Below are 53,043 nucleotides of genomic sequence, written 5' to 3'. Positions count from 1 at the left end.
CGTTACTTCCTCTTCCGGGGTCAGTTTGGCGATGAATTTCAGGTGGACTCCTAATTTTTGTCTGTTATTGCAATCGTTTCCAGTTTGACACAATAAATTTACTTCCTAATAACTTTCGCATTACTACTTATCCAACACCACACAGCACGGCACTTTAGTTTCTTCGTACTTGCCTGCATACGTTTCGACAAACGCATCAAAGGCATTGACAACCGTATCCGTTGTCACCGATTGTTCGGAGCTGTGGAAAAACAGATCATTGCTGCGACTCAAAAAACCTAACACATTCATGCGCTTGCTACGATAGCAGGGTATTTGTCGGGTCTCGCCAATCCGTTGCCATCCATAGGGTACACAGGGTGTCGTGCTAAAATCCGGATTCGTCAAAAGTAGTAAAGCTTCAATTCCCCATCATCCTCTTGCTGTTTCAAGGCCTTCAGATATGCCTTATCACGTTGGAAATCTGCTTCATTACGCTTTCCCTTCACTGATTGCCGACAACGTTTCCAGGCATAGGCACTTTTTTTAAATTACGTTTAAGGTAGTCAAGGCTGGCTTCCTTGCCCGTCTCCTCCAGCAATCGTGCTGCGGCGGCCTTGGGCTGGTGTGGGTTTTTGTCAATATAGCCCAGAAAAACGGACTTGTTCCTCAACCGTGAAGCGCACAGGCCTACCGCTTCGTGGACAATCGTAAAGCCCTATTAATCCCTCTGTTTCCCATTTGTCTAACCATGAGCTGACAGTCTCATGCTGGGACTCAAACAATTCGCTCAGCCGTGCAATTACATACCTTCTATTATTCAATAAGATAGCATGTGCCCGTTGTCTAACCCGGAATAATGGGTGGTTACGATAGGCTTCGGTTAACGTTACTTCCTCTTCCGGGGTCAGTTTGGCGATGAATTTCAGGTGGACTCCTAATTTTTGTCTGTTATTGCAATCGTTTCCAGTTTGACACAATAAATTTACTTCCTAATAACTTTCGCATTACTACTTAATGCTTCCATTCATCGTAGCGGCGTATTCAAAGAAAAGCTGGCGGGCTGGCAACAACGTGGTGTGTACTTACATTTTCTTCCGCCTTACAGCCCGGAGCTGAACCTGATCGAAATACTCTGGCGTAAAGTTAAGTACGAATGGTTGCCGCTTGATGCCTATCAAAGTTACGGACACTTGAAAAAGTGGGTGTTGGAAATCCTGAGTGACATCGGTAAAAAATTCCAAATAACTTTTGCGTAACTACTTAGTAAGTTGGTTGTATATGTGATTACATGTCACGCTCGCTGCCGGCCGCCGACTGTAGCCGAGAAGCTGGCGACGAATGCACCAATGAGCAGCGAGATGAAGAGCCATAGGGCTGCATAAGCGGAAGCCTTGCGAGCCTTGTCAGCAGCCTCTTTCGCCGCGGTTTCCGCATCACGCATCACGCAGCTTGGTCTGTACGCGTACATACGCATCACTCACTCGCTTCTCCGCGTCCTGCTGTGTCAGACCGGTACGCAACGCGACAACTTGGCCGACATACCGAATGTCTTCCGCGGGCAAAGGCCCTGTGCGAATAGAGGTCATAAAGATGCGGGTAACTTCAGGCGTGGACCCGGCAGGGATTGGCTTTGGAGGCCCTCCAGGCATAGCGTCGCCTCCTGCAATATCCGGGACGGATGCAGCCGCGTTGATGTCCTTTCGGAATAGCGAATCCACGAAGTAGCCCATCGGTCCACTGTCGCTATTGGACATCACCATCTCGGATCCGACCGCCGTCGCGGTGGCGACGTCCCCAGTCACAGTGGCCCCAGCCTGAATTCCACCGCTGACGATCGACCCAATCACCGAAGTAAGTAACGCGGCAGTCGCAAGCGCGGCGATGGCCCAGGCCAGGAAGCCGTGCGCGGTGTCGCGGAAGTAGACCTCGTCCGTATGCACCGCAACCCACTTTGTTCTTAGCCTGCCGGCGAGGTACCCCCCACTCCGGAAGCAACGAGTTGCGTGAAGGTCAGCCACAGGATGGTCGATACACCGAAGGTCGTTGCACTTACCCCGCTGTATGCCCAGGGTGACACCGAGGATAGCTCCAAACCTGTTCCCAACATCAAAAGGATCAGCGACAAGGCAGCGGCTCCCGCCACGATAGCACCCCACGACACTGCGCTTGCGTGAGTTTGTATATGTTCGGAGTAGACGCCCGGCAAGTCGTGTCTGCATCCAGGTTCGTCAGCGGCTGAGATATTAGGAAGTGTCATTGATGAGTCTCCATAGATTTAAGCTTGAGAAATTGTTGCACGATTAGTCGCCACGCATCTGTACGCCAACGTACATAACGGTGAAAAGTCGCCAAAGTCACTCCTATTGAATGGGCTGATGAAGGACATGCCGTGGGACCATGTGGTCTTCAGTAATTTTAAAGCTATCTGGCCCGCCACCTACCATGAGGTATCAGGCCGCTATGCTCAGGAATATAGGGATAAATTTTCCTATCTGTTGAATCGACGCTTTTGGGGACAAACAATTTGGGAGCTATTAGCTATTAGCTGTTTGCAATGTGCGCAGCCGTACAGACCGATTTTAGTCATGCGTGTATATTAAAAACACAGGCAAGGGATTTAATGGGGGCACATTCTTTAAGAATAAAGCGATTAACGCGTTAAAGTCCGAAAAATAGGTAATACTCTCAAACCTTGCCTGAGTTAACCGACCAAGAATTATCAATCAAACTCGCTCAGACTTTCAGACTTTCAGACTGAGCCAACGGGAGAAAAACTATGATTAATACCGACCAGATAAAGCCTGATATGCCCGTTGTCTGCTCGCAAGACGGCCAGTTTGCCACTGTAGACCATATGGAGGGCTCTGATACCATTAAGCTGAAGAAAGATAAGGCAGGTCAACACCATTACATTCCGCTAACCTGGGTAACCTCAACCGAGGGCGGCAAAGTTAAAGTAGATCGTCCAGGAGACCAGGCAATGGAGGAGTGGTCGACAAGTCCGCCAATCTTATAGACGAATGACTTCACGCGATAATAGTGGCAAGGGAAATGGTGGCTTTTCGCTTCTGATGAGAAGTTGAGGTCGATAAACGACAGGCACAACAACTTTGGCAATGCTTAATATATACGGTATAGGGTCTGTAACTTTTGTTACGGATGGAAACAGGTACATAAAAGCACACTAAAGCTCTATGAGTGTGTATCGGAATCTTTCGGGTTAAATTTGTTATATAAAACATAACGCTTTTATTTGAATTATCGTCTAGCTTATGAATAATTATAATTGGAAATTAAAAATGAAGCCGATCAGTAAAACTTTTTTCAAAGGGTTAATCGCTATTATCCCCCTTATACTCACCCTTTATTTGCTTCTCTGGCTTGCCGGCACTGCAGAATTGGTGTTGGGAAACATCTTCAAGTTTTTCTTCCCTGACAGTTGGTACATAAAAGGCTTGGGTTTTATGTTAGGACTGCCTGTAATATATTTTTTCGGAGGCTTTCTGGAGTCTCGAACTTTCCGCAGTCTGTTCTATAATTTTGAAGAACTCGTACTCCAGATTCCCGTTATTAAAAGCGTGTATACAGCAATACGCGATTTTAGTTCTCTTTTTTCCAGCGAAAACAGAGGGAAATTTAAACAGGTAGTTCTAGTAAATGTTCCCCCCGGCAATGGTCAACAAATAGGTTTTATTACCGTTTCGGATTTTGAAGAAGTTTTACATACTTTTATTGCCGATGACCAGATTGCCGTATATTTGCCATTCAGTTATGCGATAGGTGGCAACACAGTCATTATGTCACGGGAAAATGTAACAGAAATAGATATGTCTGTTGAGGATGCTCTGCGTTTTATCGCAACAGCCGGCGTTGTTGGTAATGTTAATGATGACAAAAATAAAAGTTAAAGAATTTGAATTTCACTAAAATGAAAAAATACGCCGAAGTCAAATCCGGTCTTTGCGTAAAGCTTTAATAGTTTCCGGGGATTCAAATGGATGCTTCAATACACACGATGCAAACGTTATTTTGTCAATTAGGTTTAGCGGGCGACGAGGAACAGATTAATGCTTTTATTCAAAGGCACAGACCGTTACCCCGTAATATTGCCTTGTCCGAGGCAGCTTTCTGGAACGAAGCACAGGCTGCGTTTCTGGCTGAAGCGGTAGCAGAGGATTCGGATTGGTGCGAGCTCGTGGATGAATTAGATTGTTTGTTGAGAGAAAATTAAGTGGGTAAGTATTATTCAAGTTAAAAATTTTGATGATTTTCTATCCTTGATAACGCGTCCCTGTTTGCTAGGAACTTATCTCTGAAAAATTTGATTCTAACTTAACGTAGTCAAAATCATCCATGTCATCTCCCACCCCAACCATCGCTATTCTCTATGCCTTTGCGGCTAATTTAGGTATCGCGGCAGCGAAAACCGGTGCAGCTTTCTGGACAGGTTCAGGCTCTTTATTAGCCGAAGCGATTCACTCGTTTGCCGATTGTGGCAATCAGGTCTTACTGTTTATCGGTATGAAACGATCTGAAAAAGAAGCGACCCGCAAACATCCGATGGGTTTCGGGCGAGAATCTTATATCTGGTCCATGATGGTGGCTTTCATATTATTTTCCGTGGGAGGCGTCTTTTCCATTTATGAAGGATGGCAGCGATATACCCATCCGCACACAGTGGAAAATGAGGGTGTCGCATTGCTCGTCTTGCTGATTGCGTTGGGTTTGGAATATTTTTCTTTAAAAGGGGCGCTGGCGGCAATGCAACAGGAGAAAGGCACGCGCTCCCTGTGGCAATGGTTTAAAGAGACTCAGTCCAGCGAATTGATGGTAGTTACCGGTGAAGATGTGGCAGCCTTGGCAGGACTCGGGATTGCGCTGGTAATGCTGGGTCTGACAATGATTACCGGCAATACCGCCTATGATGCGGCAGGTTCGATTTTAATCGGATTTTTATTGATTACCGTTGCCGTCGTGGTGGGTACACAAGTCCATTCTTTGCTGCTCGGTGAGGCGGCTGAAGATATCAGTGATAACGTACAGCACTATCTGGAGAGCCAACCCTGTGTGTTACAGGTGCTGAATGTGTGGGCGATCAATCACGGCAATAATGTCATGGTTACCATTAAAGCCGAGCTCCAACCCGATATGACAGTTATGAATGTAGTTGATGAAATCAATGCTATGGAACGGCAAATCAAGCAAACGCATACGCGGGTTAAATGGATATTCTTTGAGATTGATAACGCTGATTAAGTTATTTACGTTTACTTGCCTGGCTTTCTTGTCCCATTAGGTCCCAACAAGTAATGAATAAAGCGGCAATGATCGGGCCTAATACAAACCCTGTTAAGGAAAACCAGGTTAATCCACCCAGAGTGGATACCAATACCAGATAATCTGACATTTTACTGTCTTTACCTATCAGCCGTGGCCTCAGAAAATTATCAATCATACCAATGACTAAAATACCGATTGCCAAAACGATAGCTGCTTTTAAAGTTTGTCCTTGTAAAAATAGAATTATCGCAGCGGGAACCCAAATTAGCGTGCTGCCTATCGGCAATAAAGATAAAACTATCATTAATATACCCCATAAAAAAGCGGCGGGAATACCTACAAACCAAAATAAAAATCCCCCGATACTGCCTTGAATAACAGCGACTATTAACCCGCCTTTAACAGTCGCTCTGGCTACGCTGGTGAAACGCTCAAATAATTCTATTTCGATTCCGTCACCTATAGGAATAAGAGAGATGAGTTTTCTTATCAATTGCTGTCCATCCCGCAATAGAAAAAACAGAATGTAGAAGGCCAAGGCAACTTGAACGATAAGATTTAATAGGTTCTGGGTTAATGCGGGGAGTTGTTGCGCTATATATTTTACTGCTTGGGTAAAGGCATTCCCTGCTGAGGCGCTTATCTGCTCAACGCTTATTGCCTGTATATGTGAAAGCTTATAGAATTTTGGCAAAACTAACGCGAGAATATCTTGAAAATAGACTTGGGGATTTATTTCCCCACTTGCAATTTTTTGATAATAGCCTGTACTTTCCTCCGTTATCATCAAGATTATGGTCAGCAAAGGGATCACAAAAACCAGAATAATCATCATCATGGTCAAAAATAACGGCAGTATTTCCGAATTTTTAAAATATTGCCTAATCCGCTGATAAACAGGATCAAAAACTACTGCCAGAATGATGGCCCAAAAACAGGCTAATAAAAAATCTTTAATCAATAGGAAAAAAGACACCGTCAATAACAATACAAAGGTCAGAAAAAGAATATAAGGGGTATTTTTTTGCATGGAAAACAAGTTTAACCAAATGAATCGATTCGGCATCCTATCATAGCGATGATGAGTTTCCGAAACTGGTGGAATCCAGAGCGAATGCTATGAATCCGGCTTCATCAACTCAGGCGTAATAATGATATTACGCCTGGAATTAAAAGAGGTTTGACACCCAAGAGCAATGGCATCCTTATCAAGCGAGTGTTCTGACACTCGCTTCCCGCTCCCACTGACGTGTCTTGGCTGTGGCAATGAAGCGATCCAGGGTACCGATGGCAATGACACCGGCGTCTTGTTCGATAGCCGCGGTTTTCAGCAAGGCTTCGCCGCCCTTGTCAACGCCAATCGCTTTCAGATGACCGAAGGCGTCGCGCACGAAATCGATGGCGGCGGCTTCCTTGCCCAATAACGCGGCGGCTTTATCGGAGAGAATGATGGCGACCGCGTCGAACATCACCGACGGCGTACCGGCTAATTGGCCATCGACTTTCAAAAGCGAGCCATCGGTGAGTTTCGCTTCGCCGATTTTAGCGGCGATAATCTTCACTTTTGCGCCTGCAGCAGTGACTGCCTGCTTGACAGCGTCGATGCTTGTCGCGTCCGATCCATCCGCAATCAATACCCCGACAACCCGACCTTCGAGGGTATCCTTCATCTTGCCAATGAGTTGCAGCGCCGGGGATAGGTCTAACTCCTGTACCGCAACAGCAGCAGCTGGCGCTTGTGGCAGTTTGCTCATCCCGAGGCCAAAGGCGACCCGTTGTGCGAGGTCCTCTTCGACATGACGCAAGTGACCGACCATGGCTTCACGGATATGTGGATGCTCGACCTTCGAGAGCTCAAATACCAAAGCGGAGGCAAGATGCGCCTGTTCGAAGGCGTTTTGGCTGCGATAAAACTGCCGTGCCTGACTGTAATGGTCGGCAAAGCTCTCCGCCCGTATCCGGCCTTTTGCACCAGTTTCGTCCACCGCCGCACTGCGAAAGCCAGTCTCCAGTTGTTCGCGTGGGGAATCCGCTGCCAGGGTATTCGGTTCGTAGGACACGCGTCCGGCCGGTTGCGCCATTTGCATATGACCATCGCGCTGGTGATTGGCGAACGGGCACTGCGGCGCATTGACAGGTATCTGGTGGAAATTCGCCGAACCCAGACGGGATAACTGCGTGTCCAGATACGAGAACAGGCGCCCCTGCAATAACGGGTCGTTCGAGAAATCGATGCCGGGCACGACATGGGACGGACAGAACGCCACCTGTTCAGTCTCCGCAAAGAAATTGTCCGGCCAGCGGTTGAGTACCATGCGCCCAATAACTTGCAACGGCACCCATTCTTCAGGTATCAATTTGGTCGGATCGAGATGATCGAACGTGAAGGCATCGGCTTCCTCTTGGGAGAACAGCTGAACCGCCAATTCCCATTCCGGAAAATCGCCGGCGCTGATTGCATCGAACAGGTCGCGGCGATGAAAGTCGGAATCGGCACCGGCAATCTTGACCGCTTCATCCCAGAGGGTCGATTGCAAACCGAGTTTCGGCCGCCAGTGGAATTTCACGAAGGTTGATTCGCCCGCTGCATTGACCAGACGGAATGAATGAATACCGAAGCCTTCGATCATCCGCACCGAACGCGGCAAGGTGCGATCGGACATGATCCACATCACCATATGCATCGATTCCGGTGTCAGTGAAATATAGTCCCAGAAGGTGTCGTGCGCCGACGCTGCCTGAGGAAAGCCACGATCGGGTTCCATTTTGACGGCATGAATGAGGTCGGGAAATTTGATGGCATCCTGAATGAAAAACACGGGGATATTATTGCCAACCAAATCCCAGTTGCCCTCTTTCGTGTAAAACTTGACGGCAAAGCCGCGAACATCGCGCGGGGTATCGGCCGAACCGGACCCGCCGGCTACGGTTGAGATACGCGTGAACAGCGGCGTTTGTTCGCCCACTTCGGTCAGCACTTTGGCGGTAGTGTATTGCTCCAGGGATTGGGTCAGTTCGAAAAAGCCGTGTGCACCCGTGCCGCGGGCATGAACGATGCGCTCGGGAATTCGCTCGTGGTCGAAATGGGTGATTTTTTCGCGCAGGATGAAATCTTCCAACAGCGTCGGACCGTTCGGATTAGCTCTCAGGGAGTTCTGATTGTCGGAAATCGGCAAACCCTGATTGGTTGTCAACACTGGCTGATCGCCGATGGCAGTCTGGTGCCACTCTCCGCCGCTGCCTACTGAAACGGTTACGTCTTCTGGTCCGGACTTTGCCGTTTTGCCCTTGACTGGTTGAACCCCTGTATTTGCTTTGGTCATCATGAATCTCCAATTGATTTTGCGCGACGGCAACGTGTATATATTGCTACCCTCTTTATTCGACTTTTAAACAAAAATATCATCCCGCATTTGTCGGCGGGGGTCTGTGCGTTGCCGTACACAACAGCTTCCTGATTTCTGGATATGAAAAGAAGGTAACTTTTTAAGCTATGAAAGACTATATGCAGCCTTATTTCGGCATAGCGGGGGTCACTCGCCATACGCTGTTGCCAACGTCATCGGCGACAAGCAGTGCGCCTGCTCGGTCTATGGCCACGCCGACCGGACGGCCCAGCGCCTCCCCTTGCGCAATGACAAAACCGGTGAGTATATCCTCAGGTGTCCCTGCCGGGTGTCCGCCGGCGAACGGCACAAAAATCACCTTGTAACCACTCCGGGGTTGACGGTTCGGGGGAGCCGTGCTGACCGATGAACGCCCCGCCCATAAAGCGTTTCGGCAATAAATTGCTCGTATAGAAGACAAGCCCGAGAGAGGCTGTATGGGCGCCAAGCGCATAATCCGGCGCAATTGCTTTAGCCACCAGGTCAGGCCGTGGCGGCTTCACTCTCGTATCGGCATGCTGGCCGTAATAGCTGTAGGGCCATCCGTAGAAGGCGCCGTCTTTTACCGAGGTCATATAGTCGGGCACCAGGTCACTGCCGGTCTCATCGCGTTCGTTGACGGTAGTCCAGAGTGTACCGCGCTACGGTTGCCAGGCAAGGCCATTGGGGTTGCGCAAGCCCGAGGCAAAGATGCGCGAACCGCCTGTTACCGGATCAACTTCCCAGATGGCGGCGCGGTTGACTTCGTTTTCCACACCATTTTCGCCGACATTACTATTCGAGCCGACCTTGACATACAGGCGCGAACCATCCTGGCTGGCGAGCACATTTTTGGTCCAGTGATGGTTAATCGGGCCTGCGGGCAAATCAAGCACCTTTACGCCGGGCTCATTGATCTGTGTTTCGCCGGTGCGATAGGGAAAGCGTACAAGTCCATCGGAATTGGCAACATAAAAGTCGTTGCCCACGAGCGTCATGCCAAAGGGTGAGTTTAGCCCCTGCAGGAAGACTGTTCGCGTTTCCGCGATGCCGTCGCCATTTGCGTCGCGCAACAGGGTGATGCGATTAGCGCTCGGTACGCCCCGCCCCCGCGTATTTCATGGCCCGCTTCATCAACCAGCCCTTAAGGCCTTTACTATCTTCGGGCTGGGGTGGGGCATTGGTTTCGGCAACCAGTACACATCGCCGTTGGGGAGAACATAGAGCCAGCGCGGGTGGTCGAGGCCAGTCGCAAAGGCTTTCACTGCAAGGCCAGCGGCAGCCCTTGGCGTTATGCCAGCAGGCCAGCCTTTGGCCGGGGCTATATTGACAGTAGGTAATAGCGTGAGGTTCGGCGGCGTTAGCTTCGGATGGGGACCGACGCCCGCCTGTTCCGGCAATGTCGCGACGTCACCACAGGCGTCAAGATTAAGTATTAACAGGCAGACGAGCAGGCGAAAAATGAAAGGGGGTGCATTCGGCATCTCTCCAGTTGGGAGGTAAAGAGGAATTAACGGCCTAAATAATTCAATTTTGATAAATGTTTGAAATCGTTCGGGCTGAGCCTGCTACCTTCTGGCCTTTGGTCAGGCTCATGCCGAATGAAGTTAGTACTTCACGGGGCCAGATCAATGATTTGGTTGTCGATTCCAGCCGGTTTGTGTTCCCCATTTCGCTTCATGATTAGTGCAAGCTATTGCCAAATCATTCCAAAGATCGCTGCCCCCGTTGAAGCCATTTTTCAGGGTTTATTATGATAAAACTGATTGAGTCCATCGCGCTGCAGTTCCCATTCATTCGAACTATCTGGCCAGTGCTTCTTATCAAATTCCGGAGCCGATGTTAAGGCGGTTTTATCCAAATCGAGGGCGTAATACTCCTTGCCGCTAGGCCAATTAAGTGGCTTCCAGGGAAATAATAAAGAGCTTGTCCACCATACCCAATACACCACCGAAAGAAACGACGGCATAGGCTACTTTGCCACTCCGAGGATCGAGTACTAACTCCTTGATGTCGCCGAGATTGTCTCCGTTAGGATTTTTCACAGGGGTACCGATGATCTTGCTGGCCCGGGTCATCTGCTGCATCGACTCATTGGACGCCTGGACATGCTCGACCGACTCTCCTCGGCTCTCTTGTTTGAGTTCCTTCTGCGTTTCTTTGACCGCACAGGAAGTAACCACGAATGTCGCACTCAAAAAAAGTACGGTTACAATGGGATTTAATGTTTTCATACTATTCTCCGATTCCTTAAAACGATCTCAGTAAGATTACAGATTTACTCGGTACGTTGTGACGTTCTTAAACCCCAACAAACTCTAAAGTGGACCCCATTGTCCAGACAAAAAATACCTTAATTTAAGATAGAGGCCTGTTCACACTCCAGCTGAATGGCGCTGTCCCAGTTTTGCGGGCACGAGGTCTGATATTTCAGCCGTACCGTTAAATTTATCCACAATCTTTGCCCCGCCGCCTCTAGCCGTTTTATAGACTTCATCCGGCGTTCGCTGCGAGACAGGAGTCGAGTAGTCCCCAGAAGCGATAGCGCATGTGTTTTCACGAAGCGCTTTTTGCGTAGTGAAAATGCAGGCTTTCCGACATCGCGTCGAGTCGTTGGGTATCTAACGAATGAAGCAGGACGGCTGGGGCAGCCGCAGGCATTAGCGGTCGCGTAGCTTTTGCCGCTTGTTGGGCAAGGATGCCCATAAAAGCTTTCGCAAAAATAGCGACTCCCCGCATTGGTCTCCTTTTATTTAAGTCATAAACAGTATAGACGGTTTATGCTGTTTTGCGGTTTTATTTTGATCGCATATCCTCAGTTGGTTGTCATACGGGCGTCACAGTGAGGAAGTTTAATCTTCAATGAAAAAAAACTGCTGTTTTTACTCAATGAAGCCGAAAAACTACAGTTTTCCGGTGTTAATTTAAAAGACCAAACTACTGACACTGAACATAGTGATCAGTTGAAACAGGCTAATTTTTTACTGGATTAACATTTTCTGACCTGCCGTTTTCGTATAAGGCGATTGAATCAGTTCTTATTTTCTTCAAATCGTCTTCCCAAACTGGATAGGATTCTGTGTAATTAATTTCTTACACAAGCTCCTTTTGTCATCAAGCTGTCACATTTCTTAAGTAGTCTCGATTCATTGAAATGTAATGATTTATTAAACAATGATTCATGCATATGATAGCCACTAAAGAAGTTACTACAGATCCCTACAAAGATGTTCTGAAACAAATTCTTGCAGAGGTCGCTGAGCTACGCCAAAAAATTGAAATCAATGCAAATCAGCGCCTGCAAAAATATCAGGGCTACTATCATTCCGGTCGTTTTTCTAAAAGCGCCTGTAATCTTGCGCATTATCTTGCCATGCGGCAATTTGATCTGCGTCATTTACAAGATCGCTTGGCTCAGGCCGGTTTATCTTCGCTGGGTAGAGCTGAAGCATCGGTATTATCGACGTTGGATTCGTTGATAGAGGTATTGAAACGGGCAACAGACAAACACTATCTACCGGGTGAAAAAAAACCAAGCGAATATGGCTTTAACCGGGGCCAGCAGCTGCTGGAGCAGCATGCTATTGAATTATTCGGGCCCTTTCATGAACACGGCAGAGCGCATGTTATGGTGACCTTGTCTACAGAGGCCTCTTGGGATTATACGCTGGTAAGTTCATTGCTTGAAAAGGGTATGACCTGTGCGCGTATCAATTGTGCACACGATGATCCTGTTGTCTGGCAGGGAATGATAACAAATATCCGGCGCGCAGAAACAAAAATGGGCCGTCCCTGCCGTATTCTTATGGATCTTGCCGGGCATAAGGTTCGCACCGGCCCCGTTGCTCTGGGGCCTTCGATTCATCACATCCGTGTACAAAAAGATCGGACGGGAAAGATCGTTGCTCCAGGGTATCTGATTTTAACAGCCGACTCTGAAAGCCCGTCTGTGGATAGCTCATTATTCAGAGTATCCATCCCCAAGCCGCTTCATAAGAAACTTGCACCAGAAGTGTGCCTAAGTTTTATTGATAATCAAAACAAACAGCGTTGCTTGAAAGTTGAAAAAGCGCTTTCTGACACGGATTGGTTGGTGAGTTGTGAAAGAACGGCTTATCTTGTTCCAGGTTGCACATTAATGCTTGCAACGGCAGGGCACCGGAAATCAGTTGATAAGTTTACATTGGGGAAATTTGCAGGCGAGCCTCTGGATATCCGTGTACTTAAAAATCAATTGTTATTGTTAACTACCGGTAATATCGACGGTAAGCCCGCTGAATATGACGATAGCGGGGTCTTGATTCATCCTGCTCAAATTGGTTGTACGCTTTCTTCGGCAATAGAAAAACTTGAAATAGGTCAAACGGTCTGGATTGATGATGGAAAACTGGGGGCGATCGTCGAGGTGGTGACCGAGCAGGGTGCATTGTTACGTGTAACAGTGGCAAAAACCAGTGGAGTTCGTATACAAAGTGACAAAGGGATTAATTTTCCGGAAGCCGAGTTTAATTTACCGCCGCTAACCCAGAAAGATTTAGCCGATCTTGACTTTGTTTGTGTGCATGCCGATTTAGTCGGTTTTTCATTTGTAGAAACGCTGGCAGACATGGAGTTTTTGATGTCAGAACTGGCAAAGCGGAATGCATCAGAACTGCCTATTATCGCTAACATTGAAACCAACCTCGCGGTAAAAAATCTTCCCGATATTCTATTAGGGACTATCGGCAGGCGTAATCTCGGCATCATGATTGCCAGAGGTGATTTAGCCGTAGAATTAGGCAGTGCCAGACTCGCTGAAATTCAGGAAGAACTCCTGTGGTTATGTGAGGCGGCTCATGTCCCTGTCATCTGGGCAACTCAAGTACTCGAATCTATTGCTAAAAAAGACACCCGGTCAAGGCCTGAGTTTACCGATGCGGCCATGGCGGTCAGGGCTGAATGCGTTATGTTGAATAAAGGCCCCTATATCCTTGATGCTATAGAAGCGCTGGTGAACGTTATGATTCGCATGCACGAACATCAAAGGAAAAAATTCTCCCGCTTGAGAGCCTTGCACTGGTAAGTAGCTTAAATTCTCTTTGAGGATCAGATCATGCCCAGCAACAAATTTGTAATCAGCAAACCCAAGCCATCAATCACCAAGCTCCCCGAACAGGGTCGAAAAAAAACGGATTTCATTGACGACTTCAAACAATATTATGTCCATTTACTGGGCCGGGACGAAAACTGCCGGTCGCCCTATTATGCCGGGGAAGCCTTATCGCAGGCGATTCGCGACCGCTTGATGGAGCGCTGGAAGGCCACTCATCAAACCTATAAAAGCAATGACTGCCGACGCGGATATTATCTGTCGATGGAATTTCTGATGGGCCGGACATTGAGCAATGCCCTGCTTAATCTGGGTGTAACCGAGCCCGTTACCCAGGCCATGTACGATCTCGGCATTGCCATCGAAGAGTTGATCAGCAGCGAGCAGGATGCAGGGCTGGGCAATGGCGGCTTAGGTCGTCTCGCCGCTTGCTTTATAGACAGTTGCGCGACCTTGCAGCTGCCGGTCATAGGTTACGGTTTACGTTACGAGTACGGCATGTTTACCCAGACTATTGTCAATGGCGAACAGGTCGAAAAGCCCGATCATTGGCTGCGTCACGGCAACGTCTGGGAAATCGAGCGGCTGGAATATTCGCATTCCATTAAATTCGGCGGCCATACCGAAATCCAAACCGATGAAAGCGGCAAGCAACGGCATTGCTGGATGTCCACCAGTAATGTATTGGCCGTACCTTTCGATACGCCGATACCCGGTTATCAAAATGGGACCGTGAACTCGTTGCGACTCTGGAAGGCCGTAGCTACCGAAGAATTCAACCTGGACGAGTTTAATGCCGGCGATTATGCCGAAGCCGTCGCGGCAAAAAATACCGCTGAAAATATCACCATGGTGCTGTATCCCAATGATGCCAATGAAAACGGCAAAGAGCTGAGATTACGGCAACAATATTTCCTGGCTTCCGCCAGCTTGCAGGATGTTATTGCCCACTGGACCGGTATGCACGGCGATAATTTCGAACGTTTTGTTGAAAAAAGCTGCTTCCAGCTAAACGACACCCATCCGAGTATTGCGATAGCCGAATTGATGCGCCTGCTGATGGACATGCACGGCTTGAGCTGGGATCAAGCCTGGGCCATCACCAAAAACACCATGGCCTATACCAACCACACCTTGTTGCCCGAGGCGCTGGAAAAATGGCCGGTCAGCCTGATGCAACGGTTATTGCCGCGCCTGACGGAAATCATTTTTGAAATCAATGCCCGCTTTATGGCTGAAGTTGCGATGCATTGGCCCGCCGACGGCGAACGCTTAAGCAGAATGTCCGTCATCGAAGAAGGTGCTGAGCAACAAGTCAGAATGGCCCATCTGGCTATCGTCGGCAGTTTTTCCGTGAACGGCGTTGCCCAGTTGCATTCCCAGTTATTGCAACAAGACTTGTTCAAAGACTTTTACGCCTTGTGGCCGCATAAATTCAACAACAAAACCAATGGGGTGACGCCACGGCGCTGGTTAGCCGCCTGCAATCCCGAGTTGGCAAGCCTGATAACGGAAACCATAGGCGACCGCTGGATTACCGATTTATCGCAACTGAAAAGACTGGAACCCTATGCCGAGAATGCCCAATTCAGGCAACGCTGGCATGCCATCAAACAGGCCGCAAAACAGCGTTTGATCGACTACAAAAAAATCAAACACGGTACGGAACTGCGTTTTAGCGTCGATGCCTTATTCGATGTGCAGGTTAAGCGCATTCATGAATACAAGCGCCAACTGCTCAATGTATTGCATGTTATTCATCTTTATAACTGTATTAAAAAAGGCGACGCTGACCGAGTGCCACGCTGCGTGTTAATCGGCGGCAAAGCGGCTCCCGGCTATCGCATGGCGAAAAAAACCATCAAACTGATCAACAATGTCGCCCAGGTTATTAATTCGGATCCCGAGGTAGGCGATAAATTGACCTTGCTGTTTTTGCCGGATTACCGCGTTTCGGCCATGGAAAAAATCTGTCCCGGCGCCGATTTGTCCGAACAAATATCCACCGCCGGCAAGGAAGCGTCAGGTACCGGCAACATGAAGCTGATGATGAATGGCGCGATCACCATCGGCACACTGGATGGAGCCAACATTGAAATACGCGAAGAAGTGGGCGATGAAAACTTCTTTTTGTTCGGCTTGACCGAAGAGCAAATCGAAGCCAGACGAGCCCACTACGATCCGCTCGAAATGATCGACCAGGATGAAGACTTGCAACGGGTCATGCATCTGCTGGAATCCGGCTATTTCAACCAGTTCGAGCCGGGCATATTCGACGACCTGATCAACTCGATCAAAAGCCCGCACGACCCCTGGATGACGATTGCCGATTTTAGAAGTTTTGTCGATGCCCAAAAACGCGTTGAAGATGCCTATCGGGATAAAGACCATTGGACCAAAATGAGCATCTTAAATTGTGCGAACAGTGGCAAATTCTCTACCGATAGGACGATCAGTGAATATAACCGGGATATCTGGAAATTAAAACCGCAACCCGTAAAGAATTAATAATTTCTCAATCACTTCAGCTTGAGAGTGAAGAAATCGCTGTAAACCGCAGTTAAATAAAATCATACACTCCTTTAAACTCATTACTGGCACTTAAAGCCAATAATGCAATACCTACCGCGACAATAGGAGTAAGACCATGAAAAATAAAAAAAAGACTACTGATTCATCAAAAAAAACAAAAGAAAAATCCGTTAAGAAAGATGGAAAAAAATTATGGATAAAGAGAAAAACGGATTGGCTAATGGATGACTTAGGGGAAGAAATCCTTGATATCTTTAAAGAACTTGGTTTTGATGAGGACTACATCCAAGACCAGCAGAGCATATTAGCGGGCAAAAATAGATTCGCAATTCTGCTCTGGTGTAATGAGTTAGACGCAAGCTGCAATGCAGCATTGGCTGATAGACTGGGTGTCAACGTGGACGACTTCAACATCACTTTAAAAACCCTGACCAAACTATGACACCAAGAAAATAGTAGAAAATCGCAATAGCCATTTCAACATGATTTTGTCATCGACTGACGACAAAGGATGATGCTATGACGCCAAAAGAATTAACAATACAAGCATGGTTCCTGTATAAAAAATAATCTACTTTAATTTTAAATATAGACATTCAGCGGAACGGGAAGCAGGGCTGCATCATTTAGCTGAGCGAGCCCATGCCAGATATAGACGGCGACTGGAAGCTTGGTGGCGTAGTATGTAAATCAGAAAACGGCAAGGTTAATACACAAGATACCGACTGAATTATCTGCCAATCAACTAATCATGAAAACAGAAAAGTTTCTACACAAATTACAGGCCTTTTTTGACACGGACAGCCACAAAAAAAGACAACATATTCAGGAGTTAAAAAAAGTACTCATTAAGCTCAAGAAAAAAGAGCGGAAAATCGCCTATACCCTGTTACAGGCAGATGATGATTGCTTAATTAAGCAATATCAAACTGAATTGGAAATCATCCGGATACAGCGAAAAAAGGGCATCGAAGTATTGCAGCAACATATAGAACCTAAAAAGTCATAAAGACAATTCCTAAGTCTATACGCGAAGGCAGTCTGACCTTGGGTGCTACCAAACTAGCCCCGAACCTTGCCGCTGGACGGCAATTCCCCGTTTTTGTATTTAGATAGGAAATAACGGGGGTCAGAGTAAGCGTATATTTAAGTTTACTCTGCCCCCTTGGTTTCATTGTTGTGAAGTTGATGGCTGTATTATTTACGGGCGCCAGCTGCCTTATCGGGTGTGTCCATAATGCGGTTTAGCAGGTTGGTCTGTTGTGATACTCTATCCGCTTGAGTTAAGTCGATCATACCTTTAAGATCTGAAAAACGTCTCTCAGCTTCTTTTAGGTCTTCTGTTGCTTTAACCAAATCACCCTCTTGTACCGCTGCTCGAGCTTTTTTCAAATAATCATTAGCACGGTTACGATTACGGTCAAGTTTATCGTTAGCATTGATTTCTTTACTTAACTTTAATGCATCTTTGATATTGCTGATAATGACATCGTCGCCAGCTTTGCCAATGTCTGCCGCGCCACCGCTGTTTCTTACTTGAATAGCGTTCAATGCTTCAGCAACTTGGCCTAAAGTAGCCTCAATTCCTTCAATGGGCGTCATTCTATTGTACATACATGCCATACCCAAACAGGTGTCAGCAGTAGCCGAAAAAGATCCTAAAGAAAGTGCCAATGTAGTCGCTACGACAGCGCTTTTTAATAATTTCATGTGATGTAATCCTCGTTGTAGTTATTATTATTAGGTCTGTAACTGCCTAGATATTAAGCATATTTAATTAGTTACATGACAATGTGGACTTTATCATAACTCTTGTGAATATTAGAATGAATTAACGGGTTCCAGGAATTCAGCGCACCTCAAATAAAAGTAATTAACGATCTAAAGTATTTTATTTAGGGTGCAAAATCTCCCCTCTCTTAGTCAATAACCGGGATCCGAGAAAGCTTGAATTCGCCTGACGCAACGCTAAGCAGGTCTATGTCTCATTGCTCTGCAATGAGGCCGAGGACCCAGCAGCGCCCGTCAACCGGCAGGGACTGATATGTTTTTTCAAAGCCGGCCCGTCGAGCTTCCAATTTGGAGGGGCTAAAAATAGCGTCAGTTTTTTCCGGTCGGTTAAGTAGTATCCATTATTAAAACAATACGATAGCAGTAATTGTTAATAAACTTCGGTGCTCTTTATGGGTAAGTTTTCAGCGCTTTTTGACAGGCCTGATGTTAGAATTACTCTTTCAACAAGTTTAATTTTTAGGAAGAACATGAGCAAAATTACCATCGAACACAATCCTAGCGAAGAGCGATTAAAAGAGCTGGGTGTTGCCAACTGGGAAATCTGGGAAAAAGAAATTTCAAAATTCCCAATAGATTTTGATGAAACTGAATGTGCCTATGTTCTGGATGGCGAGATTTTGGTAACGCCGGCGGGCGGTGAGCCGGTACGAATTCTGCCTGGCGATCTGGTGTCGTTCCATGCAGGGTTGGACAGTCAATGGGAAGTGGTCAAGCCATTACGCAAGCATTACAGCTACGATTATCCCAACGGCATTTAGTCTCCGAATTATGCGCCATGATGGCACCCATGGCGCTTGACGGGAAAGTCGCCCGGAATAAACAACCGATAAACTGAATTTAACCTGATAGGTGCCTTTAATAAACCGGTAGCTGTCAGGTTAAGTCTATTCGTTTAGTTCAAATTCGACGCCACGGCATTTGCCGGTTTTAGCAATCGAGTCTCCCATCAACACGGTGATCGATTTAGATGACAGGGGTCAATTAGCACCTAAATAATAACGTCTTGCATCACACGCTAAACCAAACCCAACGCTTGATAAGCGGTTGCCATCAGAAATTTCGGCATGTGGAAATGTGCGATGAGTGATTTGTTGAATCAGCGGAATAGCGGTACCGCCGCCTGTTAGAATGACCAAGGCAACTTCATCTGTTTTTATCCCCGCCATAACAATGCAGGCATTGATGGTTTTTTGGATGCTCTCAATACATCCATGCAAACTATCCTCGAATTTTGCCCGATCTAGGCGCACTTGCAAGTCTGTTTCAATGAAAGAAAGGTCAGCCGATGTTTGCTCGCAGGCGCTAAGACGGATTTTGGCTTCCTCAACGATAGACATCAAGGCGTGACCCTGCTCTTCCTCTACGATTGACAGCAGTCTATTGGTAAGGACTTTATCATTTGATTGGCCAATTAGCTGCCTTAAATCCCTTTTGTATTTTTGCGTATACATAGACTGAATTTTGCTCAATTCTGAAAGGTCGAAGAAAGGCGTTATTGGAAAACCCAGCCCTTTGCAACCCCAAAGCGAACCCAGTCCTAGTAGTGGCATGAAACACTTCATACTCAAAGCGCGGTCAAAATCATTGCCGCCCATTCGAATCCCTGCATTAGACAGAATGTCCTCCTGGCGATCATGCTTTTTGATATAGCGCTCCGATAAACGCATTACCGTAAAGTCGGATGTGCCGCCGCCAATGTCCATAACGACGGCTAAACGTTCTGTATCGCCCATCGTTAATTCATGAGCAAATGCGGCGGCAATCGGCTCGTATTGAAAGCGAATATTTTTAAAACCGGCGGCCGCAAATATGGCATCGAGCTGGGCTTCCGCCTCTTTGTCTGCTTTGTCATTGCCGTCGACAAAATGAACCGGTCTTCCTGCAACTACGTTGTTGATTTCCCTGTCGGCCGATAGCTCTGCTTTACGTTTTATATCTTCAATAAAATGCCCAATAATGTTTTCGAAATTTGTTTTTCTTCCGCTGATATAGGTTCCTTCTTTCATCAGGGATGTTCCAAGTACACGCTTAAAACTTCTCATAAATCGCCCATCCTCTCGAGCGATATGAGCCGTAATTGCTTTGCGGCCAAAAACAACAGTTGGGCTTTCTGTCGGGAAAAAAATTGTCGAAGGGATGGTTAAGTGTTCGTCTTCTACTGGAACCAATGTTATTGGATCGTCATTTCCCTGGGCAATCGCTACCGTTGTGTTCGAGGTTCCGAAATCGATTCCACATGCAATTTCATTGGATTCCTGTCTTTTGAATGTTTTCATACTAAGTTTTATCGTGAATAGACCCGCAACTGCTCATAAACAGCAAGCTGCAATTGAACGGGGGGATTTGATATAAATGAACTATCGAGCTATTAAATTGTTCTAACAGGGGAAATAGAGGTAATGTTTTTTCAGCTGTATCGTTAATGGGTAATCAGAATCAACCATTGATAATTAGGATTTTCAACGTGGTAAATTAAATTGATGGGCTGATCCGGCACGCTGGTTTTTTTGCTTGATTGTCGGTAATCATACCGGAACCGCCAGGAATCAGCGTTTTCATATTATCACAGTCGGCTTTCGGCAACCATAAATCTTGGCAAGTTACTAATTATAAAGCGGTTACTGGTGTTGATTTGTTTTTAAAAGTGAACAAATCAGTTGTGCTAATCTCGCTCCAGGATTGGCAACTGTAAATCAGCGACCAAGCTTTCCACTTAAGGCTTCTTCTATATCCCGTTTAGGGCCATAGCATAATACTGCATCCTCAGGATGAACCGAATAACGCAACAAATCTTGTAAGATTTGACGCATTTATAAACATGCAGCAAATACAGTTTGATGATTTAATACAAAAAATAAAGACGGTCTTTATAAGTGAAACTAAAGCATTTTTCGTTGGATTTTAAAAGTTACCTGTATCACGTTATTCAAATGGGAGGACATCATGACATTAGTCACAAGTGATAAAAACAACCTGTTTTCGCCTATATTGTTGGGGGACATGGTATTAGCCAACCGGATAATCATGGCGCCCTTAACGCGCAACAGGGCGGGTGAGGGCAATGTGCCTCAGGATATGAATGTTGAATATTACCGCCAACGAGCCGGGGCCGGTTTGATTATTAGCGAAGGCAGCCAAATATCGGCTAGCGGCATTGGCTACCCTGGAACTCCGGGCATTCATTCCGAAGCGCAGGTTGCAGGCTGGAAGCGTGTCACCGATGCCGTTCATGATGAAGGTGGCCGGATTTTTATCCAGCTTTGGCATACCGGCAGAATCTCCCATTCATCGCTGCAACCCGATCATATTTTGCCGGTCGCCCCCTCTGCGCTGAAAGCCGCCGGTCAGGCTATGACTTATGAGGGCTTGCATGATTTTGAAACGCCGCATGCATTAACTCTCGATGAGTTGCCGGGTATTGTTGCCGAGTATGCAACTGCTGCACAAAACGCCAAAGCGGCCGGTTTCGATGGCGTGGAGATTCATGCCGCCAACGGGTATCTGCTGGATCAGTTTTTAAGGGACGGCACCAACCGCCGGGAAGACGGCTACGGCGGCGATATTGTCAACCGGATGCGCTTGTTGGTCGAAGTTGTCGGAAAAGTCATCGCTGTTTGGGGGGAGGGTCGTGTCGGCGTGCGAGTGTCGCCGGAAAACAGCTTTAACGATATTAAAGACAGTCAGCCGCAACAGACCTTTAATGCCGTCGCTAAAAAATTATCCGATTATCCGTTGGCCTATCTGCATGTTCTGGAAGGCGACATGCTGACCGGCGAGCGGCAGGTGGATTATGCGGCATTAAGAAACTGTTTTGCCGGTTTCTACATGGCTAATAACGGCTATGACCTGGAACGCGGCAACGAGGCCATTGAACAGGGGCATGCCGACATGGTGGCCTATGGTAAGTTATTTATCGCTAACCCGGATTTGCCGGAGCGGTTCGCGAAAAACCTGCCGCTGAATGCGCCCGATCAGGCGACTTTTTATGGTGGGGATGAAAAGGGGTATACCGATTACCCGAAGTATGTGGGTGCGTGAGGGAGTAAGTCAAAAGAACACCACGAAGACACGAAGAACACGAAGAAGAAGCGTGTTTCGTGGTGAAAAAATCATCGCCGTGCGGCGATTAAATAACCGTTTTACGCTGGGGATCCCAGGTGACGAAGCTCTCGGCAACCGCTCCTGCGTTGCTCTAGCTCATGCATTCATGCAAGTCATAGTTTCGCGAGACGGGAAGCTGGAGCTTCCCACACCGAATTCCCAAGCTGGAGCTTGGGAACTAGCATTCAATCTTGTTGTTTCCCATGACTTCATTCGGCACAGCGCGCCTGTACTCGTTCCCACGCAGCGCGTGGGAACGAGTACATTTTCAGCCATCCCTTGCGGCGATTAATTCCATATAGCCGTCTTTATAGCTTGGGTAGTCGAACTGATAACCCAACGCTTTTAAGCGAGTATTGCTACAGCGCTTATTCATTCCGGCATCCGCATCGACTGCTTTAACAGTCGGTGGCGGGCAATGCAGCCGATCCGCCAGCCAGGTCATGACTTCCCAGGTCGGTGCCGGATCATCATCGCTGGCCAGATAACATTGAGCTAAGGCCCTTCCCGCCAAGCGCTGTTCCAGTAAAAAAGATAAAACGCCGACACAATCCTGTTGATGTATCCGGTTGGTAAAATAAGGCGGAGTTTGCTGTATGGCCGGTGCTTGCAGCGCCAGTCTTAACAAGTATTCCCGCCCCGGTCCGTAAATGCCGGAAAAACGCACCACGATATTAGCCGGGTTCGAATCCATCAATTTTTGTTCGGCTTGCCTGATCAACCGGCTGGTGATATTGGCCGGTTCCGCGGCTGAGTCTTCATCGATCCATTCGCCTGCCGATTGTCCGTAGACGCTGGTGGACGAGACCATTAGCCAATGCGTTTTCGGTAGTCTCGCAAGCAGGTTATTCAAGCCGGTTTCATAAACAGCGCGGTAGCTTTGTTCATTGCGTTCGTCAGGCGAAACGATAAAAAATGCCTGCGTAAAGTCGGTGCCCAAATTCGCCAAGTCGGCGGCTGAACTTATATCGGCAACGACATAGTGGATAGGGCCGGACGCGGATAAAGGCGGCTTGCGTTTTAGCCCGGTGACATCACGACCCTGGGTCGATAAAACCCCGGCAAGTTCCGAACCTATCGCGCCGCAGCCGACAATTAAAATTTTTGCCATGGTTATAATTGATTGATGAGTTGCAGTTCTTGCGGATAAGGCGACATGTAATAGGACTCTTCGATGTACGGATCGGGTGTCTTGCGGAAATGATGTTTAAGCAGGGTTAAAGGGACTATCAATGGGACGTAGCCGTTGCGGTAACGTTCAATCACTTCGCAAAGTTCGGCCTTATCGTCGGCGCTTAACGCCTTTTTTAAATAACCTTGAATATGCTGCAAGACATTGACATGATTTTTACGGGTAGCGACCTTTTTAAGGGTAGTCATCAGCTGCAAAATGTATTGTTCTGCAACGTCTGCAAGATTGGCTTTGGTGAGTCCTGCTAATAGTTGCCCTAGGTCGCGATAATCTTCATGACTCATGATGATGAGCTTATGGCGCGCATGAAAATTAGTCAGGCTGCCGGGTGTTAATCCCTCGGCCAGCATTAATTTCCAGCGGTAGAGCACATAAACGCGTTGGATAAAATTCTCGCGCAGTCCGGGGTCGCCTAGTCGGCCCTCTTCCTCTACCGGCAACAACGGGTTATTGCGCATCATTTCCTGAGCATAAATGCCGACCCCATCCTTGTGCGGTTGAGCGCCGACATAAACCTTCACCCTCTCCATGCCGCAACTGGGCGAATCCTTTTTTAAAATATAACCGCATAAGTCGGCGTGTAAATCTTTTTGATATTCAGCGCGGCTGCGTAAGCGCTCGGTTACATCCATTTCAGGGTCTTTAATACCTACACAGCGTATTGCATTGTCGATTTTTACCAGGTGAATAGTGGGGCGAGGCGTACCCAGGCCGATTTCTACTTCCGGGCAAAAGGGATGAAAATCAAAGTATTCAGTCAGGGTGCCGGTAATATAAGAATCCCGTTTGTGTCCTCCATCAAAGCGGACATTTTGACCCAATAAACAACTGCTGATGCCGATAGGAATTTTTTTCATGGATTTGAGGAGTATTGAATGAACGAGTGATCGAGTCTATCGGCTTTGCCGGATTTTTCAATCGATTTATGGTCTTTCGTTTTAGCAGGGGCGGGGAGGAAGATTTAATCATTCGGCTAAGACATCGGCCCAATAGCGGGTTCACTTGCTAGGTAATGGCACTTATTGATTGAAGAAATTGAACTCTCTATTCTACAAGATGGGGGCCTGACTCAGTGTGCTCCTTCTCCAAAGGGGGATGCAGGCGGCATGGCGCCTCCAAGGATGGCGGGAGGTAAAGCGGCCAACGTAGGCGCTTTACCAACGCATGGACGCAGGAGGTGGGAGCAATACAAGAGCAGTTGCCGAAGGAACGAAGATCTATTTCTGCAGTTCGATTCGGGTTCTTCGTGCTTTTATTTATCAATCTCAAATTATGGACTTACTGATCGCTATCACCGGCCCTAACATAAATCCGCAAGTTGCCTGTCATCCAACGAAGTTTACTCAAGCCGATGAGCTAAGGAGTGATCATGGAATACCACATATCCGAATTGTTGATTAATATCTGGGGCACTGTTTTGATATTGATGTTGTTGAGGTATAAGAGCTGATCATGGAGGAGCACTAAGTATCCGAAGTATTGATTAATATCCTATTGATGTTGTTTTGAATGGAATGGTTTCGAGCTCAGTCCAGGTTTGCTTATTTTAGTGTCGGTGGCTGGTGTCGCCATTATCCTTGGCGTGATGACTCGGCAGGCGGCTATGTCCTTCATCAAAATGTTGGCGTTTATGCTGTATGCGGAGGGCTGCCGGTCATGTTGATTTACAATGGTTATCAGTATGACGCATTAAGAGGGTCGGTTAGTGAAAAGCTGCATCAACGCAAGTCTCAACGTTACGCAAATGTGTTGCCGTTTTACTTTTAGTAAGCAGTCCTCACCAATGCCCAATACCGCAAATCCATTTAAGGAGTTACACTGATGACGTTTAAAACCATTCTTTATATTATCGTTATGACGCTAAGCACAGCAACTCAGGCATCAGGAAAACAACTACCACCGTGTCCAAGCAGTCCCAACTGCGTTTCCAGTCAGGCGACGGATGCCGATCATGCTATTGCGCCGTTTAAAATCGTCGGCGATGTCGAAGAGGCTTGGACGGCACTGAAAAAAGCCTTGATCAGCCAAAGCCGGACGGTGATCACCGACGAAACCGGCAACACGCTTCATGCCCAGGCAACCAGTCTGGTGTTTCGCTTTGTGGATGATGTAGACGCGATACTGGATAAGGACGCCAGGTTAATTCATATCCGTTCCGCATCGCGTACCGGTTACGGCGATTTCGGGGTTAATCGCAAACGGGTGGAAATGCTCCGATCGCAACTGCAACAGGCTCATGTGATTGAATGATCGGGTAAACCTTCGATGATTCAATACTCAACCTCGCTGTTCATATTCCGTCGCGACCTGCGCCTTCAAGACAATACCGCGTTACTTGAAGCCCTGCGGCTTTCGGGGCAGGTGATTCCCTGCTTTATTTTCGATCCCCGGCAGATTGAACCGCATCCTTACCAGAGCAAACCGGGCTTGCAGTTTATGTTGCAGTCCATTCAAGATCTTCAACAGCAGTTGCAGTCGGCAGGCGGCAAACTGGCGCTTTATCATGCGTTGCCGGAGCAGGTCGTAAGGCAGCTGGTCGAACAGCAACAAATACAAGCCGTGTTTATCAATCGCGATTACACGCCTTTCAGCCGGCGACGTGACGATGAGTTGGCCGCTGTTTGCAAGCAGCTGGGCATTGCCCTGCATACGCTCCCCGATAGCCTGCTTAATGAGCCGGAGCAGGCTGTAAAAATGGATAAAACGCCCTATAAAGTATTTACGGCGTTTTATAACAATGCCAAACAGTTCCCGGTTGCCTTGCCGGAAGTTTTGGTTAAGTCTAATTTTTTGGCGGCGGCTTCCGAATTTACCATCGACCAGCTCGATTTATCAGTCACGGAACCCGCAATCAAAGGCGGTCGCAAACAGGCGCTGGCAATACTGGACCGGCTTGGCGACTACGTCGATTATCTAAATACCCGCGACTTCCCGGCACTGGATGCGACCAGCAAACTTTCCGCACATTTAAAGTTCGGCACCTGTTCGGTCCGGGAAGTGTTTTACGCCATTACCGAACAACTCGGCAGCGAGCATCCGCTGATTCGGCAACTGTATTGGCGCGACTTTTTTACCCATATCGCTTATCACTTCCCGCAGGTTTTCGGGCGGGCTTTTTTGGAAAAGTTTGCCGATCTGACTTGGGATAATAATCCCGATTATTTTCAAGCTTGGTGCGATGGCAAAACCGGCTTTCCGATAGTGGATGCAGGGATGCGCGAACTCAACGCCACCGGGTATATGCATAACCGGGTGCGGATGATCACCGCCTCATTTCTGGTCAAAGACCTGCATATCGACTGGCGTTGGGGCGAGCGTTATTTTGCCCGGCATCTGGTCGATTACGATCCTTGCGTCAATAACGGCAACTGGCAATGGACCGCATCGACCGGTTGCGATGCGCAACCGTATTTCAGGATTTTAAACCCCTGGCTACAGCAGCTTAAATTCGATCAGGACTGCCGGTACATTTATCGCTGGTTGCCGGAACTGCAAGCTTTTCCGCCCAAAACCATTCATCAATGGGATAAGAAACACAGTGCTTGCAGTTACCCGGCACCGATTATCGATCATGCCCGTGAGAGCCAACTCAGCAAGGCCCGGTTTAAGGAGGCGGCCAGTAGGTAGCGTTGGGTTGAAAAGCTTGTTCAAAGTCGGCGGCATCTATTTATGCGATAACGCCTCATGCAACGCAGCGGCAAGCTCGTCATATTGAAACTTGAAACCGTGCGCCAACAGCCGTTCCGGTATCACCCGCTGACTGCCCAACACCAGTTGTGACATTTCTCCGAGCAGTATTTTCAACAGCCAGGCCGGAACCGGCAGCAGGGCGGGGCGTTTCAGGCATTGCGCCAATGTCCGGGTAAATTCGGCATTGGTAACAGGGTTCGGCGCGGTCGCATTATAAGCGCCGTGCATGGTTGAATCGGCAATCATGGTCAGGGCGATATTGATCCAGTCCTGACGATGAATCCAGGACATCCATTGCCGCCCGTCGCCCAAGCGCCCGCCCAATCCCAAACGAAACGGCGGCAACATGCGTTGCAGAAAACCGCCGCCATTGCCAATAACCAAGCCGGTCCTGATCAGACAGACCCTGACGCCGAATTGTTCGGCTTGTTTTGCGGCGGCTTCCCAATCGGCGCAAAGCCGCTCCGAGAAATCTTCATAGGGCGTCGATTGTTCGGTTAACACCGTGTCGCCCTGATTGCCGTAATAGCCGATCGCGGAACCGCTGATTAACAGCTCGGGTTTAACGCTCATGCGATCAATGCAGGTTATCAAGTGTTCGGTCAGGTCGATACGGCTGGCCCTGATCAGCTGTTTGCGGTCCTCGCTCCAGCGGGCGTCGACAATCGGCGCACCGGCAAGATTGATGATGACCTGGCAGCTGTCTTCCGCTTTAAGTTGCGAGAGGCTGCCCAGCGCATTAACGCCCGAGCCGCATATTTTGCCAACCTTCTCGGGACTGCGGCTTAACACCGTAACGGCATGACCTTGATCGATCAGGTTTTTAGTCAATGCACTGCCAATAAAACCGGTACCTCCGGTAATAAGAATGTTCATAATCGTGTCCTCATAACCATTAAGATTGATTTGGAAAACTTTTATTAATGCCCAAACAGCATTAACCCGATAGTGACAGTAAAACGGGTGATAGACCAATTAAAATTGCGGGGATTTTGAAATTAATGTTTATGGCTAAGTAGTTAATTCACCACGAAGACACGAAGCCCATCAGTCGCGAAGTGAATCCAATGTCATGGAAGGTAACTTGGCGGCTTGTAGGTGTTTGATCGATGCGAAGTGCCAGTAGACAGTTTTATATCCATGTGCTCTGGATTCGCTACGCGCTTTAACGGGTCCGGCAATCACTGCCGGAATGACGCGCTTGAAAATACTCATGTATGACAACGAGCGCGCGGCGCGTGGGAACGAGGTGAATGTAAGAATTGCAATCATTAAGCGTAGGCCGTGACGCTTAACGACCCACCGAAATCAAGAAATCCAGCAATGTATCATTAATGCCCGGCCACTGCGCATGGGGTTTATCGCCTTCGCAATACCAGGTTTTTACACCCTTAGCGCAACCGGAATAAGCCATGCAGCCATTGGCAATCTTTTCAGGTATAGGCTCGCATTGATTGCACGCCGCCCACCAGCCGGAAGACTGCTGACCATACTTCGGGAACAAGCGATCGTTCACGCTGTGCATGACCATCACAGGAATCGGAGCCGGGCATTTATGATCACGCAAATCCTGATAATCGATTCCTGCTGCGCTAGGCGCAATCGCCTTGGGAATATGCTTGGTGCCGGACATAAACGCCAAAGCCATCGCAGCAGTACCGCCGTCAGAATGCCCGGTAAGGAAAATACGTTCTTTATCAACACACCATTGCTTGGCAATCAGGCCGGGAATAGTTCCGAGTTCGATGGTAGAGGTAGGCGATAAATCGGGATGATCGGCATAAGCGACGATAAATCCGGCGGTCGTTGCTTTCAGCGTAAGTGCGGTCGTTTTCTCGGTTTTTGCCCGGTTTGAGCCTGCCGGAGAAAAGACCAGCAGCAACGGATGAGCGATAGTGGCATCATAATTCAATGGCGTGCGTATATTGTATTTAATGCCTTCCAGCGTCGATTCGCCATTGACGATGCCGGATTCTCCGTCGAGCTTACCGGCAACGCATTGCGGATTTGCGTTTTCTCCGGCATAAGACGCGCTGCCTACTTGAGAGTACTCGTCATTATCTTCGCTGAAAAAAACTATCAGCGTTATAACAATAGGTAGCAAGAACAGTAACTTGAAAACGTTGTTCCGCAAAGTCGATTTATCCAGGTAGGCTTTAAGCATCGGATGGCCTCGCTGCATGTTTGCCGACGGCGCGTTTCATTAAGTAAACAACTCCTGCGATAAGCACCACGACGAATAGAGATTTTATCGGCAAATTGTCTGAAGCTTCTTGCTCAAGACCTATCGAAAGCGGGATATGGCTATCGATGCTTTTGTCTTGATGCACTATCGCGACATGGGCCAGATAATTGCCCGCACCGAATTTACTGAAATCAACCACGCCATTCACCGTGCCCGATTTTATTTTCGTCGGTTCCAGATAGAAAACCCGGGTTCCTTCCGGTTCTTTGGTGACTTCAAATTCGACGGTTAAATTACGCAGGCCTTTGCCTTCATAATCGAATACCAGATTAGTGGAGCCCAGATGCGGAATAATCTGGCAATACTCTTTGTCATTGCTCAATGCCGGTGTATAAGCGGTAAAGTGTACCCGCTCATGACCCACCAGGATATTGCAGGCATCGACTTCATTATTCGCCCCGCGATGAGCATAGACGGCCGACGGCAAAGCGACGGCCAATAATCCAAATAAACCTAAAGCGCGGCAACTACAGGCTAAGGTGTTGATTAATGGGGGGAACAGAATGTTCTTTTTCATGTTTAAAACCTCTCGCTCGTAAACAGCATCTTATCGGCATTAATGCCTAAAATCACTAAAGCGACTGTATTCAAGATTGTCGCTTTCATAGCTTTCTCATATCGTTTTTATAAGATAAGCGCAATCGTATAGTGAAATACAAAGGTTTGTATAATACTGACTTTCTATGGAACAATAGCTTTTTGCTATATCAGGAGGCTCTCATGGAAATGCAGCAAATCCGCTATTTTTTGGCAGTCTGCGATCAGGGAACAATCACCCACGCCGCGCAACTCACTTACGTCTCGCAACCGTCTTTGACACAGGCGATAAAAAAACTTGAAGAGGAAATGGGCGGGGAATTATTTACGCGCACTCGCTCCGGTTGCCTGTTAACGCCGTTAGGTCGCATGGTTGAAGCCAATCTGCGCAAGATTTACAAAGACCTTCAGGCGACCAAAGCGGAAGCGATTCGTTTTACCCGGTTAAACACCATTCCCTTGCGCATCGGCCTGATGACCACGATAGGCGCGCAACGCCTAAGCCCTTGTCTTGCGTGGTATCAGCAGGAATACCCGAATATCGAACTGGAATTAATCGTCGATAGCGAAGCGAGTTTATTGAAGCAACTGGATTCAGGCTCACTGGATCTGGTGATCAGCGCCCCGGCGCAATTACCGGCAGTACCGTATCAATCGACCTTGCTTTATGAAGAACGCTACGTGGTCGCATTCAGCAATACCCATCGTTTTAATCAACTGCAAAAAGTCGATCTGAAAGCGATACAGTCGGAGCCTTATTTAGACCGGTTAAATTGCGAGTTGAGAGAAGATTTGAAATGCATTTGCCAGAATCAGGAAATCAATCTTTACGCCGCTTACCGCAGTAACAGCGAAGAATGGATTTTGCGCATGGTGCAGGAGGGTATCGGTGTTGCATTGATGCCTGAATATACCCTGCCCAAACAGGCAACGGACATCAGTTATCGTTATCTATCGGAGCCTGAAATCAGCCGTCAGGTTTATGCGATTCATACCAACCAGACATCAGCAAAGTCGGAATTGCAGGCATTGATCGTTAATTTGAGCAGTACGTAAAATCGGCGCTTAAGCCGTTGGTCGAAAGCATTAATTCACCACGAAGGCACGAAGGACACGAAGTTTTATGTTTTTCATCGGGTATTACGGAATTAAGAGCATTGAAAAACTCGTCAACAGAAACCCCAGCTTGCTTGAGATCGTCGCTTAAGGATTTGGTTTAAAATAACTTCCCGAAACCACTATTTTCGATCGTCGAGCCGTTCGTGCTGAGCTTGTCGAAGCATGATCGGCTTGACGCGGTAGCCTGAAATTTTCCCGCTCACCCTTCGACAAGCTCAGAGCGAACGGAAAAATTTCACCCAATCCATATCGGGGAGTTATTACTGACCATATCCTAAAGTACTTCACGATGATTAGGAACAACATAGCTTTGAGAACCTTTTTTAGGGCCTGATCATTTTCCCGCTTCCACAAGCCAATCTATCCAGCCACAGCCAGCCGGTAATAAAGCGCTGCATTTTCAGTCAATTTAGCCACCACTCCCGCATCGAGATGGCCGCTGGCAACGCGCGACTGTAAGTCGTCGAGAATATATTCAAGGCTCATGGTATGGCGATAAGGCCTTTCTTGCGCTAAGGCCTGGAAAATATCGGCAACGGTAATGATGCGGCATTCCAGGTCCAGTTCTTTGGTGCCGTTTTTAAAAGGATAACCGTCGCCGATCAAAGTTTCATGGTGGAACCCTGCCCACAGCGGAATCTTCGAGTCGTCAAACACCCGTTGCAGGATGCGGAAGGTGTCGTAGCTATGCCGATGCATGGTGGCCCGTTCCTCCGGCGTCAGGCTGCCCGGTTTGTCGATGATGTCTTCCGATACCCGCAATTTGCCGATGTCGTGCAACAGCCCGGCGATTTCAACCTGCTCCAGCTCGTAGCCTTTAATGCCGAAATCCATAGCCAATTGCCGGGCGATATGCGCCACCCGTTGCGAGTGTTCATCGGTGTACGGGGATTTGGCATCCACTACGCGCGAAAACAGCCGCGCCAGTTCTTTGAGCGCAGGAATATCCAGCAAGGTCGTTGGAATATGGCTGCCGATGCTGCGTAAATCTTCATCCAGATATTCGGGTTCCATGGCCAGCCAAAAAGCTTCGACATCGGCGATTTCGGCAAAGGCATCCACCAGCTCCGGTGCAAACAAGATGCCGGACAGCGTTTTGATTTGCGCGATAATCGCCGGATACTCGGTCAGTATATGGCCGGTGCTCAGGAAAGGCGCTTGCAGCATATCGATGCGATCCGCCAGATACAGCAGATTGGTACGCAAGCAAAGGCGATGATCGACAGACGAAGCCAGCAGGTCTTCCCAGCGGGTGTGATGGTAGCGAATCTCGGCGGACAAATGCGCCAACGGCGGACAGGCCGACAAATAATCGGCGCCGCGGATGCAATGATCTTCCGCACCGTCCCATTCCAGTGTTTCCGTGAGTTGGTGGTGCTCATGAACTCTGGAAACCCCGCAATCATGCAGCATACCGGCGTAAAGAATGGACAGGCAGTCAACTTCCGACCAGTTCAAGTGCCGGGCAATAGCCCGGGCCATGATCGCCACGCGCTTGCCGTGCCTGACTTCGTCAACGCCGACTAAATCCAGCGCGCAACTCAATGCGGTAATGGCATTATGTATATCAACGTGTTGCTGTTGCATGGCAGTTAGGGCTCCGCTGGGTGACGAATCGGTTCGATTGAAACACCCTCGATTTTGACAGGCGAGGCGATAATTGTCTTTAAAAATTTGTGGCGTGGAGGAGGGGGAATGCTGCCCGCTTAGCGGTGTGCCGCGAGGACTTTGCCCTGCTTGAGCCAACAGTATTGCGGGTATGGCGGCGCTAAAAATACGGTAGTGTTCCCGTTTGCCGGTAATCAGGGAACACCTATCAGCACCGCAACGTATTTTTCTTTGTCGCTCTCATCGATAGGCTACTTCATTTTCAGGTTTGACGACTTCTTCAGCCAGTGATTGGGCTTCCCCGAAATCCACGATTGGGCAACGGCGTCGGACTTGCCGATGCTGTCTAAAAATGCGCTGGATACGCTGAATACGGCGGCGATATGTTTAAAATCCTGTTCGCTGTCCTGCCGATCGCCATGCGGAGGCCCGCCCATCATGCCTCCCGGAGGAGGGCCACCGGCCGGGCCGCCCCCGCCTTGAAAAGAACCGCCAAAGCGCGGCATGGCGTCGCCGGGGCCGGTTTTTCCGCTGGATTCCTGAGGTGAACCCGGCTCTTGCCGGTGTTCCAAGTTAGATCCTGCCAATAGTTGATGATTGCCTTTATTTAATAGCAGCAAATATTTATTGCCAAGCGGTGCGTATTCCCAGATTGCCGTGCGCACGTAAGGAGAACTGATCCCGTAAGGATCGTCGTCCTCGCTGCCGGTCACCACCAGCAAGGGAATGGAAATGTTTTTGTAACGGGTTGCGACCTGACCGAGCGCCATATCGACGGACGGGCTGAATAAAATCGCGGCAAGCGGCTTGAAGTCTTGCGCTTGGGACAGATCGGCCCCGGATTTCTCGCCAATCATCGCCGCCGCTGTTTGCGCGCCGAGGTCGTAACCGGCAACGATCAATCGCGACAAATCCGCGGCCGCAAACAAGCCTTTGCCTGACGTTGACCTCAGCTTGAGTTGAGCGTGAGCCCAGAGCAGGTGGTTGATGCGTTTGTTCAGGGATTCATGCGAGAAATGCTCATGCCCCAGATAGTGCAGCTCACTGTTTCTGAGGGCTTTCGACGGCATGGATTTGTTGTCGCCAGGCGGACTCCGCTCGTCTTCGGGAGGTCCGGGCAGTCCGGCATCGTCGCCCATTCCTTGCATTGGCCCCAGTTCTTTAAGCGCTTCGCCGATTTCAAGCGGTTGCACGCTGAAAACCGCGTAACCGGCTTTAGCCCAGGTTTCGCGCCAGAGTCGGCCGCCATCGGCATGCTCGCCCAAGCCCGGCAGGTAAATAATCAGCGGATAAACGCCCGGAGCCGTCGGTGCAAGCATTGAAATTTCCACGGCTTGACCATCATGCCGCCAAGTTTCGCGGATCGAATCGATCGCATAGCTGTGCGCGGGAGCGTAGCCGCCCTCGGCAATAAACTGTCCGACCTTTTCAGCCTGCTCTTCCGATGTTGGCGGGGACGGGCGGAAAAAACAACCGGTCAGGAAAACTGCACAGGCGATAATCGCCGGAAAATAAGCCGTAGTTTTGTTCATGGCGATTTGAGGGAGTGGTGCTTGATATGAAGGATTCAGTATGCCGGAATTACGGGTAAATCAATGTTAGCAAAATGTAAAATTGGGTAAATGCGGCGACAGTAAGAATAACCACGAAGACACGAAGAACACGAAGTTTTCAATGAATTAATTAAGTATTTTTCTTCGTGGTGAAGAATGCCGACCTCGTTCCCATGCGCTGCGCCGCAAGTCACGACCAACGTTTTGCGAATGCGGGACGCAGCGCGTCCAGCACTGCATTCCCACGCAGCGCGTGGGAACGAGAAAAGCTTGGGAACCGGAAAACAGGGTTTTCGGTCTTGAGAATTGCGCCCAGCCAACGACCGGGCGCAGAATGCAGTGGTCTGAATTAATCTTCGAAATGAGCCATTTTGCTTTGCAATTTCTCTTGTTGCTCCTTGGTTAACAGTTTGAAAATGGCATTGTCCAGTCTGGCTTTCTGTAATGCCGTTTCTTTGTGAATGGCGTCCGCCTTGTCAAGCAGCGTCTGGATTTTGTCATCACTGTAGTCGTTGGAAAAGCTTAGCTGATGAATCTCCTTGCCAATGCTTATTGCATTTTTCAGCTTGGCATCGAGTTCGGCGCGATGGGCTTTGACCAGCGCTTTGATTTCACTTTGTTGTGTTTCGCCCAGATCGAGTTGATGCAAAAAACCCGGCAAGTGCGCTTCATCGTGCTCGGGTCGATGATGTTTGGATGGCGGCATGCCTCCGAAAGGAGGTTCGCCGTACATTTGCGGGTCAGCCAGGGCTATCTCCGGTAATAAAGGCGGTTCGCCGGGCGTTTGCGGGTTAGCTAAGGCTATCGCCGGTAATAAGGGCAGAATCAACAGCAGTTTGCGCATAAAAATCTCCGTGTATTTAATAAAAGAGGCGACGGAACAGGGTTGATTCCGTCTTGTCCAGTATCACTCCAATGCAGGTAAAGCGCTGTTATTGAAATGTAAATTCAGGTAAATCCAGTGGGCGGATTGTGGCGGTTGTCACGGTGTGAAGTTATGATGCCGTCAACAAAGTAATTAAGGTGGCGAGCGTGACGAAAATTTTAATCATTGACGATGATGTGGAACTGGCGGGGCTGTTCAAGGATTATCTGGAACAGGATGGCTTCGCGGTCGACGTGACCCATCAGGGCGAGTCTGGGCGGCGGCTGGCTTTGTCGGGCGACTACCAGCTGGTGATACTCGACATTATGTTGCCGGATATAAAAGGCACCGAGGTCTTAATGCGCATCCGTATGGAAAGCCGTATTCCGGTGCTGATGTTTACCGCCAGAGGCGATGATGTCGACCGGATTATCGGATTGGAATCGGGAGCGGACGATTATGTGCCCAAGCCCTGCACGCCAAGGGAGCTGGCGGCGCGTATCCGCGCAATTTTACGTCGAACCCAGTCTGTAAGCGATGCCGTCGGCAACGGGCCGATTGTTGCCGGCCCTTTGAAAATCTGGAGCGAAAAACGCAAGGCGTCATGGTTCGATCAGGATATGGATCTGACCAGTACCGAGTTTAATTTGCTGGAAACGCTGGCGATGAATGTTGGCCGTATCGTCACCAAAAACGAATTGTCGGAAAAAGCGCTGGGACGGCCTTTGGCGCGTTTCGATAGAAGTATCGATGTGCATATGAGCAGCATTCGCCAGAAACTGGGCTGTCAGAACGATGGGCGCTCTTATATTCAGACGGTGCGCGGTCAGGGTTACCAGTTGGTGAAGGAGTAAGGGCATGGGGCGTTTGTTCTGGAAGTTTTTCCTTACCTTCTGGCTGGCTTTGCTGGTGGCCGGTATCGGTGTCGGCACGGCGGTCTGGTTAAGGCATAACGCGTGGCAGGGAACTGAAACGGTCAAGCATACGATTGATGTCAGGCACGCGGCATCGTTTGTCGCTGTTGCGGATAATGCTATCCGGCATGGCGGAGTTGCTGGGTTGCGCAACTTTCTTGAGGCCATGCGTGACGCTCCTTTTCCGCCGGTTTATGCGGTTGACGATCAAGACCGGGAACTGCTACAGCGTAGCGTAGTACCCGAGGTTTTGCAGCAGGCGCGTACACTATTCTTGCAGGCCGCCTATCCTGAGGCGATTCGTAGGGTGTCGACAGAGGATGGACATCGTTATTTGCTGTTTGTGCCGCTGCCGGAACACGGTTTTGCCGATCGTCCGCCGCGCATGCCGGGTGAAGAAGCGGATGCCGGTTTTGCTCCGCCGCCTCCTGAGGGTCATTTTTCGCGTCCTCCCCGGCCGCCGCGTGTGCCGCCATCGCCGCTGTTGCCGATTCTGGCCGGTACTTTTGCCAGCCTGATATTCAGTGCGGCGCTGGCCTGGTATTTTGCCAAGCCGATTCGCAGTTTGCGCAACGCTTTTACCGCGCTAGCGCAAGGCGATCTGGATACCCGGGTCGGTTCATCGATGGGAAAGCGTCGCGATGAATTATCCGATCTGGGGCAAAACTTCGATCACATGGCCGGACAGATTCATAGTTTGGTGCATGCCCAGCAACGCTTGCTGCACGATGTCTCCCATGAATTGCGTTCGCCGCTGGCGCGGATACAGGCCGCTATCGGTCTGGCCCAGCAACAACCGGAAAAGATTATGGCGATGATGGAACGTATTGAACGGGAATCGCAACGCATCAGCGACCTGGTCGGCGAATTATTGGTGCTGTCCCGTTTGGAAGCCGGTGTTTCCGGCAGCGAAAGCCATGATTTCGACATCGGCGGATTGCTGGACGATATTGTCGAAAATGCCCGTTTTGAAGCCGAGCAGTATGGGGTTGTTATTCGCTATGACGGCATTGAAGAAACGGTGGTCAAAGGCCGTAGCGAATTGCTGCATCGCGCGATTGAAAACGTATTGCGTAATGCGTTGCAGCATTGCAAAAAAGGCGGTGAGGTGGCGGTTATAGTTCGTTTCGATACCGGTAAACGCCGCTTACAGGTGGCGGTCTATGACCAGGGACCGGGCGTTGCCGAAAGCGATTTGGCGGCGATTTTCGAACCATTTTTCCGTAGCGGCGATCGAGGCAAAGCCGACAGTATAGGTCTGGGATTAGCCATCGCCTATCGTGCGATAGAGGCCCATGCCGGGCGCATACAAGCTAGCAATCGCCCGCAAGGCGGGTTGCGTATTGAAATAAATATTCCTTTTACCGAGTAAATGTTTCAGCGCGACGATGTCGGGCAGAGGGGAGCGATACTTTGTAAGTCACATAAAAACACCACGAAGAGCACGAAGAAAAAAATAAAACTTCGTGCTCTTCGTGTCTTCGTGGTGAAAATTACGTAACGGCAGGGTTTAAATTAAGCGGATGTCGAAAAGCCGCTGCTTTCCGCCGTCTGATCGAAGCCGTAAGATTTCAGCAATTGCACCATCTGTTTCATGAACTGCGCATCGGCGTTTGAGGCAGAAGACGTTGATGACGTATCGGTACTGCTGCCGGAGCCGGACGCGTTTTTCGAATCCTCAAAAGTCCTCGCTTCGCTACCGCTCACCTTGCCGTCGCCGTTAGTATCGGCGGCATCGAAATTGGCGGCTACATCGCTCATTACCTTGGATCTTTCGCTGTCTGTCGAACTCAGGTCTTTTGACATTGAGGTCAGTTGATCTTTGGTAAAGCCTTGATCGCCTTGGCCGCCCTCTTGCGGCGGCGGTGGCATGCCGCCTGCCAACATTTGCATTAACTGCGCATCGGCGCTTGACGTCGATGACGTATCGGACGAGGCTTGCGATGCCGCATAGGCCTGCGCCTCTTTAGCGCTCACCGTGCCGTCCTCGTTGGCATCTGCCGGCTCGATGTCCTGGTTGGAGCTTGAGCTGTCTGTCGAACTTGATTTTTGGGCGCCTTGAGCGCCGCCGGGCGGTGGCGGTGGAGGCATGTCGCCCTGCATGCGCATTCTCGGGGATTGTCCATCCAGTTCCGATGCTATTTTTTGTATAGTCGCCGACATTTCCTCTTTGGTGACCTTGCCGTTGCCATCGCTATCCATTTTGGAGAACATGTCATCAGCGGAAGTGGAACTGCTTGAGCTATCCGATTGCGACACGTTGCCAAGCGCGGATTGCAAATCGCTTTTTTCAATATAGCCTTTCCCCGTGGTATCCAGTTTCGAAAATAAATCTTCGGCCATTTTCGTCGGATCGGGGCGCTTCATTGCGCCTGACATCATTGCCGAACTGCTGCTGTTTATACTGCTAATGCTCATGATTTTATCCTCATCTTGGTTATCATTGATGGATGGCCGGTTGGCCGTCCGTATTGCCGTTCTTGTAAGACAGCGTCTAACTGACTTAACGGAACTACATAAGTTCTTGAGCAATATAGCGGCCGGCAAGGGAGTCAGAACAGGCTCGTAAAGGTAAAGTTAAGTTAAAGAATGTTAAGGATTTTCGGCCAATGTTAAATTGATGGCGCATCCCGAAAGAATGGTCTGGAAAAAATCGTGCAGTTTGTTATCAACCGGCAAATGATTGCCGTTGTTGCCGCCGGATGAATGGCTTGTCTAATGCCTTTAAGTTGATTGCCGGAGGTTTGGCGGTTACAGTTAGCCGACTGATTTATAAAACACTTTTAAAAGGGATTGCGCATGAAAGCATTATGTATGCTGATTTTTACCTTATTGACAAGCTGCACCGGCATTCCCGAAGGGGTGACGGCGGTTGACGGTTTTGAGGTTAACCGCTATCTGGGCACCTGGTACGAAATCGCGCGGCTCGATCATCGATTCGAGCGGGGCTTGGAGAATATTTCTGCAACCTATACCTTGCGGGACGATGGCGGCGTTGATGTGCTGAATAAGGGTTGGGATGTGAAGGCCGGGGAATGGCACGAGGCGCAAGGCAAGGCTTATTTTGTCGAACAGCCGGATAAAGGGAGGCTGAAAGTGTCTTTTTTCGGGCCGTTTTATGGAGGCTACAATATTATTGAACTGGATAAAAAAGATTATGCTTATTCGATGATCGCCGGGCCGGATCGCTCTTATTTCTGGATATTATCCCGAACCAAACAACTGCCCGAGGCGACTTTGCAGACATTGATCGATCGGGCCAAGGCGCTGGGTTTTGCTACCGATCAGCTTATTTTTGCCAAGCATGATTAGCGTGTTCGGTCTGCGGATGACGGTCTTTCAAGCTATAATCTTACGACTTCGACCCTTACCGAAACTGGATAATCTGTTTGTATGAATAAACCGGCAGCACCTCGAAAACGGGCCAGTGTCAAACTGGAGACAGCTCCAAAACCTAAACCTAAACCCCGAACGACACGGAAAACATCAAAAAAAGAGTTGCCCAAACCGCCGGTTGGCAGCTTCAAACACCGGCTGTTGATGATCGGCCTTGAAGTGCTGGGTTTGGCGATAACGGCGGTTTCTGCGGTGATGATTTTGTTGGGTTATTCGGCGGGCTGGTTTTCCGGCACCCGTTTTTTCACCAGTTTATTGCCGTTTGCCATCGGCGTATTGGCATTGATCGTTGCGGCCGCTGTGTTGCTGATAGGCTGGTGGAAACTGCGTAAATGGTTGCAGGGCAGGGCGGCGATATTAGCCCCGATTTTGGCACTCAGCTTTGCGCTGGTTATCGGCTGGTTTGTGCTGCAAAACCATTTTGCCCAAGCGTTCGGGCATTTTCGCATGCTGGTCGGCGGCAAGCAGGAAGCCAGTCGGGTTACGCTGGCGCATCAGGTCTATGCCGCTTACCGGCGTTATGATACGGCACAATTGCTACAGATGGTTAACCGGGCAGAGACCTATAATCCGGCTATTGTCGAAGCGGCCAAGGTGTTCGATATTGATCCCAATCTTCTGCAAGGCATCGCCGCGACAGAATCCTCCTTTTTGCCCAGAGACAGTCGGGATGGCGGGCATGGATTATTTCAAATTACCCAAGTGCCTAAAGCGGTCATGGCGCAGGCCGGTAAACAACTGGAGGTGAGCAAACCTTCAGTGCTCGATCCGAGGCACAATGCTTTTATCGCCGCCGCCACATTAAAATACTATCTGACCGAGATGCATAACGACCTGTTTCTGGGCTTGCTGGCCTATAACATCGGTCCCGCCAATGGCGGTCTTCGCTTTATCATGCAGCAGTATGGCGCGATCGATTTCGTCACCATACAGCCTTATTTACAACAATTGCCGCGCGATTATCCGATTCGTGTTTTATCGCATGCGCTCGCTTTCCGGCTCTGGAAAATAGAGGGAAAACTGCCGGTTTATGAAGAAGGCGATAATGCTATGCGTATCCAACGTATTGGCATACCTGGCCTGCAAGCGGAGCTTTAGTTAAGGTCACGCGATAGATGGACAGTTCCAGAGAAGTTCAACGTAAGTTGGAGGCTTGTGGCGTGTACGAACTTGGTGACCAGTTCGGCAAGAATAAAAGACGTGTCTTTGGGGTCGACACTTTTAGAAAGGGGCTGAAATAAAAAAGGCAGCTGACTAAAAGTAAGCTGCCTTTTATGTATATGGCGGAGAAGCAGGGATTCGAACCCTGGGAGGGGATCAACCCTCAACGGTTTTCAAGACCGCCGCTTTCGGCCGCTCAGCCACCTCTCCATACCCGGCGTATTATATAGGGTGTTATATTTATTGCAATATTAATTCTTTATTTCAACCGAAAATACTGCAGTTCGAAGTCAGGGCAACGGAATGTATTCTGAACGGTTACAGAATAGGCTTCACCTGTTGCCGTAATTAATATCAACGACGGTGTACCGGGTTTCTTTAAGCTCATTCTTAATGGCGACGGCATCATCAAAGGTTTTTTTTAGCAGCGCTCTCGCCAGCGGCGAATCGAGGCTGATGTAGTGTTTTTTGGGATTAAGTTCATCAGCTCCGACAATGCGGTAGGTCACTTCCTCGCCCGCTTCATTCTCCAGGGTTACCCAGGCGCTAAAGAAAATCCTGTCCTGGTCGTCAGGCGGTTGGGATACGATATTAAGGGAAGGCAGGCGTTTTTGCAGATAATGAATGCGTCGGTCTATGCCGCGTAATTCCTTTTTACGGTAGATGTACTCGGCATTTTCCGAGCGATCGCCTTCCGCGGCCGCCGCCGATAGAGCCTGGGTGACCTCTTTGCGTTTGGTCCACAGGTCTCTCAATTCAATCTCCAGCGATTGATAGCCTTCCGGCGTGATGTAAGGGGATGACTTTGGTCCCGGCGGTTTCCAGCGCGACATGATTGATTTCCTGTAGATAATTATGATGGATGGAAATAATTTTTCAGACAAAACAGCTGCAACTCTTTATCATAGTCGGCTTTTAAATTACGAAAAAGGTTTTATCATGCAAGTAGCTGACAATATGGCTGTCTCAATTCACTATACTTTAACTAATGATGAAGGCGAAGTGCTGGATAGTTCAATAGGTGATGATGCCTTGGTTTATCTGCACGGCACGGGAAACATCATTCCGGGCTTGGAAGATGCTCTACAAGGCAAAGCTGTCGGTGACAAATTTAATGTGCGCATTGCGGCCAAAGATGCTTATGGCGAACAAAATGATGAGATGATTCAGGTAATCCCACGAGCCATGTTTGAAGGCATTGATGAGATTGAAGTCGGCATGCAATTTCATGCCGACGTCAGTTCCGGTTCCGGCGAAGTCACTATCGTTAAGATCGAAGGCGATGATATTACCATTGACGGCAACCACCCGCTGGCAGGAGTGGCCTTAACTTTTGATGTGGAAGTTGTGGACGTTAGACCGGCGACTAAAGAGGAAGCCGAACATGGACATATCCACGGCGCCGGTTGTCATCATTAGGCCGTAATCTAACCCACAAAAACCTTTAGCGGTAGGCCGGAAACGCCACCTCACGCTATGCGCGTGGGTGGCCTTATTCCGGCCTACGGTCTATTTTTCCAGCAGCTGAGTCGTTACATTTTGTAGCAATCTAGCCTACAAAAGCCTTTAGTAATTCAGCGGTATTCGCCATGCCTTTATGGAGATGCCGCTCAATTTCTTCCATGGTTATTTCCCCTTCCGATTTTCCTGCGGCCCAATTGGCGACGACGCTGATTGCGGCATAATCGATACCGAGTTCTTTGGCCAGTGCCGCTTCAGGCATACCGGTCATGCCGACCAGGTCGCAGCCGTCTCTTTCCATACGCTGGATTTCCGCAGTGGTTTCAAGGCGCGGACCTTGGGTGCAGCCGTAGGTGCCTAGCGGGCTGATCTTTATGTTGGCTGTGGCTGCGGCGTTAATTAAGCGAGAGCGCAGCTTTTGATTGTACGGATAGGTAAAGTCGATATGCTGCACCGCTTCGTCTTCAAAAAAAGTATGCAGGCGGCCATAGCTGTAATCGATAATTTGGTCGGGGATGGCAATATGCGCCGGAGCCATTTCGCAGGTGATGCCGCCCACCGCGGCGACGGCGATAATCTGCTCGACGCCGAGCTGTTTAAGTCCCCAGATATTGGCCCGGTAGTTTATTTTGTGGGGCGCGATGGTATGGGGGTTGCCGTGCCGGGCCAGGAATATAATCCGGCTGCCGTTCAGCTCGCCGGTAACAAACTCGGCGGAAGGCGAACCGTAAGGCGTGTCCAGCTGCTCGCGGTTGATGATGGTTAAGTCGCTCAGTTGGGTCAGGCCGGTGCCGCCGATGATGGCAAGTGTAGTCATGATGTTTATTCCTTGCAGGCGAAAATGCCCGGTGCGTTGCGTAAATAGCCTTTGTAGTCCATGCCGTAGCCGAACAAGTAACGGTTTTCCACCTTCAGTCCGATAAAGTCGGCGGTGACTGGTTTTTCATGGTCGAGGATTTTATCCACTAACACGGCGCTGTAGACGGCTGTTGCGCCTTGTTCCCGGCAATACTGATAGATAACTTCAAGGGTGATGCCTTCATCGAGAATATCGTCGACGATAAGAACAGTGCGATCTTTAAGCGGTGTGTCCGGTTTAACCAGCCATTTGATGTTGCCGCCTGAAGTCTGATTTTGATAGCGACTGGCATGGATGGAGTCAATGGTTAACGGGATGGTTAATCGGGTCAGTAATTTACCGACGGTGACGATGCCTCCGTTTATAACGCAGAGCAACAGTGGGTTGCGATCGGCAAGCGCGGTGTTGATTTCCTGAGCCATGTTATCGATGGCGGCTTCAACTTCCTGTTCGCTGTGCAGCAAATCGGCCGTCGCCTGGACGTGTTTGATTTCTTCAAGCATGGTTATAGAGTGTGGTTGATGATGAGGGTTGATAATTGCTGCCATTTTTCGGACTGCATGAGTTGCTCGCGGTTCATTTGCGGTTTGCCTTGCATCCTACGCAGTCGTTGTTCTCTGACGGGATTGTGGGTTAGCGGCAAGGCATCAAGCACTTGCTCGGCGGCGGTCGGGTTGTTGCAGACCAGGATCATATCGCATCCGGCATGTTGCGCCAGTCTGGCGCGTTCCGGGAAGCCGCCGACCGATGCCGCGCCTTCCATGCTCAAGTCGTCGCTGAATACCGTGCCGTTAAAGTTTAATTCCTTGCGCAAAATCTGTTGTATCCAGAACGGCGAAAAACCGGCCGGATTCGGGTCGATTTTCGGATAGACCACATGCGCAGGCATAATGCCTTCCAGGCCTTCCGCGATCAGTTGTTTAAAGGGCAGCAAATCTTTTGCCCTGATGCTGTCCAACTCCCGTTCGTCTACCGGCAAGGTCAGGTGCGAGTCTAGCGCTACTGCGCCGTGTCCGGGGAAATGCTTGCCGGTTGCGGCCATGCCCGCTTCATTCATACCTTTCCTGAATAAGCTTGAAAGGCGGGTTGCAAGCGCCGGATCGGTTGAAAATGAACGGTTGCCGATGATTTCGCTAACGCCGCAATCAATATCCAAAACCGGCGCAAAGCTGAAATCGACACCGACAGCCAGTAATTCGGCAGCCATCAACCAGCCTGCCGGTTCCGCCAATTCAGGGCTTTGTGCGTAGCTTGATGCAGGCGGCAAGCGAGTGAAGCCTTGTTGAAAGCGTTGGACCCTGCCGCCCTCCTGATCGACGGCGATCAGTATGTCGCCATTGCGCGCCGCGCGAATAGCGTTAATCAGCTCGGTAACTTGTTCGGGATTTTGATAATTGCGCGAAAAAAGGATGACCGCCCCGGTGTTGGGATGGTTTATTTTTTCTTTTTCAGCTTGTGTCAGGGTTAAGCCTGCAACATCCAGCATTATCGGGCCGATGGGGAGATTGGTTGTCATTGCCTTGTCAGTACTTGGATTCGTTTTAAAATTGATGGGGTTGGCCTTATACTAGACCATTATTTTCCAGTTACACGGAGTCTGTTATGCGTTTATGGGTTGTGGTATTAAGTCTTCTGTTCATGTCTGTTGCTGTTGCGAATGAAGGGGCAAAAGAATCGGAAGCGGAAGCCGGTGTAAAATATGTGGAAATGACTCCCAAGTTTACCGTTAATTTGGCGGAACCAAAAAAGTTTTTGCTGCTAAATGTTCAATTATTGGTTGAAGGCGCCGGCACTATTGCTGCGGTAAAAAAGCACATGCCGGCATTAAGACACGAATTAATTATGTTATACAGCGGCAGGTCGTCTGAAGCATTGCAAACCATGGAACAGCGCGAAGCATTGCGTCAGGAAACCACAGCGGTTATTCGTAAGACGCTGGAAAAGATGGAAGAAGGTGACAAAGGGCATGGCGAGCCCGCAGAGAAAGAGCATTCCGAAGAGGAGGGTAAGGCCGGGCATGAAGAAGGTTTTAAAGAAGCCTATTTTACTGAATTTTTGGTTGATTAAGATTTTTAAGGCGCAAGGCCAAAGGCCTTGTGCCTGTTTTACATTCCCAACTGAGCTTTAATGCGAGTTAAGTTATCCGCAATTTGCCGTTCGGTATAAGGAACGGCGTCAAACTTCCCCCAGACCGGCGCAGGCCATGCTTTATCAACCTGATAGCGGACTATATGGTGGATATGCAATTGAGGAACCTTATTGCCTATTGCGGCAATATTCATTTTGTCCGCTTTATAAAGCGCGGCCATGTTTTCGGCAAGATAGCTGGATTCCTCGGTCAGCAATTCACGCTCAGCTTTGTTCAGCTGATAAATTTCCTGCAAGTCCGCTCGTTCCGGCACCAGTATAAACCAGGGATACTGGCTGTCATTCATCATTAATAATCGACATAACTCAAAACGGCCAATGGCTATGCAATCCTGTTCCAGGCGCGGGTGTAGCTGAAATGTCATGAGTCTATTTATCCTGAAAAAACTAAAAGCAATGCTTGAAAATCGTTAAATAATCAGTTTAACTTAATATTTCGACTGAGAATATAACAATAACAGGAGGACAGTTTTATGTCTGCTACAACCATTTCAGATAAGGCCCTTTCAGCTCAAGATGTACCTGATGGCAATCAGTTGTCCGTCTCGTTTCGGTTATTGTTGGGGCTGTACGCAATCATTCCTTTGTGTTTGTTGTTACAGCTGTTTGACGGTTGGTTTTGGCAGGGCTTTTTACAGCATAATTTACCGAGCAGTCCGAAGCAGTTTTTATTGTTTCAAATTATTTTTGGAACGCCGCATATTGTCGCCAGCTCCATCTTGCTGGTGAGCAATACCGAATACCTGAAATTTTATAAGTTGAAGCTCATTTTGATGACGGTTGCCATTATCACGGCTTTCGGCGTGGGCAGCCTGTTTATTCCCTATAAAGCGCTTTATGTCACAGTGGCTGCCTGGACCGTGTACCACGTACTCAAACAGCAATTGGGCGTGGGGCGTGGTCTATATCGTCTGCCCGATTGGGTTTTTTACCTGCTATTGTGGCTGAGTGTGACGGCGGGCCTATTTGTTTACATCGGTATCTTCCTGAAAAACAGCCTGGATGTGCAACAACTGGAGTTTATCAAGCTTGTTTCGGGCAGTTTATGTGTAGGGCTGATTTGCAGTGCGTTGCTATGCGAGCGCTATGTGACCACGCAATCGGGCAGGTGTTTTTTGTGGTCCAATGTTTTATTGGTACTAAGCACGTTTTATCTTTTTGTTCAGCAGTATTATTTCCTCGCGATTTTGGTGCCAAGACTGGTGCATGACGCGACGGCCTATATTTTCTATGTGGTGCATGATTACAACAAGCACCACCGGCAACCGCAGAATTCCATGTATCGCTATGCGGCGCGTTGTCATCTGCCCGTTTTTATCGTTTTGCCCCTGTGTTCATTTGCACTGGCGTTTGTGTTGGAGTCTTACGGGGACAGCGCGGTCAATGCGGTAACCGAATTCTTTTTCGGCATGGAGATTAATAAGGCGATTACTCTGGGCGTGCTGGGTTATCTGGCGCTAATGCATTATTACACCGAGGCATTTACCTGGAAGCAGGGTTCGCCTTATCGGCGGTTTATTGCGTTTTCGAAATAGGAAAAAGACGGAAGATAAAGGGCAAAGGGCGAAGGGCGAAGGGCGAAGGGCGAAGGGCGAAAAAAGCTTGCATTGAAGATTAAGACCTTGTGCAATTTTAGCCTTTAGCCTTTAGCTAATTCTCTAACCGCATCCTCGGTATGGAAAAATGCCTTACCGGGTTTCAGTTGCCTGAGAAAGTCGGTTTTTTCAAGTTTATCGAGTACCGGGCCTTTCGCTTCCGAGATGTGCAGGGTCATTTTCGATGCTTGCAAAGTATGGTTCAGATTCTCCAGCACCTCCAGCGCCGTGGTGTCTATGTCGCTGATTGAGGTAAAAATAAGCACGATATGCTTAAGATTCGGCTGCCGCCTTAACTCGGCGTTGATGAACTCCTCGATATAATTGATATTGGCAAAAGTGATGCTTTCATCGACACGCAGTAATAGCAGGTGAGGCCAGGTTTCCACGCTATGGCGTTTGATATTGCGGTAATGTTCAGTGCCGGGTATGCGCCCGACCACGGCAATATGCGGCTGGCTGGTTTTACGCAAGTGGCTGATCAGGGTCAGGATAATGCCCAGAGTGATGCCTTCTTCAATCCCGTAGACTAAAACGCCCAATAAAGTAGCGGTTTCGGCGATACCGTCACCGCGATCGTAACGCCAGGTGTGGGCAATGTCGCTCAGTTTCACCAAAGGAATAATGGCGACCAGAATGATCGCAGCCAGCGCCGCTTTGGGAATATTTTCAAATAACGGGCTAAAGAAAATGACCGCCAGCGCTAGAAGTCCGGCGGCGATCAGCATAGCCATTTGAGTGCGCGCACCGGCAGCAAAATTCACCATAGTACGGCTAAATCCTCCCGCTACCGGCATTCCTCCGGAAACGGCGGCAGCCAGATTAGCAACGCCCAGCGCGATCAACTCCTGATTGGGGATGATTTTTTCGTTTCTGAAATTGGCGGTGACTTTGGCAATGGCTACGCTTTCCACATAGGCAATCAACGCGATAAAGCCGGAGTAGGGCAGTAGTGCGTACCATTTTTCAATAGGGGAGAAATCCATGTTTAAAGCCGGGAAACCGGACGGAACCTGGCCGACAACCGCCACATTCTGTTGACCGGTCAGATCGAAGTAACCGACTGCCAGCGTTGCCAGCATGATGGTCAATAATGGCCCGCATTTGCTGATCGCCGTGATGAGATAAGGTTGCATGCCGGTATTTTTAAGGATAAAAACCAGCGGCTTGCCGAAAAATACCAGTAAGCCAATCGCGGCGAGGCCAATTAATAAGGTGACCGGCACGAGGCCTGAAAAATAATGGCTGTAGCAGATGACATCAACGCCGCATGACGGTGTTTTTAAGCCGAGCAACTGCGGTAATTGGCTGCCGATAATCAATAGCGCGGCACCGCTGGTAAAGCCGGTGAGCACCGGGTGGCTGATGAAATTCACCAGCCCGCCCATGCGTAGCAGCGCCATCAGCAGCATGATGATTCCGCTTTCCGCCGACAGAATCAGTGCGCTTTGGACAGGGTTGCCCAACGCGCTGATTTCCGGGGCCGTCAATGCGCTGGCGATCATGATGGCGGCAATCGAAACCGGCCCGACCGACAGCGTGCGACTGGTGCCGAGCAGCGCATACAGCACCGGCGGCAGGATGCTGGCATAAAGCCCTAGTTGCGGCGGCAAACCAGCCAGGATCGCATAGGCAATACCCTGCGGAACCAACAAAATAGCGGTAATGATACCGGCGAACACATCGCTGTTAAATTCCTGGCGAGTGTAGGATTTTAGCCAGCCTGCAATCGGAAATAACTGTGTTAATCGTGAGTTGTTGGATTGTGAATGGGGCATGGGGGAAAAAAGGTGAAAGGCAAAGGGCAAAGGGCGAAAGGAGAAGCGCGGAGTGCAAAGCGGTTTTATTCGCCTTTCGCCGACTAAAACTTATTCCTCTTTCATAAACTTTTTGGCATAGCATTCCAGATGAGGAATATCGATGCGGTAACCTTTGAGCATCAAATGCCAATATAACCACGGAAAGCCGGTAGTTTTACCCCACCACCAGATAGCACGGCTTTTTCTTGGGTCGAGCAGCGGGAAGGAAGGCGTTACCTTGCCGTCATAGGCAAATTCAGCCAGCATCACTTTACTCAGTGAGGTGGTTAATGGACAGGAACCGTAACCGTCATAGCCGCCTTGGACATCCTTGCTGTTTTCCAGGCTAAGAATATTATCAACCACGACCGGCACCTGCTTGCGCACCGCTGCGGCAGTTTTGGCATTCGGCGTTGAACCTGCGTCGCCCAGGCCGAAAATATTGCTGTATTTAGTATGTTGCAGGGTGTTGGGATTGACATCAACCCAGCCTGCCGCATTGGCAAGAGGGCTTTTTTTAATGAAATCCGGCGCGCTTTGCGGCGGCGTGACATGAATCATGTCGAACGCTTTGGTAATGCGTTGCTTGTTGCCTTCGCTGTCGGTGGTTTCGAAAGTGGCGATTTTGGCCGGGCCGTCAATGGCAACCAAGTTGTGGTTAAAACTGGTTTTAATACCGTAGTCGGCGACCACTTTACTGAGTGCTTTGGCGAAAAACGGTACGCCGAACAGGGCGGGGCCGGCATTTAAAAATTCAATGTTGAATTTGTCCAGCGTGCCTCTTTTGCGGAAGCGATCCGCGGCCAGATACATGATTTTTTGCGGCGCGCCTGCGCATTTGATCGGCATCGGCGGTTGGGTGAACAGCGCTGTGCCTTCCTTAATGGCCTGGATGCATTCCCAGGTGTATTCCACGGTTTCGGCGGAATAATTGCTGCACACATTGTTTTTGCCCAGCGTTTCTTTCAAGCCTTCAATTTTGTCCCAATCCAGTTGCAGGCCGGGGCAGACCACCAGATAGTCGTAACTGACGGTATCGCCGGAACGCAGGCTGACGCTGTTGTCATCCGGATGAAAGGTTTCCGCGTAATCCTTGATCCAGGTGACGGTCGGGTGAATCAAATCGACTTCATTGCGTGTCGTTTCTTTTAAGGTATAAGCGCCGCCGCCGATAATGGTGAAGCCCGGCTGGTAATAGTGGACTTCGGACGGTTCAACGATGGCAATATCAATATCGGCGTTTTGACGACGCATGTTGTTGGCAACGGAAACGCCGGCGGCGCCTCCTCCTATGATTAGCAGGGTATGGTGTTGGTTTGACATAAATTCCTCTTAAGCCTGTAGTGAGTGGAAGATTTCGATGCACGACAAAAAGTGTAAAACAACACACATTTTGTCATCCACCTATTTTTTATTATTCTGCCTCTTGGCTTTTTTTCCACGCTTCAAATCCACCGGCCATAGACAGCACATTAGTGTAACCCAATTGCTGCAGGGTCTGCGCCGCCAGTGCCGAGCGATTGCCCAAACGACAGTAGATGAGCACCGCTTTCGACTTGTCGGCCAGTTCAGGCATGTTGCCGATTTTGAATTCCAGCATCCCGCGCGGCACCAATAGCGCGCCGTCAACATGCCCGGCGGCGTATTCGCTTTCTTCGCGGGTATCGACCAGCACGACATTGCCTTTCGTAAGCAGTTGTTTCGATTTGGCGACATCGATTTCAACGATGTGTTGCTTGGCCTCCGCCACCATGTCTTCGGTTCTTGTCGTGGCGCGGACCGGCAGCGATGCGTCCCTGAGTGCTACGGCATCCTGGCGCTCATTTTCATCCAGGCCGCAATAACGGTTGGCGGGAACTGCTTCGTCAATCAATCGGGGTTTGGGTAAATTCAGGTTGTTCATGATCTCGATAAATTGCTCGCGGGTCTTGCCGGCCAGACGCGGATTGGTGGTGCGTTCCTGCATGATGCTGCTGACCCAGCGCTGTTGGTAATCGTGGCCCGGATAGACCAGCGTTTCATCAGGGAGAGTAAACAAGCGTTGGGTAATGCAGTCATAAAGAGCCCCGGCATCGCCGCCCTGAAAATCGGTGCGCCCGCAACCGCCTATCAATAAAGAGTCGCCGGTGAACAGGCGGTCGCGCCATAAAAAAGAAATACTGCCGCGCGTATGTCCCGGTGTGGCGATGACCTTGATCTGTTCGTCGCCGGCAAATTTGAAAATATCGCCGTCCTGAATTTGAATGTCGGCCGACTCGGCCCCGCACAGCCCGCTCACCGCAGTTTGCGCGCCCAAGCGTTGGCGCAGCAGGCCGCTGGCGGTGATATGGTCGGCATGAACATGGGTTTCCAGCGAATATTTCAGTTGCAGGCCGTGCGCTGCCAGCAGCTCAATATATTCATCGATATGGGTGTTGACAGGATCAATCAGGATGGCGTCCTTACTGACCGGATCGGCAATCAAGTAAGTGTAAGTCCAGGTTTCCTGATCGAATAATTGTTTGAATAGCATGATGTGTCTCCGGTTGGGTATGGGGTATATCTGGTTATAGCAAGGCCTGTGCCAGAAGGTTAAGACGAAGGGCGAAGGGCTAAAGGCAAAGGGCGCATAGTTAAAGTACGGACCTTTAGCCCTTTGCCTTGCGCCTTTCGCCCGTTTCATATATTGTTTCAGTGAAACATCTATTTGATTCAGTGAGACGCCCGTGAAACAAACGAAACAGCTTTCCGAACCCTTGTCAGGCTGGCTGGCACAGCAGCCATTGCAGCCGTTGTTTTTAAAGCTGCTCGATCTTTGCGATGTTGCAGCTCCCTATATCGTTGACCGGGATCAACAGGTTATTCACTGGAGCCGGGGCGCGGAACAGTTATCGGGATTGAACGCCGAAGATGTCACAGGCAAGCCCTGTTTGCAAGAATACGTGATTACCGAGGGCGGCGACCATCAAAAACAACTCATAAAATTAGTTCAAGCTGATGGACATGAAATTGAGTTGAATAAGATGACTCACGTTTTGCATGACCAAGAGGGCGTTTTTGCCGGTGGCTTGGGATTGTTGCTCCCCGCCTCGGAACAATCGGAAAACACGACTTCGCCGAAAGACTCAAGAGCAATGCCTGATTCCGGGAAGCAGGGGTTTCAAGGTCTGTTAAGCCGCTCACCGGCCATGCAGGCGGTGTTCCAGATTATTCAAAATGCCGCAGAAACGGAAGCTACGGTATTGGTAAGAGGCGAGAGCGGTTCCGGTAAGGAACTGGTTGCCAAGGCCATTCACGATCTGAGCGTCCGACGCAACGCGCCTTTTTTGGCGATCAATTGCGCGGCCTTGTCCAGTAGCTTGCTGGACAGCGAGTTGTTCGGTCATGTACGCGGCGCGTTTACCGGTGCGATCAAGGATCATAGCGGCCTGTTTCAACGCGCACACGGCGGAACCTTGTTTCTGGATGAAGTGGCTGAACTGCCGCTTGAATTGCAGGCCAAGCTGCTTCGGGTCATCCAGGAAAGAAATTATATTCCGGTCGGCGGCGACCGTTCCATTGATGTCGATGTACGCATCGTCGCCGCGACTCATCGTTCATTGCGCGAGGAAGTAAAAAACGGGCGGTTCCGTGAAGACCTGATGTACCGGCTCAGGGTCGTGCCCATTTTTATTCCGCCGCTGCGGGAACGCCGGGAAGATATAAGTTTGCTGATCTGGCATTTTATTCAGCAGCATAATGCCGCCAATTTCCGGAAAATCGAAAAAATCGATCCGCAGGCCATGCGCGCTTTGCTGGATTATGCGTGGCCGGGCAATATCCGGGAGCTGCATAATGTGGTGGAATACGCTTTTGCGGTAGGCAGGGGGACGACCTTGCGCTGCTCTGAATTACCGCCTGAGTTCAGGGAGTCGCGTACCGCCCTGCCGCAAGCTATGCAAAACAGGCCGCTGTCGGCGGACGAGGAATCCGCCGCAATCCGTCAGGCACTGGAGCAAAGCAATGGCAGGGTGACCCAGGCCGCCCGTTCGCTGGGTATGAGCAGGGCAACGTTCTGGCGTAAACGCAAGAGTTATGGGGTTTAAATAGTCTTCACGCCGCTGTTAAACGCTATGATGTTCTTAATATTTAGTAAGCTATTTCCTTTTAACGAGGTGATTCATGTCTTCCGTACTTACACCTAGTCATTTTAGCGCCGAAGAATATTTAACGCTGGAGCGTAGCGCTTCCTGTAAAAGCGAATTCCACGACGGTCAAATTTATGCGATGACCGGCGCAAACCGGGAACATAATTTGGTAACCATTAATATTGCAGGAGAATTAAGCATACAACTCAAAAAACGTCCCTGCGAGGCCTATGTCAACGATATGCGTGTCAAGGCAGCGGAAGCGCGCAGCTACCATTATCCGGATATCGTTGTTGCCTGCGGTACGCCGCAATTTGAAGACTCACATGTCGATACCTTGCTCAATCCTACATTGTTAATCGAGGTGCTGTCGCCTTCCACTGAAGCTTATGACCGAGGAGGTAAGTTCGCCCATTATCGTAAAATCCCTACATTGCGCGAATACCTGTTGGTTGCCCAAGACCAGCCAAGTATCGAACGCTATCTGCGGCAAGGCGACGTTTGGATATTAACGGAGGCGGTGGGACTTGAGGCCGACGTGCCGCTGGAAAGCATAGACTGCGTCCTCAGCTTGCGCGAGGTTTACGACAAAGTTTTGGATAACTGGGATGTAGAATCGCCGTATTGATGTATTTATCGTGGATCGTGGCGC

The 53,043-nt window shown here is 49.2% G+C and carries 50 protein-coding genes and 1 tRNA gene; 23 read left to right on the top strand and 28 right to left on the bottom strand.

Translation table 11 applies throughout. From position 1 onward, the window contains the following. Positions 1 to 123 precede the first annotated feature (123 nt). Complete coding sequence (locus tag METTU_RS24610) at positions 124 to 387, bottom strand: transposase (RefSeq protein ID WP_254258012.1); 264 nt, start codon at positions 385 to 387, stop codon at positions 124 to 126. Between the two features lie 230 nt (positions 388 to 617). Next, positions 618 to 959, bottom strand: a complete 342-nt coding sequence (locus tag METTU_RS24605; RefSeq protein WP_254258010.1) for a COG3415 family protein — start codon at positions 957 to 959, stop codon at positions 618 to 620. 3 nt (positions 960 to 962) lie between these two features. Between METTU_RS24605 and METTU_RS15890 the strand changes: the two genes are divergently transcribed. Next, positions 963 to 1,238, top strand: a complete 276-nt coding sequence (locus METTU_RS15890; RefSeq protein WP_081466940.1) for a transposase — start codon at positions 963 to 965, stop codon at positions 1,236 to 1,238. Between the two features lie 177 nt (positions 1,239 to 1,415). On the opposite strand, the gene METTU_RS24600 is transcribed toward METTU_RS15890, so the two are convergent. Beyond that, positions 1,416 to 1,631 carry a hypothetical protein gene (locus tag METTU_RS24600; RefSeq protein ID WP_254258008.1) on the bottom strand — a complete coding sequence of 72 codons (216 nt, stop codon included), beginning with the start codon at positions 1,629 to 1,631 and terminating at the stop codon, positions 1,416 to 1,418. A 1,127-nt stretch (positions 1,632 to 2,758) separates the two neighbouring features. Here METTU_RS24600 and METTU_RS15880 point away from each other — a divergent pair. The 4 genes from METTU_RS15880 to METTU_RS15865 all read left to right on the top strand — a co-directional run bounded on the left by METTU_RS15880 (position 2,759) and on the right by METTU_RS15865 (position 5,238). After that, positions 2,759 to 2,998 (top strand): DUF2171 domain-containing protein, encoded by a 240-nt coding sequence (locus METTU_RS15880; RefSeq protein WP_006892806.1) that lies wholly within the window; start codon positions 2,759 to 2,761, stop codon positions 2,996 to 2,998. A 283-nt stretch (positions 2,999 to 3,281) separates the two neighbouring features. Beyond that, complete coding sequence (locus tag METTU_RS15875) at positions 3,282 to 3,890, top strand: DUF502 domain-containing protein (RefSeq protein ID WP_006892805.1); 609 nt, start codon at positions 3,282 to 3,284, stop codon at positions 3,888 to 3,890. An 86-nt stretch (positions 3,891 to 3,976) separates the two neighbouring features. Further along, on the top strand, positions 3,977 to 4,213 hold the full coding sequence (locus METTU_RS15870; RefSeq protein WP_006892804.1) for a DUF2789 domain-containing protein: 237 nt from the start codon (positions 3,977 to 3,979) through the stop codon (positions 4,211 to 4,213). A 122-nt stretch (positions 4,214 to 4,335) separates the two neighbouring features. After that, positions 4,336 to 5,238: a cation diffusion facilitator family transporter gene (locus tag METTU_RS15865; RefSeq protein ID WP_006892803.1), complete on the top strand. Its 903-nt coding sequence runs from the start codon at positions 4,336 to 4,338 to the stop codon at positions 5,236 to 5,238. Position 5,239: 1 nt separating this feature from the next. On the opposite strand, the gene METTU_RS15860 is transcribed toward METTU_RS15865, so the two are convergent. The 5 genes from METTU_RS15860 to METTU_RS23335 all read right to left on the bottom strand — a co-directional run bounded on the left by METTU_RS15860 (position 5,240) and on the right by METTU_RS23335 (position 10,861). Then, entirely contained in the window at positions 5,240 to 6,292 is a 1,053-nt protein-coding gene (locus tag METTU_RS15860; protein ID WP_006892802.1) for an AI-2E family transporter, read from the bottom strand. Between the two features lie 178 nt (positions 6,293 to 6,470). Beyond that, positions 6,471 to 8,588, bottom strand: a complete 2,118-nt coding sequence (locus METTU_RS15855; protein WP_302050594.1) for a catalase — start codon at positions 8,586 to 8,588, stop codon at positions 6,471 to 6,473. Positions 8,589 to 8,775: 187 nt separating this feature from the next. Continuing rightward, positions 8,776 to 8,958, bottom strand: coding sequence for a hypothetical protein (locus tag METTU_RS24595; RefSeq protein ID WP_254258006.1), 183 nt, complete (start codon positions 8,956 to 8,958; stop codon positions 8,776 to 8,778). 331 nt (positions 8,959 to 9,289) lie between these two features. Next, on the bottom strand, positions 9,290 to 9,700 hold the full coding sequence (locus METTU_RS24590; protein ID WP_254258003.1) for a PQQ-dependent sugar dehydrogenase family protein: 411 nt from the start codon (positions 9,698 to 9,700) through the stop codon (positions 9,290 to 9,292). A gap of 822 nt (positions 9,701 to 10,522) precedes the next feature. Then, positions 10,523 to 10,861: a PRC-barrel domain-containing protein gene (locus METTU_RS23335; protein ID WP_006892799.1), complete on the bottom strand. Its 339-nt coding sequence runs from the start codon at positions 10,859 to 10,861 to the stop codon at positions 10,523 to 10,525. Between the two features lie 953 nt (positions 10,862 to 11,814). Between METTU_RS23335 and METTU_RS15835 the strand changes: the two genes are divergently transcribed. From METTU_RS15835 to METTU_RS15820, 4 genes are all read left to right on the top strand, one after another. Further along, the gene (locus tag METTU_RS15835) at positions 11,815 to 13,689 is read left to right on the top strand and encodes a pyruvate kinase (protein WP_040581285.1); all 1,875 of its coding nucleotides are present in this window, start codon (positions 11,815 to 11,817) and stop codon (positions 13,687 to 13,689) included. Positions 13,690 to 13,719: 30 nt separating this feature from the next. Further along, positions 13,720 to 16,224 carry a glycogen/starch/alpha-glucan phosphorylase gene (locus METTU_RS15830; RefSeq protein ID WP_006892796.1) on the top strand — a complete coding sequence of 835 codons (2,505 nt, stop codon included), beginning with the start codon at positions 13,720 to 13,722 and terminating at the stop codon, positions 16,222 to 16,224. A 139-nt stretch (positions 16,225 to 16,363) separates the two neighbouring features. Beyond that, a complete protein-coding gene (locus METTU_RS15825; protein ID WP_006892795.1) occupies positions 16,364 to 16,690 on the top strand; it encodes a hypothetical protein in 327 nt (108 codons plus the stop codon). A gap of 309 nt (positions 16,691 to 16,999) precedes the next feature. Further along, positions 17,000 to 17,257 (top strand): hypothetical protein, encoded by a 258-nt coding sequence (locus tag METTU_RS15820; protein ID WP_006892793.1) that lies wholly within the window; start codon positions 17,000 to 17,002, stop codon positions 17,255 to 17,257. A 188-nt stretch (positions 17,258 to 17,445) separates the two neighbouring features. Here the strand turns inward: METTU_RS15820 and METTU_RS15815 are convergent, their stop codons facing one another. Next, entirely contained in the window at positions 17,446 to 17,958 is a 513-nt protein-coding gene (locus METTU_RS15815) for a hypothetical protein (protein ID WP_006892792.1), read from the bottom strand. 551 nt (positions 17,959 to 18,509) lie between these two features. Between METTU_RS15815 and METTU_RS15810 the strand changes: the two genes are divergently transcribed. Beyond that, entirely contained in the window at positions 18,510 to 18,800 is a 291-nt protein-coding gene (locus METTU_RS15810; RefSeq protein WP_006892791.1) for a cupin domain-containing protein, read from the top strand. Between the two features lie 219 nt (positions 18,801 to 19,019). Here the strand turns inward: METTU_RS15810 and METTU_RS15805 are convergent, their stop codons facing one another. Next, on the bottom strand, positions 19,020 to 20,318 hold the full coding sequence (locus METTU_RS15805; protein WP_006892790.1) for an Hsp70 family protein: 1,299 nt from the start codon (positions 20,316 to 20,318) through the stop codon (positions 19,020 to 19,022). Positions 20,319 to 20,985: 667 nt separating this feature from the next. On the opposite strand from METTU_RS15805, the gene METTU_RS15800 reads away from it, so the two are divergent. Continuing rightward, the gene (locus METTU_RS15800) at positions 20,986 to 22,080 is read left to right on the top strand and encodes an alkene reductase (protein WP_006892789.1); all 1,095 of its coding nucleotides are present in this window, start codon (positions 20,986 to 20,988) and stop codon (positions 22,078 to 22,080) included. 331 nt (positions 22,081 to 22,411) lie between these two features. Here the strand turns inward: METTU_RS15800 and METTU_RS15795 are convergent, their stop codons facing one another. Both METTU_RS15795 and METTU_RS15790 read right to left on the bottom strand, forming a co-directional pair. Further along, complete coding sequence (locus tag METTU_RS15795) at positions 22,412 to 23,254, bottom strand: sugar nucleotide-binding protein (RefSeq protein ID WP_006892788.1); 843 nt, start codon at positions 23,252 to 23,254, stop codon at positions 22,412 to 22,414. Between the two features lie 2 nt (positions 23,255 to 23,256). After that, complete coding sequence (locus METTU_RS15790) at positions 23,257 to 24,192, bottom strand: YbgA family protein (RefSeq protein WP_006892787.1); 936 nt, start codon at positions 24,190 to 24,192, stop codon at positions 23,257 to 23,259. A gap of 964 nt (positions 24,193 to 25,156) precedes the next feature. On the opposite strand from METTU_RS15790, the gene METTU_RS15780 reads away from it, so the two are divergent. Further along, on the top strand, positions 25,157 to 25,585 hold the full coding sequence (locus METTU_RS15780; RefSeq protein WP_006892783.1) for a DUF1499 domain-containing protein: 429 nt from the start codon (positions 25,157 to 25,159) through the stop codon (positions 25,583 to 25,585). Between the two features lie 15 nt (positions 25,586 to 25,600). Continuing rightward, positions 25,601 to 26,962, top strand: a complete 1,362-nt coding sequence (locus METTU_RS15775) for a cryptochrome/photolyase family protein (protein ID WP_006892782.1) — start codon at positions 25,601 to 25,603, stop codon at positions 26,960 to 26,962. A 36-nt stretch (positions 26,963 to 26,998) separates the two neighbouring features. Here the strand turns inward: METTU_RS15775 and METTU_RS15770 are convergent, their stop codons facing one another. From METTU_RS15770 to METTU_RS15760, 3 genes are all read right to left on the bottom strand, one after another. Beyond that, a complete protein-coding gene (locus tag METTU_RS15770) occupies positions 26,999 to 27,901 on the bottom strand; it encodes a TIGR01777 family oxidoreductase (protein ID WP_006892781.1) in 903 nt (300 codons plus the stop codon). Between the two features lie 415 nt (positions 27,902 to 28,316). Continuing rightward, positions 28,317 to 29,207 carry an alpha/beta hydrolase family protein gene (locus tag METTU_RS15765; protein WP_254258001.1) on the bottom strand — a complete coding sequence of 297 codons (891 nt, stop codon included), beginning with the start codon at positions 29,205 to 29,207 and terminating at the stop codon, positions 28,317 to 28,319. Then, positions 29,182 to 29,787 carry a hypothetical protein gene (locus METTU_RS15760; RefSeq protein ID WP_006892779.1) on the bottom strand — a complete coding sequence of 202 codons (606 nt, stop codon included), beginning with the start codon at positions 29,785 to 29,787 and terminating at the stop codon, positions 29,182 to 29,184. The genes METTU_RS15765 and METTU_RS15760 overlap by 26 nt, the downstream gene beginning before the upstream one ends. A 203-nt stretch (positions 29,788 to 29,990) precedes the next feature. On the opposite strand from METTU_RS15760, the gene METTU_RS15755 reads away from it, so the two are divergent. Further along, entirely contained in the window at positions 29,991 to 30,863 is an 873-nt protein-coding gene (locus METTU_RS15755) for a LysR family transcriptional regulator (protein ID WP_006892778.1), read from the top strand. Positions 30,864 to 31,286: 423 nt separating this feature from the next. On the opposite strand, the gene METTU_RS15750 is transcribed toward METTU_RS15755, so the two are convergent. The 3 genes from METTU_RS15750 to METTU_RS15740 form a co-directional block, all read right to left on the bottom strand. Then, complete coding sequence (locus METTU_RS15750) at positions 31,287 to 32,513, bottom strand: HD-GYP domain-containing protein (protein WP_006892777.1); 1,227 nt, start codon at positions 32,511 to 32,513, stop codon at positions 31,287 to 31,289. Positions 32,514 to 32,785: 272 nt separating this feature from the next. Next, positions 32,786 to 34,066, bottom strand: coding sequence for an alpha/beta hydrolase (locus METTU_RS15745; RefSeq protein WP_006892776.1), 1,281 nt, complete (start codon positions 34,064 to 34,066; stop codon positions 32,786 to 32,788). Between the two features lie 370 nt (positions 34,067 to 34,436). Next, on the bottom strand, positions 34,437 to 34,931 hold the full coding sequence (locus tag METTU_RS15740) for a Spy/CpxP family protein refolding chaperone (RefSeq protein WP_006892775.1): 495 nt from the start codon (positions 34,929 to 34,931) through the stop codon (positions 34,437 to 34,439). Between the two features lie 188 nt (positions 34,932 to 35,119). Here METTU_RS15740 and METTU_RS15735 point away from each other — a divergent pair, with 188 nt between their 5' ends. Both METTU_RS15735 and METTU_RS15730 read left to right on the top strand, forming a co-directional pair. Continuing rightward, entirely contained in the window at positions 35,120 to 35,806 is a 687-nt protein-coding gene (locus METTU_RS15735) for a response regulator transcription factor (protein ID WP_006892774.1), read from the top strand. Between the two features lie 4 nt (positions 35,807 to 35,810). Then, the gene (locus METTU_RS15730) at positions 35,811 to 37,238 is read left to right on the top strand and encodes an ATP-binding protein (RefSeq protein WP_006892773.1); all 1,428 of its coding nucleotides are present in this window, start codon (positions 35,811 to 35,813) and stop codon (positions 37,236 to 37,238) included. Between the two features lie 143 nt (positions 37,239 to 37,381). Here the strand turns inward: METTU_RS15730 and METTU_RS21890 are convergent, their stop codons facing one another. After that, positions 37,382 to 38,284, bottom strand: coding sequence for an EF-hand domain-containing protein (locus tag METTU_RS21890; protein ID WP_006892772.1), 903 nt, complete (start codon positions 38,282 to 38,284; stop codon positions 37,382 to 37,384). Between the two features lie 381 nt (positions 38,285 to 38,665). Here METTU_RS21890 and METTU_RS15720 point away from each other — a divergent pair, with 381 nt between their 5' ends. Both METTU_RS15720 and METTU_RS15715 read left to right on the top strand, forming a co-directional pair. Beyond that, positions 38,666 to 39,178 carry a lipocalin family protein gene (locus METTU_RS15720; protein WP_006892771.1) on the top strand — a complete coding sequence of 171 codons (513 nt, stop codon included), beginning with the start codon at positions 38,666 to 38,668 and terminating at the stop codon, positions 39,176 to 39,178. 81 nt (positions 39,179 to 39,259) lie between these two features. Further along, positions 39,260 to 40,360: a transglycosylase SLT domain-containing protein gene (locus METTU_RS15715; RefSeq protein ID WP_006892770.1), complete on the top strand. Its 1,101-nt coding sequence runs from the start codon at positions 39,260 to 39,262 to the stop codon at positions 40,358 to 40,360. Positions 40,361 to 40,543: 183 nt separating this feature from the next. Here METTU_RS15715 and METTU_RS15710 read toward each other — a convergent pair. Both METTU_RS15710 and greB read right to left on the bottom strand, forming a co-directional pair. Next, positions 40,544 to 40,633, bottom strand: a tRNA-Ser gene (locus METTU_RS15710). 122 nt (positions 40,634 to 40,755) lie between these two features. After that, positions 40,756 to 41,256 carry a transcription elongation factor GreB gene (greB, locus tag METTU_RS15705; protein WP_006892769.1) on the bottom strand — a complete coding sequence of 167 codons (501 nt, stop codon included), beginning with the start codon at positions 41,254 to 41,256 and terminating at the stop codon, positions 40,756 to 40,758. 106 nt (positions 41,257 to 41,362) lie between these two features. Here greB and METTU_RS15700 point away from each other — a divergent pair, with 106 nt between their 5' ends. Continuing rightward, positions 41,363 to 41,842 (top strand): FKBP-type peptidyl-prolyl cis-trans isomerase, encoded by a 480-nt coding sequence (locus METTU_RS15700; protein WP_006892767.1) that lies wholly within the window; start codon positions 41,363 to 41,365, stop codon positions 41,840 to 41,842. A 130-nt stretch (positions 41,843 to 41,972) separates the two neighbouring features. Here METTU_RS15700 and METTU_RS15695 read toward each other — a convergent pair whose 3' ends face one another. Genes METTU_RS15695 through nagZ form a run of 3 tightly spaced genes read right to left on the bottom strand, consistent with a single transcriptional unit; the run spans position 41,973 to position 44,259 of the window. Next, positions 41,973 to 42,701: an S-methyl-5'-thioinosine phosphorylase gene (locus METTU_RS15695; RefSeq protein WP_006892765.1), complete on the bottom strand. Its 729-nt coding sequence runs from the start codon at positions 42,699 to 42,701 to the stop codon at positions 41,973 to 41,975. 5 nt (positions 42,702 to 42,706) lie between these two features. Beyond that, the gene (locus METTU_RS15690; protein ID WP_006892764.1) at positions 42,707 to 43,246 is read right to left on the bottom strand and encodes a hypoxanthine-guanine phosphoribosyltransferase; all 540 of its coding nucleotides are present in this window, start codon (positions 43,244 to 43,246) and stop codon (positions 42,707 to 42,709) included. Between the two features lie 2 nt (positions 43,247 to 43,248). After that, positions 43,249 to 44,259 (bottom strand): beta-N-acetylhexosaminidase, encoded by a 1,011-nt coding sequence (gene nagZ / locus METTU_RS15685; protein ID WP_006892763.1) that lies wholly within the window; start codon positions 44,257 to 44,259, stop codon positions 43,249 to 43,251. Positions 44,260 to 44,345: 86 nt separating this feature from the next. Between nagZ and METTU_RS15680 the strand changes: the two genes are divergently transcribed. After that, positions 44,346 to 44,810 (top strand): flagellar basal body-associated FliL family protein, encoded by a 465-nt coding sequence (locus METTU_RS15680; protein WP_006892762.1) that lies wholly within the window; start codon positions 44,346 to 44,348, stop codon positions 44,808 to 44,810. Positions 44,811 to 44,848: 38 nt separating this feature from the next. Here METTU_RS15680 and METTU_RS15675 read toward each other — a convergent pair whose 3' ends face one another. Then, positions 44,849 to 45,256: an HIT domain-containing protein gene (locus tag METTU_RS15675; protein WP_006892761.1), complete on the bottom strand. Its 408-nt coding sequence runs from the start codon at positions 45,254 to 45,256 to the stop codon at positions 44,849 to 44,851. Between the two features lie 108 nt (positions 45,257 to 45,364). Between METTU_RS15675 and METTU_RS15670 the strand changes: the two genes are divergently transcribed. Then, positions 45,365 to 46,426 (top strand): hypothetical protein, encoded by a 1,062-nt coding sequence (locus tag METTU_RS15670; RefSeq protein WP_006892760.1) that lies wholly within the window; start codon positions 45,365 to 45,367, stop codon positions 46,424 to 46,426. Positions 46,427 to 46,530: 104 nt separating this feature from the next. Here METTU_RS15670 and METTU_RS15665 read toward each other — a convergent pair whose 3' ends face one another. From METTU_RS15665 to METTU_RS15655, 3 genes are all read right to left on the bottom strand, one after another. Then, positions 46,531 to 48,264 carry a SulP family inorganic anion transporter gene (locus METTU_RS15665; protein ID WP_006892759.1) on the bottom strand — a complete coding sequence of 578 codons (1,734 nt, stop codon included), beginning with the start codon at positions 48,262 to 48,264 and terminating at the stop codon, positions 46,531 to 46,533. A 90-nt stretch (positions 48,265 to 48,354) separates the two neighbouring features. Further along, positions 48,355 to 49,608, bottom strand: a complete 1,254-nt coding sequence (locus METTU_RS15660; protein WP_006892758.1) for an NAD(P)/FAD-dependent oxidoreductase — start codon at positions 49,606 to 49,608, stop codon at positions 48,355 to 48,357. Between the two features lie 91 nt (positions 49,609 to 49,699). Continuing rightward, the gene (locus METTU_RS15655; RefSeq protein WP_006892756.1) at positions 49,700 to 50,797 is read right to left on the bottom strand and encodes an MBL fold metallo-hydrolase; all 1,098 of its coding nucleotides are present in this window, start codon (positions 50,795 to 50,797) and stop codon (positions 49,700 to 49,702) included. A gap of 193 nt (positions 50,798 to 50,990) precedes the next feature. Here METTU_RS15655 and METTU_RS15650 point away from each other — a divergent pair, with 193 nt between their 5' ends. Together METTU_RS15650 and METTU_RS15645 are read left to right on the top strand one after the other, a co-directional pair. Beyond that, entirely contained in the window at positions 50,991 to 52,349 is a 1,359-nt protein-coding gene (locus METTU_RS15650; RefSeq protein WP_006892755.1) for a sigma-54 interaction domain-containing protein, read from the top strand. Between the two features lie 76 nt (positions 52,350 to 52,425). Next, positions 52,426 to 53,019, top strand: coding sequence for a Uma2 family endonuclease (locus tag METTU_RS15645; protein WP_006892754.1), 594 nt, complete (start codon positions 52,426 to 52,428; stop codon positions 53,017 to 53,019). Positions 53,020 to 53,043: the final 24 nt, after the last annotated feature.

The sequence above is a fragment of the Methylobacter tundripaludum SV96 genome (genome assembly GCF_000190755.2).
In the GTDB taxonomy this organism is placed as follows: domain Bacteria; phylum Pseudomonadota; class Gammaproteobacteria; order Methylococcales; family Methylomonadaceae; genus Methylobacter_A; species Methylobacter_A tundripaludum.
This window is presented reverse-complemented; position numbering and strand designations above follow the sequence as displayed.

Bases quoted from the DNA above. Each gene is read 5' to 3' on its own strand.
- METTU_RS24600 (WP_254258008.1), bottom strand. From the start codon at position 1,631: ATGCCTGGAGGGCCTCCAAAGCCAATCCCTGCCGGGTCCACGCCTGAA.
- METTU_RS15880 (WP_006892806.1), top strand. From the start codon at position 2,759: ATGATTAATACCGACCAGATAAAGCCTGATATGCCCGTTGTCTGCTCG.
- METTU_RS15875 (WP_006892805.1), top strand. From the start codon at position 3,282: ATGAAGCCGATCAGTAAAACTTTTTTCAAAGGGTTAATCGCTATTATC.
- METTU_RS15870 (WP_006892804.1), top strand. From the start codon at position 3,977: ATGGATGCTTCAATACACACGATGCAAACGTTATTTTGTCAATTAGGT.
- METTU_RS15865 (WP_006892803.1), top strand. From the start codon at position 4,336: ATGTCATCTCCCACCCCAACCATCGCTATTCTCTATGCCTTTGCGGCT.
- METTU_RS15860 (WP_006892802.1), bottom strand. From the start codon at position 6,292: ATGCAAAAAAATACCCCTTATATTCTTTTTCTGACCTTTGTATTGTTA.
- METTU_RS15855 (WP_302050594.1), bottom strand. From the start codon at position 8,588: ATGATGACCAAAGCAAATACAGGGGTTCAACCAGTCAAGGGCAAAACG.
- METTU_RS23335 (WP_006892799.1), bottom strand. From the start codon at position 10,861: ATGAAAACATTAAATCCCATTGTAACCGTACTTTTTTTGAGTGCGACA.
- METTU_RS15835 (WP_040581285.1), top strand. From the start codon at position 11,815: ATGATAGCCACTAAAGAAGTTACTACAGATCCCTACAAAGATGTTCTG.
- METTU_RS15830 (WP_006892796.1), top strand. From the start codon at position 13,720: ATGCCCAGCAACAAATTTGTAATCAGCAAACCCAAGCCATCAATCACC.
- METTU_RS15825 (WP_006892795.1), top strand. From the start codon at position 16,364: ATGAAAAATAAAAAAAAGACTACTGATTCATCAAAAAAAACAAAAGAA.
- METTU_RS15820 (WP_006892793.1), top strand. From the start codon at position 17,000: ATGAAAACAGAAAAGTTTCTACACAAATTACAGGCCTTTTTTGACACG.
- METTU_RS15815 (WP_006892792.1), bottom strand. From the start codon at position 17,958: ATGAAATTATTAAAAAGCGCTGTCGTAGCGACTACATTGGCACTTTCT.
- METTU_RS15810 (WP_006892791.1), top strand. From the start codon at position 18,510: ATGAGCAAAATTACCATCGAACACAATCCTAGCGAAGAGCGATTAAAA.
- METTU_RS15805 (WP_006892790.1), bottom strand. From the start codon at position 20,318: ATGAAAACATTCAAAAGACAGGAATCCAATGAAATTGCATGTGGAATC.
- METTU_RS15800 (WP_006892789.1), top strand. From the start codon at position 20,986: ATGACATTAGTCACAAGTGATAAAAACAACCTGTTTTCGCCTATATTG.
- METTU_RS15795 (WP_006892788.1), bottom strand. From the start codon at position 23,254: ATGGCAAAAATTTTAATTGTCGGCTGCGGCGCGATAGGTTCGGAACTT.
- METTU_RS15790 (WP_006892787.1), bottom strand. From the start codon at position 24,192: ATGAAAAAAATTCCTATCGGCATCAGCAGTTGTTTATTGGGTCAAAAT.
- METTU_RS15780 (WP_006892783.1), top strand. From the start codon at position 25,157: ATGACGTTTAAAACCATTCTTTATATTATCGTTATGACGCTAAGCACA.
- METTU_RS15775 (WP_006892782.1), top strand. From the start codon at position 25,601: ATGATTCAATACTCAACCTCGCTGTTCATATTCCGTCGCGACCTGCGC.
- METTU_RS15770 (WP_006892781.1), bottom strand. From the start codon at position 27,901: ATGAACATTCTTATTACCGGAGGTACCGGTTTTATTGGCAGTGCATTG.
- METTU_RS15765 (WP_254258001.1), bottom strand. From the start codon at position 29,207: ATGCAGCGAGGCCATCCGATGCTTAAAGCCTACCTGGATAAATCGACT.
- METTU_RS15760 (WP_006892779.1), bottom strand. From the start codon at position 29,787: ATGAAAAAGAACATTCTGTTCCCCCCATTAATCAACACCTTAGCCTGT.
- METTU_RS15755 (WP_006892778.1), top strand. From the start codon at position 29,991: ATGGAAATGCAGCAAATCCGCTATTTTTTGGCAGTCTGCGATCAGGGA.
- METTU_RS15750 (WP_006892777.1), bottom strand. From the start codon at position 32,513: ATGCAACAGCAACACGTTGATATACATAATGCCATTACCGCATTGAGT.
- METTU_RS15745 (WP_006892776.1), bottom strand. From the start codon at position 34,066: ATGAACAAAACTACGGCTTATTTTCCGGCGATTATCGCCTGTGCAGTT.
- METTU_RS15740 (WP_006892775.1), bottom strand. From the start codon at position 34,931: ATGCGCAAACTGCTGTTGATTCTGCCCTTATTACCGGCGATAGCCTTA.
- METTU_RS15730 (WP_006892773.1), top strand. From the start codon at position 35,811: ATGGGGCGTTTGTTCTGGAAGTTTTTCCTTACCTTCTGGCTGGCTTTG.
- METTU_RS21890 (WP_006892772.1), bottom strand. From the start codon at position 38,284: ATGAGCATTAGCAGTATAAACAGCAGCAGTTCGGCAATGATGTCAGGC.
- METTU_RS15720 (WP_006892771.1), top strand. From the start codon at position 38,666: ATGAAAGCATTATGTATGCTGATTTTTACCTTATTGACAAGCTGCACC.
- METTU_RS15715 (WP_006892770.1), top strand. From the start codon at position 39,260: ATGAATAAACCGGCAGCACCTCGAAAACGGGCCAGTGTCAAACTGGAG.
- greB (WP_006892769.1), bottom strand. From the start codon at position 41,256: ATGTCGCGCTGGAAACCGCCGGGACCAAAGTCATCCCCTTACATCACG.
- METTU_RS15700 (WP_006892767.1), top strand. From the start codon at position 41,363: ATGCAAGTAGCTGACAATATGGCTGTCTCAATTCACTATACTTTAACT.
- METTU_RS15695 (WP_006892765.1), bottom strand. From the start codon at position 42,701: ATGACTACACTTGCCATCATCGGCGGCACCGGCCTGACCCAACTGAGC.
- METTU_RS15690 (WP_006892764.1), bottom strand. From the start codon at position 43,246: ATGCTTGAAGAAATCAAACACGTCCAGGCGACGGCCGATTTGCTGCAC.
- nagZ (WP_006892763.1), bottom strand. From the start codon at position 44,259: ATGACAACCAATCTCCCCATCGGCCCGATAATGCTGGATGTTGCAGGC.
- METTU_RS15680 (WP_006892762.1), top strand. From the start codon at position 44,346: ATGCGTTTATGGGTTGTGGTATTAAGTCTTCTGTTCATGTCTGTTGCT.
- METTU_RS15675 (WP_006892761.1), bottom strand. From the start codon at position 45,256: ATGACATTTCAGCTACACCCGCGCCTGGAACAGGATTGCATAGCCATT.
- METTU_RS15670 (WP_006892760.1), top strand. From the start codon at position 45,365: ATGTCTGCTACAACCATTTCAGATAAGGCCCTTTCAGCTCAAGATGTA.
- METTU_RS15665 (WP_006892759.1), bottom strand. From the start codon at position 48,264: ATGCCCCATTCACAATCCAACAACTCACGATTAACACAGTTATTTCCG.
- METTU_RS15660 (WP_006892758.1), bottom strand. From the start codon at position 49,608: ATGTCAAACCAACACCATACCCTGCTAATCATAGGAGGAGGCGCCGCC.
- METTU_RS15655 (WP_006892756.1), bottom strand. From the start codon at position 50,797: ATGCTATTCAAACAATTATTCGATCAGGAAACCTGGACTTACACTTAC.
- METTU_RS15645 (WP_006892754.1), top strand. From the start codon at position 52,426: ATGTCTTCCGTACTTACACCTAGTCATTTTAGCGCCGAAGAATATTTA.